General features: G+C 52.7%; 43 protein-coding genes and 3 pseudogenes. 27 read left to right on the top strand and 19 right to left on the bottom strand.

The genetic code is table 11. The features are described 5' to 3' along the window. Positions 1-94: 94 nt before the first annotated feature. The 6 genes from E5987_RS07015 to E5987_RS06990 form a co-directional block, all read right to left on the bottom strand. On the bottom strand, positions 95-406 hold the full coding sequence (locus tag E5987_RS07015; RefSeq protein WP_160335385.1) for a nitrate reductase cytochrome c-type subunit: 312 nt from the start codon (positions 404-406) through the stop codon (positions 95-97). Positions 407-414: 8 nt separating this feature from the next. After that, positions 415-1302: a quinol dehydrogenase ferredoxin subunit NapH gene (gene napH, locus E5987_RS07010; protein ID WP_160335384.1), complete on the bottom strand. Its 888-nt coding sequence runs from the start codon at positions 1300-1302 to the stop codon at positions 415-417. Beyond that, positions 1299-2045, bottom strand: a complete 747-nt coding sequence (napG, locus tag E5987_RS07005; RefSeq protein ID WP_160335383.1) for a ferredoxin-type protein NapG — start codon at positions 2043-2045, stop codon at positions 1299-1301. The genes napH and napG overlap by 4 nt, the downstream gene beginning before the upstream one ends. A 51-nt stretch (positions 2046-2096) precedes the next feature. Then, positions 2097-4856, bottom strand: coding sequence for a nitrate reductase catalytic subunit NapA (gene napA / locus E5987_RS07000; RefSeq protein ID WP_160335382.1), 2760 nt, complete (start codon positions 4854-4856; stop codon positions 2097-2099). 47 nt (positions 4857-4903) lie between these two features. Next, complete coding sequence (locus E5987_RS06995) at positions 4904-5179, bottom strand: chaperone NapD (protein ID WP_160335381.1); 276 nt, start codon at positions 5177-5179, stop codon at positions 4904-4906. A 160-nt stretch (positions 5180-5339) separates the two neighbouring features. Continuing rightward, positions 5340-6701 (bottom strand): anaerobic C4-dicarboxylate transporter, encoded by a 1362-nt coding sequence (locus E5987_RS06990; RefSeq protein WP_160335380.1) that lies wholly within the window; start codon positions 6699-6701, stop codon positions 5340-5342. A gap of 379 nt (positions 6702-7080) precedes the next feature. Between E5987_RS06990 and larB the strand changes: the two genes are divergently transcribed. The 3 genes from larB to larE are packed head-to-tail and all read left to right on the top strand — an operon-like array spanning position 7081 to position 9403. Continuing rightward, entirely contained in the window at positions 7081-7743 is a 663-nt protein-coding gene (larB, locus tag E5987_RS06985; protein ID WP_160335379.1) for a nickel pincer cofactor biosynthesis protein LarB, read from the top strand. Positions 7744-7749: 6 nt separating this feature from the next. Further along, positions 7750-8592 carry a nickel pincer cofactor biosynthesis protein LarC gene (gene larC / locus E5987_RS06980; RefSeq protein ID WP_160335378.1) on the top strand — a complete coding sequence of 281 codons (843 nt, stop codon included), beginning with the start codon at positions 7750-7752 and terminating at the stop codon, positions 8590-8592. Next, positions 8582-9403, top strand: a complete 822-nt coding sequence (gene larE / locus E5987_RS06975; RefSeq protein WP_237178758.1) for an ATP-dependent sacrificial sulfur transferase LarE — start codon at positions 8582-8584, stop codon at positions 9401-9403. The genes larC and larE overlap by 11 nt, the downstream gene beginning before the upstream one ends. A gap of 44 nt (positions 9404-9447) precedes the next feature. On the opposite strand, the gene E5987_RS06970 is transcribed toward larE, so the two are convergent. Next, positions 9448-10719 (bottom strand): nickel-dependent lactate racemase family protein, encoded by a 1272-nt coding sequence (locus E5987_RS06970; protein ID WP_160335376.1) that lies wholly within the window; start codon positions 10717-10719, stop codon positions 9448-9450. A gap of 601 nt (positions 10720-11320) precedes the next feature. Between E5987_RS06970 and E5987_RS06965 the strand changes: the two genes are divergently transcribed. From E5987_RS06965 to nadD, 4 genes are read left to right on the top strand one after another with little or no spacing between them, the layout of a single operon-like run. Next, a complete protein-coding gene (locus tag E5987_RS06965) occupies positions 11321-12043 on the top strand; it encodes a YebC/PmpR family DNA-binding transcriptional regulator (protein WP_160335375.1) in 723 nt (240 codons plus the stop codon). Positions 12044-12078: 35 nt separating this feature from the next. After that, positions 12079-13356: a phosphoribosylamine--glycine ligase gene (gene purD, locus E5987_RS06960; protein WP_160335374.1), complete on the top strand. Its 1278-nt coding sequence runs from the start codon at positions 12079-12081 to the stop codon at positions 13354-13356. Positions 13357-13361: 5 nt separating this feature from the next. Continuing rightward, positions 13362-14087 (top strand): hypothetical protein, encoded by a 726-nt coding sequence (locus E5987_RS06955; RefSeq protein ID WP_160335373.1) that lies wholly within the window; start codon positions 13362-13364, stop codon positions 14085-14087. 2 nt (positions 14088-14089) lie between these two features. Continuing rightward, positions 14090-14728, top strand: coding sequence for a nicotinate (nicotinamide) nucleotide adenylyltransferase (gene nadD / locus E5987_RS06950; protein ID WP_160335372.1), 639 nt, complete (start codon positions 14090-14092; stop codon positions 14726-14728). Positions 14729-14773: 45 nt separating this feature from the next. Here the strand turns inward: nadD and E5987_RS06945 are convergent, their stop codons facing one another. Continuing rightward, entirely contained in the window at positions 14774-15898 is a 1125-nt protein-coding gene (locus tag E5987_RS06945; RefSeq protein WP_160335371.1) for a metallophosphoesterase, read from the bottom strand. Positions 15899-16113: 215 nt separating this feature from the next. Here E5987_RS06945 and rsfS point away from each other — a divergent pair. The 6 genes and pseudogenes from rsfS to pdxY form a co-directional block, all read left to right on the top strand. Continuing rightward, positions 16114-16452 (top strand): annotated as a pseudogene (rsfS, locus tag E5987_RS06940) (ribosome silencing factor); the annotation flags it as partial. A 50-nt stretch (positions 16453-16502) separates the two neighbouring features. Then, positions 16503-16970 carry a 23S rRNA (pseudouridine(1915)-N(3))-methyltransferase RlmH gene (gene rlmH, locus E5987_RS06935; protein WP_160335369.1) on the top strand — a complete coding sequence of 156 codons (468 nt, stop codon included), beginning with the start codon at positions 16503-16505 and terminating at the stop codon, positions 16968-16970. Between the two features lie 5 nt (positions 16971-16975). Continuing rightward, positions 16976-17575 (top strand): Maf family protein, encoded by a 600-nt coding sequence (locus E5987_RS06930; RefSeq protein ID WP_308645412.1) that lies wholly within the window; start codon positions 16976-16978, stop codon positions 17573-17575. Between the two features lie 70 nt (positions 17576-17645). Beyond that, positions 17646-18248 (top strand): chromate transporter, encoded by a 603-nt coding sequence (locus E5987_RS06925; protein ID WP_160335368.1) that lies wholly within the window; start codon positions 17646-17648, stop codon positions 18246-18248. Then, the gene (locus E5987_RS06920; protein WP_160335367.1) at positions 18245-18778 is read left to right on the top strand and encodes a chromate transporter; all 534 of its coding nucleotides are present in this window, start codon (positions 18245-18247) and stop codon (positions 18776-18778) included. Before E5987_RS06925 ends, E5987_RS06920 begins: the two co-directional genes overlap by 4 nt. 88 nt (positions 18779-18866) lie before the next feature. Beyond that, complete coding sequence (gene pdxY / locus E5987_RS06915; RefSeq protein WP_160335366.1) at positions 18867-19730, top strand: pyridoxal kinase PdxY; 864 nt, start codon at positions 18867-18869, stop codon at positions 19728-19730. 135 nt (positions 19731-19865) lie between these two features. On the opposite strand, the pseudogene E5987_RS06910 reads toward pdxY, so the two are convergent. Continuing rightward, positions 19866-20210, bottom strand: a pseudogene (locus E5987_RS06910) (FKBP-type peptidyl-prolyl cis-trans isomerase); the annotation flags it as partial. 133 nt (positions 20211-20343) lie between these two features. Between E5987_RS06910 and E5987_RS06905 the strand changes: the two are divergent. The 8 genes from E5987_RS06905 (at position 20344) to E5987_RS06870 (ending at position 31665) form a co-directional block, all read left to right on the top strand. Next, on the top strand, positions 20344-21606 hold the full coding sequence (locus tag E5987_RS06905; protein WP_160335365.1) for a DEAD/DEAH box helicase: 1263 nt from the start codon (positions 20344-20346) through the stop codon (positions 21604-21606). Between the two features lie 87 nt (positions 21607-21693). After that, positions 21694-22794: a 3-deoxy-7-phosphoheptulonate synthase gene (locus E5987_RS06900; RefSeq protein ID WP_202074572.1), complete on the top strand. Its 1101-nt coding sequence runs from the start codon at positions 21694-21696 to the stop codon at positions 22792-22794. Beyond that, positions 22787-23143 (top strand): hypothetical protein, encoded by a 357-nt coding sequence (locus E5987_RS06895; protein WP_160335364.1) that lies wholly within the window; start codon positions 22787-22789, stop codon positions 23141-23143. The genes E5987_RS06900 and E5987_RS06895 overlap by 8 nt, the downstream gene beginning before the upstream one ends. 30 nt (positions 23144-23173) lie before the next feature. Next, positions 23174-25003, top strand: coding sequence for an aminopeptidase P family protein (locus E5987_RS06890; RefSeq protein WP_202074575.1), 1830 nt, complete (start codon positions 23174-23176; stop codon positions 25001-25003). After that, positions 24982-26001 carry a YeiH family protein gene (locus E5987_RS06885; RefSeq protein ID WP_160335362.1) on the top strand — a complete coding sequence of 340 codons (1020 nt, stop codon included), beginning with the start codon at positions 24982-24984 and terminating at the stop codon, positions 25999-26001. The genes E5987_RS06890 and E5987_RS06885 overlap by 22 nt, the downstream gene beginning before the upstream one ends. A 98-nt stretch (positions 26002-26099) precedes the next feature. Further along, entirely contained in the window at positions 26100-27317 is a 1218-nt protein-coding gene (locus E5987_RS06880) for a multidrug effflux MFS transporter (RefSeq protein ID WP_160335361.1), read from the top strand. Between the two features lie 124 nt (positions 27318-27441). Next, positions 27442-28542, top strand: a complete 1101-nt coding sequence (locus tag E5987_RS06875) for an efflux RND transporter periplasmic adaptor subunit (protein WP_160335360.1) — start codon at positions 27442-27444, stop codon at positions 28540-28542. A 33-nt stretch (positions 28543-28575) separates the two neighbouring features. After that, positions 28576-31665: an efflux RND transporter permease subunit gene (locus E5987_RS06870; protein ID WP_160335359.1), complete on the top strand. Its 3090-nt coding sequence runs from the start codon at positions 28576-28578 to the stop codon at positions 31663-31665. Positions 31666-31719: 54 nt separating this feature from the next. Here the strand turns inward: E5987_RS06870 and E5987_RS06865 are convergent, their stop codons facing one another. The 9 genes from E5987_RS06865 to glnE all read right to left on the bottom strand — a co-directional run bounded on the left by E5987_RS06865 (position 31720) and on the right by glnE (position 43032). Beyond that, positions 31720-32508, bottom strand: coding sequence for a transporter substrate-binding domain-containing protein (locus tag E5987_RS06865; protein WP_160335358.1), 789 nt, complete (start codon positions 32506-32508; stop codon positions 31720-31722). A gap of 222 nt (positions 32509-32730) precedes the next feature. Then, on the bottom strand, positions 32731-33462 hold the full coding sequence (locus E5987_RS06860) for a pseudouridine synthase (protein ID WP_160335357.1): 732 nt from the start codon (positions 33460-33462) through the stop codon (positions 32731-32733). Between the two features lie 40 nt (positions 33463-33502). After that, positions 33503-34651, bottom strand: a complete 1149-nt coding sequence (gene dnaJ / locus E5987_RS06855) for a molecular chaperone DnaJ (protein ID WP_160335356.1) — start codon at positions 34649-34651, stop codon at positions 33503-33505. Positions 34652-34792: 141 nt separating this feature from the next. Then, positions 34793-36700, bottom strand: coding sequence for a molecular chaperone DnaK (dnaK, locus tag E5987_RS06850; RefSeq protein ID WP_160335355.1), 1908 nt, complete (start codon positions 36698-36700; stop codon positions 34793-34795). Positions 36701-36787: 87 nt separating this feature from the next. Next, positions 36788-37435, bottom strand: a complete 648-nt coding sequence (grpE, locus tag E5987_RS06845) for a nucleotide exchange factor GrpE (RefSeq protein WP_160335354.1) — start codon at positions 37433-37435, stop codon at positions 36788-36790. A 121-nt stretch (positions 37436-37556) separates the two neighbouring features. Next, positions 37557-38543, bottom strand: coding sequence for a ferrochelatase (hemH, locus tag E5987_RS06840; RefSeq protein WP_288319341.1), 987 nt, complete (start codon positions 38541-38543; stop codon positions 37557-37559). Between the two features lie 9 nt (positions 38544-38552). Next, positions 38553-39131: a VUT family protein gene (locus E5987_RS06835; protein ID WP_160335353.1), complete on the bottom strand. Its 579-nt coding sequence runs from the start codon at positions 39129-39131 to the stop codon at positions 38553-38555. Between the two features lie 44 nt (positions 39132-39175). Continuing rightward, entirely contained in the window at positions 39176-40153 is a 978-nt protein-coding gene (locus E5987_RS06830) for a YheT family hydrolase (RefSeq protein ID WP_160335352.1), read from the bottom strand. Then, complete coding sequence (glnE, locus tag E5987_RS06825) at positions 40153-43032, bottom strand: bifunctional [glutamate--ammonia ligase]-adenylyl-L-tyrosine phosphorylase/[glutamate--ammonia-ligase] adenylyltransferase (protein WP_160335351.1); 2880 nt, start codon at positions 43030-43032, stop codon at positions 40153-40155. The genes E5987_RS06830 and glnE overlap by 1 nt, the downstream gene beginning before the upstream one ends. A 283-nt stretch (positions 43033-43315) precedes the next feature. Between glnE and E5987_RS06820 the strand changes: the two genes are divergently transcribed. The 3 genes from E5987_RS06820 to tldD are packed head-to-tail and all read left to right on the top strand — an operon-like array spanning position 43316 to position 49583. Then, on the top strand, positions 43316-47302 hold the full coding sequence (locus tag E5987_RS06820; protein WP_160335350.1) for a YhdP family protein: 3987 nt from the start codon (positions 43316-43318) through the stop codon (positions 47300-47302). An 18-nt stretch (positions 47303-47320) separates the two neighbouring features. Beyond that, positions 47321-48145, top strand: coding sequence for a carbon-nitrogen hydrolase family protein (locus E5987_RS06815; RefSeq protein WP_160335349.1), 825 nt, complete (start codon positions 47321-47323; stop codon positions 48143-48145). Further along, positions 48135-49583 carry a metalloprotease TldD gene (gene tldD / locus E5987_RS06810; RefSeq protein WP_160335348.1) on the top strand — a complete coding sequence of 483 codons (1449 nt, stop codon included), beginning with the start codon at positions 48135-48137 and terminating at the stop codon, positions 49581-49583. The genes E5987_RS06815 and tldD overlap by 11 nt, the downstream gene beginning before the upstream one ends. Here tldD and E5987_RS06805 read toward each other — a convergent pair. Further along, positions 49573-50739: an MFS transporter gene (locus tag E5987_RS06805; RefSeq protein WP_160335347.1), complete on the bottom strand. Its 1167-nt coding sequence runs from the start codon at positions 50737-50739 to the stop codon at positions 49573-49575. The two genes, tldD and E5987_RS06805, sit on opposite strands and share 11 nt — an antisense overlap. 275 nt (positions 50740-51014) lie before the next feature. Between E5987_RS06805 and E5987_RS06800 the strand changes: the two genes are divergently transcribed. From E5987_RS06800 to E5987_RS06790, 3 genes and pseudogenes are all read left to right on the top strand, one after another. Further along, a complete protein-coding gene (locus E5987_RS06800) occupies positions 51015-51608 on the top strand; it encodes a lysophospholipid acyltransferase family protein (protein ID WP_160335386.1) in 594 nt (197 codons plus the stop codon). A gap of 2 nt (positions 51609-51610) precedes the next feature. Next, positions 51611-52567: a phosphatidate cytidylyltransferase gene (locus E5987_RS06795; protein WP_160335346.1), complete on the top strand. Its 957-nt coding sequence runs from the start codon at positions 51611-51613 to the stop codon at positions 52565-52567. A gap of 119 nt (positions 52568-52686) precedes the next feature. Then, positions 52687-53391: pseudogene (locus tag E5987_RS06790) on the top strand (FAD-binding protein). The last annotated feature ends 436 nt before the right edge of the window (positions 53392-53827 follow it).

Raw genomic sequence — 53827 nt, 5'->3', positions numbered from 1 at the left:
TCACGAGTCGAAGCGGCGGTCTGGGCCAGCGAAAACAACCTCTAAAAGAAAAATCCGAGCACTCGCCCGGATTTTTCTTTATGCGTTCATGCGATTACTTCTTCGCGGGAAGAACTTCCGCATGGCAAAGCATGCATTCATAGCGATTCGGATTAACTTTATCTCCGGTCACATGACTGGCAGGAAGCGGTGTCGGCTGGCCCTTCTTTGCCTCAACTCCGGGTTTAGCCGGCTGATGGCACATCAGGCAGGCATTTTTCGTCGGTGTAATCGGCAAGAAGTTTGCCACCGGATGAGGAATCATCGGCGGAACAAATTTATCTTCTATCGCGTTATCCGAAGGATTCTGAGCCATTGTCGGCGCGGCAGCCATCAGGAACAATGAGATGAATAAAAGTTTTTTCATAGGAACTCCTATTGAGTTTTCTTTGTATCTTTAATAAATCGAATTCCGAACTTCAAGCTATTTTCCGGACATACACTTACGCATTTTCCGCAGTTTGTGCATTCTCCCGAGCGAATCATTCCGACCTTGGCGGCGTCCTTAAAACTGATCACCTGAGGCTCCGGACACACCTTTAGGCAGTCGCCGCAGCGAGTGCAGGTATCGTTGTCAAACTTAACCTTCGTCGCGCTGAGGCGGCCCCACAACGCCCAAAACGCTCCAAGCGGACAGAGATGGCCGCACCAGCCGCGTTTCGATACCGCTAAGTCCAGAGCAAAGATACCGAATATCACACTCAGCAGACCATAGACTCCGCCAAAAACGATCTCGCGCCAAAGAACTCCCTGCGGGCTAATCGCCTCAAACGCCGCAATGCCAGTGCACAGCGAAAGAATCAATGACACCGCCAAAAGCAAATAACGCAGATTTGAACTGAGGGACAGCACATTGGTTTTGATACCGAGCTTTTCCCGACACCAAAATGCAAAGTCAGTCACGAGATTCATCGGGCATACCCAGGCGCAGAAACTTCTGCCGCCGACAACCCAGTAAAACGCAAGAACCAAACCTGCACCGATCAGCGTTTCCGGAGAAAGCCAGTACTGTGCGCACAGACGCTGAAGCGCGGCAAACGGGTCTGCAAGCGGAATCATGTCCAAGATTCTGGAACTTGATAAATCACCGGATAGGATAAATTTATCCGCGACCTTGAATCCGAATCGAGCAGAACCGAAAAAAAACGCCAGAAGACAAAACTGCACGAATCTTCTCGCGATCGTAAACCGAAGACGATAAATCCATTCGGCTGCCGTTTTCGGCTGAGAAAGGTGGCGTATCTTTTTCTGTTTTTCCGTCATGGCAGCTCCGAATTCAGAAAATCAAGACCGCCGGGCTTTCCTGCGTCCTTCATCGGAGCCTCGGGGACTGCTCGAGCATCCAGCTTCTCTTTCCAGCCAAGACGGTAGTGATCACCAATCTTGCCCAGGAATTTTTCCGGATCGACGATGTTGATAGAGGGCCGATCCGTCGGACAGCTGTGCACGCAGAGACCGCAGCCCGTGCAGCTGTCAGGCATCACAACCGGAACGAACATCGCATGCTTGCTGAGAAGCCTCGGATGGTTCTCAATAATGATGGCCTTATTCTGTTCGGGACAGTCTCGGTAGCAGATCTCGCAGCGAAGCCCCTGCCAGGAAAGACACGAATTATGGTCAATCGCCGCGACGCCCATTTTTGCTTTGGTAATGTCTTCGAAAGTATGAGGAAGCGCCCCGGAGGGACACGCTTTCACACAGGGAATGTCCCTGCACATATAACAGGGAATTTCTCGCGGCTCAAAGAACGGAGTTCCCGGAGCAGCGATATCCTTAAAGCCTGCAAGTTTCAGTGTGTCATAGGGGCACGCTTCCACACAGAGCCCGCACTTAGAGCAGGCGGTTTCAAATTCATTCGGCGGCAAAGCTCCGGGAGGACGAGGAACAAAGCCTTGGGCCCGCCCCGTCTTCTGCAGAAAAAGTCCCCACAGAAGACCGGCGCCGACTCCGACTGCTCCGATCTGCACGCCCTTTCTGAGCACATCGCGTCTCGAGTGTGTAGTCATAGAAAATGAGCTTGGGAGGACGCTTTAGAAGCGCCCTCCTCCGTTAAGGAATTAACCTGCTTTGTAAACCTTGACCGCGGACTTCTTGAAATCCGGTTCTTCAGAAATCGGATCCGTCGCGTCGATCACAACCTGGTTGGTCTGAACCTTACGGTCAAAGAACGCAAGCCAGGTGGTTCCCTTCGGCATGAAGTTGCGCTGGTTAGTCTGAACAATCGCGCTGATCTTGCCGCGGCGGCTTTCAACCGTGGCGTAATCGCCGTTCTTGAGGCCGCGCTTAGCCGCATCATCGGGGTTCATATACAGGAACGCGTTCGGCTGAGCTCTTTCCAGTTCCGGTACGCGCATGGTCATTGAACCGGTATGCCAATGCTCAAGAATACGTCCGGTACAGAGCCACAGATCATAGTTCTGGTCAGGCTGCTCAACAGGTGCCGCATACGGACGATAGAAAATCTTCGCCTTATTGGGCAGTGGAACCGGTTTCGGATCGGTCACTCCGTACAGATTGCCTGTCGGAATCGCTTTAAAGAGCTTGCCGTAGAACTGATAACCGTCTTCCTTAACGTACGGGTCATAGTCCTGGTTAAAGCGGTACGGTGTTTCCTTGCCGTTGACGACAGGCCACATCAGGCCGCGCGTTGTCGAATTCATGTAGGTATTGAAGTCAGCCAGGTCATGGCCGTCTCCAAGCGTGAACTGACGGTACTCGTTAAAGAGCGCTTTTTCCGGGAACCAGTTCAGTTTGGCAGGAGCAGCTGTACTGTTGATCTTGCTTTCGAGATCGGGATCAGGCCAGGCGACTTTGGTGTAGTCGTCACGAGCGTAAAGAACATCGTAGAGCGTGGCTTCCGGATCGATGCCCATTTCTTTCGCTGCGTCAAGAACGCTCGGCAGCTTGCCGTCTTCATATCCTTCGACCTTAAGGCCCGGGACAGGCTGTTCGCCCCAGCAGTCTTTGATCTTGATGCGTTTGGCGAATTCCATCATGGTCCAAAGGTCGGTTCTTGCCTCTCCCGGAGGATTAGCCATCTGCTGCCAGCCCTGAGTACGTCTTTCGGCATTGCCGTAGAGACCCCATTTTTCAAAGATCATGGCAACCGGAAGAACCAAGTCGGCATACTGGCAGGAGAATGTCGGATAGGCATCCGCTACGACAATGAAATTGTCCGGATGGCGGGCCGCTTTCAGCCAGTGGTTGGAGTTCGGAGCCGCCTGGAAGGGATTCACAACCTGAGTCCAAAGGAAGTTAATGGAATCGTCTTCCAACCCGCGAAGAATTCCCATAAAGGCCTGACCGACTTTCGGGTTAATGGTCTTTTCAGGAACACCCCAAATCTTTTCACTCTTGACGCGCGCCGGTTTTGCGGCAACGAGCAGGTCAGAAGGCAGTCTGTGGCAGAACGTTCCGACTTCGCGTGCAGAACCGCAGGCAGAGGGCTGACCGGTAAGAGAGAACGCGCCGTTGCCCGGGCGAGCATGTTTGGCAAGCAGCAGATGAACCGCATAGATCTGCTCGTTCACCCATACGCCGCGCTGATGCTGGTTGGCGCCCATGCACCAGAAGCTGAGGACATCGTTCTTCTTGTCGATCATTGTGTCGGCAAGGTTAACGAGTTTCTTCTTATATTCTTCCATCGGTTCGTCCGGATCTCCCTTGGAGAGTTCCGCAACGAAGTCAAGGGTATAAGGCTCCAGCCCTTTCTTGAATTCTTCGAAAGTGATGCTCCAGTGGGCACCGGCTTTTCCGCCCTGCTGAGTCTGTTTAACAACCTGACCCTCTTTACGGCCCTGTGCGATGGCTTCCCACTTGTCGAGTTTGATTTCGTTCTGTTTGGCCTGAACATCTTTTTCTGCCGGGAATGCGTACTTGTCGGTCGGACGCATGCCGTAGCCGATATCCATCGCGCCGGCCGCGAAAATGCAGTGCTTATTCACGAAATCGTGATCGACCGCGTCGCGCTTGACGATTTCTCTCAGGATGTAGTTCAGAATCGCAAGGTCGGTATTGGGTTTGAAAATGATGGTTTGGTCAGCGAGGTTGGAACTCATGTTCCTGTACGTCGTGACGTTGATAATCTTCGTATCTTTGTGCGTAAGCTTACGGTCGGCAACACGTGACCAAAGAACCGGATGGGCTTCGGCCATATTGTTGCCCCACAGGATCATGGTGTTGCACTTCTCAATATCGCTGTAGTTGTTTGCAGGCTCATCAATACCGAACACCTGATAGAAACCGACGACCGCGCTCGCCATACAAAGACGAGCATTCGGATCGAGGTTGTTGGAGCGCCAACCGGCCTTAACGAGCTTGCTCGCCGCGTAAGCTTCAGGGATGGTGTACTGACCGCTGCCTGTGATCGCAACACCTGTCGGTCCTTTTTTCTTGTAGACACGCAGGAACTGTTTTGCCATCTCATCGAGCGCTTCGTCCCAGGAGACTGCTTCGAACTTACCGTTCTTATCAAACTTACCGTTTGTGCGTCTCATCAGGGGCTGAGTCAGACGATCTTTGCCGTAGAGAATTTTTGCGTTGAAGTAGCCTTTAATGCAGTTAAGACCGCGGTTGACCGGCGCATCCGGATCACCCTTTGTTGCGATTACGCGACCGTCTCTGGTTCCGACCAAAAGACCGCAGCCGGTTCCGCAGAAGCGGCAGACGCCTTTGGTCCATACAACGGTGCCTTCCGTCGACTGTACTGCTGCCTTAGCTATTTCTGATACCGGGATACCGACGGTCATGGCTGCCGAGGCTGCAAGACCGCTCTTCAGTAACTCACGACGTTTAATTTGGGGTGTATTAATCGTCATTTTCGCTCCTGTATTTAACTCTTTGCGAGTTAGATTAAAAATGAACCCTAGTTGAGCCGGGTTAAATCTTGAATGGGAGTAATCTCCGCGCTCTCTTCAAAGTTATGTGCGACAAGGGACGCGTCGACGACCTCGTCTAGTGCGGAAATTTCCTTAAATTTGTCCATTTCAACGCCGATATCTTCGCCTTCAATAATGACAATGCAGCGGCATGTCTTCTCGTCTTTATGGTGGATCTCAACGTTGGAAAGAGACTCAATCGCCTTCAGCATCTCGGGAAATCGACCGGGAGCACTGGAAACAACGAGCGCAGAATAATTCATGAAGCTGTTCCTCTGTTATGTATTCTCCGACTGAGCCTCACGTTATCAACGGGCGGTGAGGATGTCCACGGAATACCACTATAAGATTAATAAAAACTTGGGGGAAGCCCTTACGAGCTTCCCCCAAGTTGAGATATTAGTTAGATGCTAAGCGATCTAATTAGATCCAGCCTCTAGCCAGGGCCATGAAGTAGCCGGCGATAGTCGCAGTGATAACGCCGATCAAGCCCGGGAGGATGAACGAGTGGTTAATAACGAATTTACCGATGTGGGTTGTACCGGAGCGGTCGAATTCGATAGAAGCCAGGTCAGACGGGTATGTCGGGATAATGTAGTAGCCGTAGCAAGCGGAGATGCAGCCGACGACAACACCGGCCGGTGTACCGATGCTCAGAGCAACCGGAACAACGATCGCGACAGAAGCAGCCTGGGAGTTAACCAGCTTGGAAACGAGGAGCAGAACGATGGCGAATGCCCACGGATAAAGCCTGACGTATTCAACGAGAACTTCTTTCAGTTCGTTGAGGTGAGCCTTAAAGATTGTGTCGGACATCCAAGCAACACCGAACACGCAGACCACAGCAACCATACCGGAGCGGAACACTGCTGTACCGCCGACGGACTTCGGAGGAGTCTTTGTGAAGAAGCAGATCAGGGCACCGCAGGCGAGCATGAACATCTGAATAACCAGAGTCATGGACAGCGGTTTCTTGCCAACCATCGGACGAAGATCACTGAAGGCACCAAGCAGGGCAACGACAGCAACCACGCCAAGGAAGATCCACATAGCGGTCCACTGTCTGGCGGGAAGCTTCTTGCCAAGGAGAGTGAGAGAGTCGCCGTAAACATACTTCTTAGCTTCCGGATCAGCGATAAGAGCCTGGAAGACAGGATCTTTGTCGAGGTCTTTACCGCGGAAGTTGGAGTATGTGGCCATAACGAGAAGACCGATCAGGCCGGCAGGAATTGTCAGGCTGAGCAGTTCAACGAGGCCGACATCTGTACCGTTGGCCATCGGGTGGCCGGCGATAAGAGCAACCATGGAAACGCAGGCAACAGACACCGGAGAGCAGATAACGCCCATCTGAGCAGCGATAGAGGAAGCTGCCATCGGACGTTCCGGACGAACACCGGTCTTGATCGCTACGTCATAAATAATCGGCAGCATCGTGTAAACAGTGTGGCCTGTACCGCAAAGAATTGTCAGCGTGAATGTGCAAAGCGGTGCAAGGAATGTCACCATCTTCGGACGTTTACGTAGGACTTTTTCAGCAATCTGAAGCATGCAGTCAAGACCGCCGGAAGCCTGGAGAGTGGCGCCTGCGGCTACAACCGCGATAATCGTCAGAATAACGTCGACCGGAGGTTTGCCCGGGGGCAGACCAAGCCAGGGCTTCGGTCCGAACATAATAACGATAAGACCAATACCACTGAACAGGCCGAGGAACATACCGCCTCTCGGGGCGGATACGAATAAGAAGGCAATCAGTAAAAAGAACTGAAACCAAAAGTAAATACTCATTTGAATATCCCCGTTTGTTGTAAAACTCTGATTTGATTGTCGTAAGACATATGAATAATGTTCTTTTTTACGTATTGAAACAAGTGGAAATACAAAATTTTATTCATTATTGGTGAAAACACCTATTTTTTAAATAAATCAGTGTTTCAAATAACATATTGTTATTCAACGATTATTTGATAGAAATTTCGGGTTTTTGCTGAAATACAACAATTATTTAAAATGTTAGGGTTTCCGCTAATTTAAATCTTAAAAAAATGTAACACCGGCTAGACCTATCTGAAATAAAATTCAGATTTTTCGGCCATCATTGATTTTTTTTTCATGTAAATTCATCGCTAAAAATCTCTCCGCCGAGTTTGCGCAGTTCTTACAAATTATGTCTCTCACTGTTAAATTCGATCACGAAAGACGGAACCGAACTTCGGTTCCGGAGGCCGTATTTTGCGAAGGCAAGCCTTCGGATACAGTCCTTTCTCTGCTAGCACAATTCGCTGCTGAAGACGCTGATCCTGTTTTATTCACGCGTTTGGATCAAACACTTTTCTCCGGTCTCAGCGCCGAGGCCGCGGCAAAATATCAGTACTGCCCCGTTTCCCGCTGCGCCTTCAATCGTCCGGTAGAACATAAAGTCGCAGGCTCCGTCGCTTTGGTTTCAGCAGGAACCTCGGACGCTCGTGTTCTCTACGAGGCCGCCGCCACGCTGAAATTCATGAACACAGAATTTGAAATGTTCGAGGATTGCGGCGTTGCCGGACTGTGGCGCCTGCAAAAAGCGCTTGACGGAATCAACCGCCACAATGTCATCATCGCGGCCGCCGGCATGGAAGCCGCTCTCATCAGTGTGCTTGCGGGACTATCCAGCCGCCCTATCATCGGCGTTCCGGTCTCAAACGGCTATGGCGTCTGTGAAGGCGGTAAAACCGCTTTGAACTGCATCCTCGCTTCCTGCGCCCCGGGCGTCTCAGCGGTAAATATTGACAACGGGTTCGGCGCGGCCTGCTTCGCCTATAAGATTCTCTCTTCTTTTTCCAATCAGTAAAAGCCAATGAACAACCATCAGGAACATCATCACGACCACGGCCATGAGCACGGTCATGACCATTGCGGCTGCGGTCATCATCACGAGCATTCGCACTGCCGACACACAAGAGCCGGAGCTAAGGTCCTTACTATTCGTTTGCATTCCGGGATCGCCGGCGACATGTTTCTCTGCGGTCTCATGTGCATGCTGAAAATGAACAATGAACAGGCCGAAGAAATCCTCAACGGAATCCTTCCAGCACTGAAAGGCAGCATCAAGCTCACGGATAAGTTTGTCAACGGGATTCGAGGCGCTCACTGCAGCGTCGAGCTGCCGCACGAGCATGAGCACCGAAATCTTGCCGATGTGTTCGCCATTATCAGAAACGCGGACATATCAGACAACGCTAAACGTTATGCGGAAAAAGCCTTTACTTTAATTGCGGAGGCGGAAGGCCGAGTTCACGGTCTGCCCTTCACACAAGTGCATTTCCATGAAGTTGGCGCGCTCGACAGTATTCTTGACATCTGTTTTACCTGCGAGCTCTACACACGTCTGAACCCTGATCGTCTGATCGTAAGCCCTCTCCCGATCGCTGACGGCAGCATTGTCTGCGCGCACGGCGTTATCCCGTCTCCGGCACCTGCCGTTAAAGCGCTTTTAGAAGACGTCCCCGTTCGTCCCTTCCTCGCAGAAGGAGAAACCGTGACGCCAACCGGTCTGGCGCTTCTCAAGGCGTTTGACGCAGAATTCGGCCCTTGGCCCGCAATGACGGTTAAGACTATCGAAACAGTTTACGGCACATATGTTTATGAAGGCGTCCCCAACGGAGCCACTTTTGCCTTTGGAGAAGAGCTTGGAGCCTGATGAAGCAAGAATTGAGCGGCTTAAAAACGCTCTTTTAACGGCTGCGCCTGGTCGGCGTGTTTCCATCGCGTTTTCCGGCGGCCTCGACAGCCGCTTTCTGAGTTTCTTTGCTCTGCGCCTGGACTTTGAGATCGAACTTCTGCACGTGCACGGTCCGCACGTCAGCGAACAGGAAACGCTTGAAGCTCGGGCATGGGCCGATTCACACGGATTCAAACTTAAAATTGTCGAATTAAATCCGCTTCAAGCTCCTGAAGTCAGCCGCAACTGTCGGGAAAGATGCTACTTCTGCAAACGCATGCTGTTTACAGAACTCCTTCGAATCGCGTCATTTCCGCTGTGCGACGGAACCAACCATTCCGACCTCGGCAATTATCGCCCCGGGCTTCTTGCGCTGCGCGAACTCAAGATCAATTCGCCGCTGGCAATGGCGCAGATTTCCAAACCGGAAATCCGAGAGCTCGGCAGAGCGCTCGGCTTTGACAACCCTGATCAGGTGGCCCGCCCCTGCATACTGACCCGACTGCCCTATGACACAGCCGTGTCGGCCGAAGACCTGAAAAATATCGCGGAAACTGAGAGAGAAATTTTTGAAGCGTTCGCTGAGTCTTCGAATCCGCAGATCGCATTTCGTCTCCGCAAGGTTGGAGGCAAAGCGTACGAGCTGCACGTACAGGCGCAGGAGTATGAACGTTTATCTTCTGAAGAGCGCTCTCTATTAGAGCGGCTCGTTAAAGAGCGGCAGAATAATTTCGGTCCGGTTCCGATCGTCCCCATGGACAAACTTTCCGGATTTTTTGACCGCAAATGATAAAGGGCGCCGCGGGCGCCCTTGTTTATTCAGCTTTCAGCCTGTTATTCCACGCGCGGAACAGTGAGAGAACCCTCCGGCATCAGAATCATGCTTTCAACTTTGCCGATTTCGCTTTCTGCGGCGGCAAGCGCTTCTTCGATCGTGTCAAAAGCACCGGAGAAAAGCATATCGCGGGCCATATCGCGGTCAAGCTTGGTCACGAGGTAGTACTTCGCTTTTTCCATCAGGCGCGTCACGGCATAAGCCTTATTTGCGCCAATACGGAAATCCTTTTCAAGCTCGGCGCGAATCGCCTGAGGAGAACCGAGTCTGCGGCAGGCCTGTTCAAGAACAGCCGACCCGCTGCCTTCGACACATTCGGCCACCATAATCACAGCGCCACCCTTTCTCACCGCGCAGGCCGCATTATCCATCGTCTTCTGCATTTGATAAACATTAATGTCTTTCGGCCAGCCGCCGCAGGAAGCGATCACTAGATCGGCTTCTTTCGGAATGACACTGCCGTAAACCTCATCCACGAATTTACAGGCAACTTGATGCGCTTTCACATAATCACCTGCAAACATCTTGAGGAACTGATGTTTGGCGTTAAGTACTGCATTGAAAAGAAAGAGAGAGCGTCCTTTTGCAAATAGAGCAACACCTTCCATCTGATCCTCGTAGCAGGGATTGCCTTCGGTCTTGCCAAGACCGGCGTGCGGATCAAGCATGAAACTGTGGTTGACGCGAACTGTTTCCATTGCAGCACAGCCCGGAAGAATCGCCTTTCTTCCGCCGCCGTATCCGCTGAAGTAATGGTGAACAATAGTACCGGTCAGAATGACATGGTCAACATCACAGAGATGGCGATTAATCCACACGGGCGTACCGCGAGAGGTTGTACCGAAATATTTAAAGTCCTCCTGATTGGTGCTGACGCTGTTATACATTCTGAGGCGCGAGGCGACGTTTTCTCCGACGGCCTGAACCATTTCCTCATGCGTCATCTCACGATGCGTACCCAGTGCGAAAACAATGTGCATGTCTTCGTCTTTCACGCCGAGCTTATTCATCTCGTTGACCAGCACAGGCATAAAGTCATAGGAATTTGCTACTCGAGTCGGATCGTTACAGATAAAGGCTATCTTCTGTCCCGGTTTAACGATTTCATTGATCGGGGCACATCCAATCGGATGGTAGATCGCTTCGAGTACTTCATAAGGGATGTCCTTAATGGTCTCAAAATCATTAGTTCTAACTTCTTTGAGAACGAGAGACTCGTCAAGCTCGATCTCTTTCTTGCCTTTTCCGTAGGCAAATTCATATTTCTTCATTGATTTCTCCTGACACGGCTAAGTAAACGTAACCGAATGTGAATCATGACACTAGTAACAGGATTTTGCATTATTAGTCAGGGTTAATTCCTATATGATCATTGAAATTAGCTAAACCATCTTGGGCGTCGCAAAACTCACATCTTTTCCTGCACGTCTTCGCAGACACTTTCGGCCGATAGCTTCATTCGACAAACCGGCCCGCAGAGTATCGATTAAAAGGACATCGGACGATAGATATAGCCTTTAATCGGGACAGACTTCAGTACACAAACATTCAGTATCCGGCCGAAAAATCGCTGCTTAACCAGATGACGTAACTGTACGGCGCAAATTCAAACCCGCTTGGAAGAGACAACAGGCTAAGAGGCGCCGACTAAACCGGTGCTTTAGGCAGGCCGGGGATATGCCGGTCGCAATGAATGGCTCTACCAGGTTTTAGCGGGCTCGTTAGATGAATTCTCTCCAAAAGGAGAGCTGCATCGCGGCTTGTTACTCAATTTCTGATGTTTCGAGCCTGACCCGAGCGGCAAAAACACAGGAATAAGGGCTCCATTTGCTAAAATGGAGGATTGTCTTTTATAGCTTTAAGGACTCAACAATGTCAGGACATTCCAAGTGGGCCAATATTCAGCATAGAAAAGGCCGTCAGGATGCAAAACGTTCCAATATCTGGACCAAATTAATTCGTGAAATCATTGTTGCCGCTCGTTTGGGCGGCGGAGACCCGGACATGAATCCGCGTCTCAGACTTGCTCTTTTGAAGGCACGCGGAGCCAACGTTCCGAAGGATACCGTTAAAAATGCCATCCTTAAGGGTACTGGCCAGCTCGAAGGCGCCAATTACGAAGAAATTCGCTACGAAGGATACGGAGTCGGCGGCGCTGCGCTCATCATTGACTGCACAACCGACAACCGTACACGTACCGTTGCCGATGTTCGCCATATCCTTTCCAAAAACGGCGGCAATCTCGGTACAGACGGCAGCGTCTCTTTCATGTTCAAGCACTGCGGCTACTTCCTTTTTGCGCCTGGTCTGAACGAAGACGAAGTCATGGAAGTCGCTCTGGACGCCGGAGCTGATGACGTAATCAAAGAAGATGAAGGCTCTATCGAAGTCATCTGCGATCCTTCCGCTTTTGAAGCGCTGAACAAAGCGTTTGCAGATAAAGGCTGGACACCCGAAGTAGCTGAAGTCACGTGGCGCAGCGACACTGAAACCGTCCTTACTGGCGACGAAGGCGAACGCATGCAGCGCCTGCTTGACGCGCTTGAAGATCTGGACGACGTTCAGCAGGTGTACACCACCGCCGTCATCGAATAAATAAATCCCTCAATAATCAACCGAGAGAATCCCTTATGAAGCTATTGGTAATTGGCAGCGGCGGCCGTGAACATGCACTCGCATGGCGGCTTGCCCAATCGCCTCGTGTAGAGACGGTCTATGTAGCGCCCGGCAACGCCGGCACCGCGCGGACGAAAAAACTCCAAAACCTCGCGGTCACCGACTTGAATGAATTGGCAGAATTCGCCGCTTCCAACGACATCGCTTTCACCCTCGTCGGGCCGGAAGCTCCTTTGGCTAAAGGCGTTGTCAATCTCTTCAGAGAGAAAAACCTGCCGATCTTCGGACCGACAAAAGAAGCCGCTCAGCTCGAATCCTCCAAGGATTTTGCCAAAGCTTTCATGAAACGCCACGGGATTCCGACGGCTGATTATGAAACCTTCACAGACGCGGAAGCCGCACATGCGTATGTGCGTGCAAAAGGCGCTCCGATCGTCATTAAAGCCGACGGCCTTGCCGCCGGAAAAGGCGTCGTTGTCGCAATGACTGAGGAGGATGCCCATGAAGCTGTTGATTTCATGCTTCAGGACAACAAACTCGGTTCTGCCGGCGCCCGCATCGTTATCGAGGAATACCTCACCGGCGAGGAAGCGAGCTTTATCGTGATGGTGGACGGAGAGCACGTGCTTCCGATGGCGACAAGCCAAGACCACAAACGCCTGCTTGACGCCGACGAAGGCCCCAATACCGGCGGCATGGGCGCCTACTCTCCCGCACCGGTCGTAACCGACGAAGTCTACCAACTCGTGATGGATCAGATCATTCTTCCGACCGTCCGAGGTATGAAGGAAGACGGCATCGTCTTTACTGGCTTCCTTTACGCCGGCCTCATGATTGACCGCGATTCTGACGGTAAACCGACAGTCAAAACGCTTGAATTCAACTGCCGTTTCGGTGATCCTGAAACACAGCCGATCATGTCGCGCTTAAAGAGCGATTTCCCGGCGCTTGTTGAAGCCGGCATTAACGGCACGCTCGACAAAGTCATTGCCGAGTGGGATCCGCGCAGCGCGCTCGGAGTCGTACTTGCCTCTCACGGCTATCCGGTATCTCCGCGCAAGGGCGATGTCATCACAGGCATCGAAGCGCCGACCGAGGACAGCATGACGTTCCATGCGGGCACAAAACTCGATGAAAACGGCAACCTGCTGACAAGCGGCGGCCGCGTACTCTGCGTCGTCGGTCTCGGCGATACGCTTCGCAGCGCTAAGGACAAAGCCTACAGCGCCGCGGAAAAGATCCGTTTCGACGGAATGCAGTACCGCAAAGACATCGGATACAGAGCGCTCTAATCTTTATGAAATTTGCAACGTTTGCCCTTGCTGCTTCATTGATCGCGGGCTCGGCTGCGGCCTGCTTCGCGCAGACCACATCGCCTCTGCCCGCCCCTTATCCGCAGGACAACACGCCGAGGCCCTTCAATTACCCGGAGGGCCTTAACTCTCCTACATTTACGCTCGAAGAAAATCCCGCAGCGGTCATTAACTTCGGCGATTTCCCGGTCATTCTCGATCAAACGCCGCTCTCAGTTGTCACCAAAGTGTTCGGCGGAGAACTGCACCACCTGCCCGATAGAACGGACTATCTCTGCTACTCGGCTCCTCTTCAGAGCGATCCGTACGCTCCGAAACCAAAGCGCAGAAAGAAGGCGGACGAAGAACAGGAACCGGTTTATATCGGACAGAATATCTGGCTGATTGTCGGCCCCCGCGGACAGATTTCCGAAGCCCGAGCTGAAGCAGTAACAGAAGACGGTGAGCTTTGTCCGGCTCTTGCGGAAAACTTTCAGGATGTCTCTTTCGGCCCCCTGCGGATCGGGACCACGCTTTCAGCGGCAGCAATGAAGAAAGAAAATCTTCCTCAGATGAGCGCCTCTGAGGAAGACTCTCCCTGGAAGTTCTGGTTTGCGAACAAAGCTCAGGATCGTTTTAATCTTCGTTACGGTTTTTTAGGCGCCGAGCTCAACGACAAACAGAAAATCCTTAAGCTGTTCTCTGTTGAAATTGAATTCAAGGATAAATAGCTTTGCGCATCGGAATTTTCGGCGGTACCTTTGATCCGATTCATGAGTCCCATGTTGAAATGGGACTCGATGCCGTGCGTGAGCTCTCGCTCGACAAACTCTTCTATGTTCCGACGCGTCCCTGGCAAAAAAACGCCAGAGCAGGCGAAGAAGACCGACTCCGCATGCTTGAGACCGCGCTTGAACCTTATAGAGATCAGCTGGTCGCCGACACAAGAGAGCTGACCCGAGGCGGCCCTTCCTACAGCATTGACACGCTCTACTCATTCAGACGGGAATACGGAGAGCAAACTCCTATCTTTTTTGTCATGGGCAGCGATCAGTGGAAAAACCTCACGACGTGGATTCTCTGGCAAAAGTTTCCTTTGCTGGCCAATTTATTTGTTGTCACCCGGGACGGCAGCTTGGGCGAGAATCCCTACGGAGATAAATTTCCCATTGTTCCGCCAAGTGACGCGGCCTGCTCCGAAGAGCCGTCCGGTTCAATCTGCGTCGCAAAATTTGAACCGGCCGCCTACTCTTCCACTCAAATCCGCAGAGCCCTCGCAAATGGAATGACCCGCGATCGGCCGATTCCCGGGCTCAGCGCTCAAATTCACCAATACATTCTTGAACACGGCCTTTACCGCGCCGAAAACTAAGAGCCCCGCTTGACGCGGGTCTGTTCTTCGTTCTATTTGACTGAACTACTCCAAAGTTATGTCGGTGATTTCCGAGGGAACACCGATACGAATCGAAAAGCCGTTCCATAAGCCGGTTCCGCGATTGACGTAAACCAATTTATCGGATCTTTGGTATGCGCCGGAAACCATACCGTCATTAAAGTAGGCAAGGATCGGATACATGAAGAAAATATGCCCGCCGTGCGTATGTCCCGAAAGCTGCAAGTCCACGCGCTCGCTGCTGCCGCTGGTCGTTTTCGGCTGATGCGTCAGCAAAATTCTAGTCGCATTCTCGGGTGTGCCGGCAAACGTCTTTTTCAAATCAGGCCCCTCTAATCCGAATCGGGAGGCACCCAGGTCTGTCGTTCCTCCCACAATCAGAGCCGCCTCGTTTTTCTTCAAAACCGCACTCTGATTCTGAAGCATATTCAGCCCCAGCTGAGACAGTGCTTTCATCCAGTTGGCGTAACCGGAATAGTATTCATGGTTGCCCGGGATCGCGTAAACACCGTACTTGGTTTTCAGCTCCTTTAAAGGCTCGAGCTTAAAAAGAGTTTTCGGCACGCTTCCGTCGATAAAGTCTCCGGTAATCAGTACCATGTCTGGGTGAAGTGCGTTGGTTTTCTTCACCACTTCGCTCAGCCACTCAGCACCCTGCACGGGTCCGATGTGCAGATCGCTCAGCTGAACGATCTTTGTACCCTTCCAGGCATCCGGCAGCCCTTTAACTTTAAGTGTGACTGCTCTTACATCGGGAACGCGAATCGCTTCCCACATACCCCAAAAGCCCGCAGCTGCCGATACGGCCATCAGCACAGCAAGCATCGTGTTGTTGTTAAAGCTGAAACCGACCGAAACACCCCACTTTTTCAAGAGCCACAGTGCAAGAGAGCAAACGTCTTTAAAGAAAAGAAGAGCCGTCAAAACAACTAAGGCGCCGTAAAGCGCTTCATAAATAAGCAGCGCCTTACCCTTAACAAAGGGCTCAAAAAACGTTCCTCCTCCGATGGAGTAGGCCTGATATTTCAGAGCGATCGCCAAAATGATGAGCGAAAGCACAGCCTTCCACAGCCAAGAGACTTTCAGAGGCAGAACGCCGCTGCATATAGAATAAATCGCCAGAAAAAGCGAAGGAAAAAGTAAAAACATGGTCTGAGCGTTATGGTGTTTAGGCTGAAAATTATATCAATGCGAATTTCCGGGTACTTGTCTGATTATTCAGAGAATTTTAGTTTTTGTTTCAATTCCGGCGTTTCGTTCGACCGCCTATGTTTAGAATATCTCGTTTATGTTCAGAATTAATAAGACGAGCAGTTTCTGCCCGACAAACACGAAACCTCGTCAATAGAAAAGGCTACTTATATATGGATATTCGCAAACTTCAGAGAGTCATTGTCAACGCTTTAGAGGACGTTAAAGCTCAGGACATCAAGGTCTTCAACACCTCCAAGCAGACAGCTCTCTTTGACCGTGTTATTGTCGCTACGGCCAACTCGAACCGTCAGACCCGCGCCCTCGGCCATCATGTGTTCATGGAAGTGAAGGAGAACGGCGGCGAAGCAGTCGGCATCGAAGGTCTTGAAACCGGAGAATGGGTGCTTGTTGACTGCGGAAGCGCCATCGTTCACATCATGCAGCCGACGCTGCGCGCTTATTACAACCTGGAGGAACTCTGGGGCGGCAATCCCGTTCGCATGAAGCTCCTCGAAGAAGAAAGCGCTCAGGCTTAATTTCGTCCGAATCGCGTCCAACCATGAAAATCACCGTTATCGCCGTCGGCCTGAAAATGCCCGCCTGGGCTTCCGAGGCCTCCGAAGACTATCTACATCGCTTCCCCTCGGACTGGAAGGTTGAATTGAAAACCGTAAAGGCGGAAGACCGAAACACCAAATCCATTCCTAAGGTAATGGAAGCCGAAGCCGAGAGAATCCGCGCGTCGATTCCGCGTGACGCGATTATCGTAATCATGGACGAGCGAGGTCACGACCTGACCAGTCAGAAACTTGCGCAGCAAGTTAATAAATGGGGAGATCAGGGACGCCCTATCGCTTTCATTATCGGAGGCGCTGACGGGATCGATCCAAATCTGAAAGCCGAGTGCTCATACATGCTGCGGCTTTCTTCTCTCACGCTTCCGCACGCCATGGCGCGGGTTCTGCTGCTCGAGCAGCTCTACCGCAGCTGGTCGCTTCTGCATAACCATCCCTATCATCGAGCTTAACGATCGTGACGTACTTCTATTTAGCGTCCAAGTCTCCCCGCAGAAAGGAGCTGCTCACCCGCTGGGGCTATCGCTTTGAAACGCTTCTGAGCGATCAGCCGGACTCGGTGGATGAAAATGTGCTGGAACACGAAAGCGCGGATCACTACGTTCAGAGAATCGCTTCGGAAAAGTCTGTATGGGGCTTTAAGGAACTCAGCCGGCTCGGCCTGCCGGTACACCCGGTGCTCGCTGCCGATACTACCGTCGTCATGGACGGCATCATTTACGGTAAGCCGGAAAACACGCAGCAGGCGTACGATTTTCTATCCGCGTTCAGCGGTAAAACCCATGAAGTGCTGACCGCCGTTGCGATCGCGGTCTCGCATGACATGAAGCTTGAAGCGCTTTCCCGCTCATACGTCACATTCAGACCGCTGACAAAAGCGGAGATTCTTGCCTACATCGCAACCGGAGAACCGATGGATAAAGCCGGCGCCTACGGCATACAGGGCAAAGCCGGCGCGTTTGTAGAAAAGATCTGCGGAAGTTATTCCGGCATCATGGGGCTGCCTCAAATGGAAACTGTACAGCTGCTGCAGGCCGCAGGATTCCCATATTTTTAAACGTCAAATTCTTTTTTAGTGTTTAGCGCGAACCATAATAATAGGCTCTCTTCCAAACAGTCCTATTGATATGTCCGCGTCCGACATTAGTCCCGACAGTCTCGTCTGCCGCCCCAAAAACTGCTGGGACCTCTATATCTCTTTCACGCTGATGGCGCTTCAGGCCTTCGGCGGATCAACTGCAATCGCTCAGCAGTTTCTCGTGGATCAGAAAAAATGGCTCACCCAGTCGCAGTTCCTGGATCTGCTGACCGTCTCGCAGGTACTTCCCGGGCCGAACATCATGATTCTGACCATCCTGATCGGTGACCGCAATTTCGGCTGGAAAGGCGCGCTCGCCTCTTTTCTCGGCATGGTCTCAGTCCCCGGCACGCTGATGCTGAGCGTCTTCGTTTTTTATCAGCAGTTTTCCGACAACCCTCTTGTCTCTCAGGCGCTTGTCGGCATGGCTGCTTCCGCTGCCGGAATGGTCGCGGGAGCCGCGCTCAAGCTCGTCTATAACTGTCGGGAAAATATCATTACACCGCCTGTCTGGATCCTCGGCCTTGTACTGACATTCGTCACGGTCGGCGTCATGAAAATCTCCATGCTTTTCATTCTGCCGATTCTCGGTATTCCGCTCTCGCTTTGGGCCTGGTACCGTTTCCTTAAAGTCGAGGAGCATCACAAATGATTCCCGCCTCTCTTTTTGCTGGACTGTTCATTCACTTTGCGCTCATCTCCATAATGGCGATCGGCGGCTTCATGGCCACACTTCCCGGTATGTATTCGTACCTTGTCGACACTGCCGCGCTGCTCACACCGGAGCAGTTTGCCAAGACGGTCGCTTTCGGGCAGTCGCTTCCCGGCCCCAATATGCTGATCGCGGGCGTACTCGGATGGGCAGCGTGCGGACCTCTCGGCGCGCTTGCCACGCTCAGCGGAACAGCAATTCCTTTTTCTTTGATCGCGGTTGCGGCCGGACGTTACGTGCGCGAACACAAGACAAGTTATCTTGTCCGCGCCTACAAGTCCGGCATGGCACCCGTCGCCATCGGCCTGCTCTTTGCAACCGCCTATCTGCTCCTCAGCGGAGATCTGACCAACTGGAAGTCCGTCTGCTGGGCAGTCGTCGTGACACTGATCGTGTGGCGCACAAAGTTTCCGCTCATCCTTCTGATCGCCGCGGGCGGCGTGTTGGGTGCATTAGGCGTCTTTGCCTAACTTGCGGAAAATTGTACGGAAAATGCGAAACAACCTAGGTATTATCTATATGATTCCTATAGATTCGATTACTCCATAGTTGTTCAAGATGCCGCGTTTTGTACTCACCATTCAGTCCCATGTCGCCTTCGGCTTTGTCGGAAATTCCGCCGCAGTCTTCCCTCTGCAGCTGAGAGGATTCACTCCGATCGTCATCAACACGGTCGAATTTTCCAATCACACAGGTCATCCTCAGACGAGAGGTCAGGTGTTTACCGCCGAAATGATTGAAGAAGTCATTGAAGGTGTCAGAGAGCTTGGCGTACTGCCAAAATGCGAAGGACTGCTCTCGGGCTACTTAGGTGACGCAGGCATCGGCAAAGTTGTCCTTCATTTAGCCGAAGAGATCAAACGAGCGAATCCGAACGCCATATGGCTGTGCGACCCTGTGATGGGCGACACGGACTCGGGCGTGTTTGTTCGTCCCGGAATTCCGGAATTCATGAAAGCGCATTTCCTGAACGGACTTGCAGACATCACTACGCCGAACCAGTTTGAATTGGAGCTTCTGCTTGGACGCCCCGTTGTTTCGCGTCAGGATGCAGTGGAAGCGGCAAGAAATCTGTTTATTGAAAAAGGATGCAAAGTCGTTTTTGTGACCAGCCTGCTGACCAAGGACGTTCCGCAGGGGTTCATTGAGACGCTTGCCGTCACGGCTGACAAAGCCTGGACGGTGCGCACGCCGTTTATCTCTCAGAAGGCCGTGCCCAACGGCCAGGGAGATGTCTTCGCCGCTTCTTCTTTCGGTATTTATCTCAACACGCATTCCGCCAAAGCGGCCCTTGAAGGCGCTGTCAGTACGCTTTACGGTCTGGTCAGCGCCGCGCCTGACAATGACTTAGATCTGCCGCTCATTGACGCTCAGAAGGAAATCCTCACACCGAGCACTATCTTTAAGGCTGAAGAAATCTAGCTCATCAGGCCCTAACAAAAAAATCCCGGCGCGCGACCGGGATTTTTTGTTGAAAGTAAATGGTTACTTAGCGACGTTCGGAGCGGAAACCGGCTCAATCACGTCTTCTGCCAGCTGCCATTTGCCTTTGTCTTTGACGCCAAGAAGCTGAACTTCAAAAATCAGAGTCGCATTCGGCGGAATCACATCACCGGCGCCTCTGGAGCCGTATCCGTACTGGGCCGGAATAAACAGACGGCGGATTCCGCCGACTCTCATTCCGTCAACGCCCTTATCCCAGCCCTGGATCACATATCCGGCGCCGAGCGGAAATTCAAACGGCTGATTGCGGTCGACGCTCGAATCAAACTTTGTTCCGTCTTCCAGCCAGCCGGTGTAGTGAACGCGAACCAGTTCACCGGGTGTCGCAACAGCGCCGGTGCCGACTTTTACGTCCACAATCTTCAGTTCTTTCAGATCTTGCGTATCAATACCAAACATTTACCTAACCTCCAATTGATTTCGGTTATTTAGTTTTACCAATCTATACCTTTCTTATTACCCGAACTCGGGGTCTCCCTCAGTTTGAGCCCCTCCCGCTGCGATACACTCTAATGCGTTTGGAGGTGTTCAATTGTCAGACTCATTTAAAGCATTTAATTTCCATCCGCTGATTGTCCGGGCGATCGAAGACAGCGGTTTCACAAAACCGACGCCGATCCAAGTTAAGGCGATCCCTTTAGTCCGAGACGGACACGATCTTCTTGCGGCAGCTCAGACCGGAACCGGGAAAACCGCCGCGTTTGTTCTGCCGCTTCTTCAGGATATCGCGGAAAATCCCACAAAGTATCAAAAGAAGTCTGCTCGAGTTCTGATTCTCACTCCGACTCGTGAGCTTGCCGCTCAGGTGCTTGAGACGATTGACCAGCTCGGCGCGCACATGAACATTCGATCGGCCGTTGTCTTTGGCGGGGTCGGCATCAACCCGCAGAAAGCCGCTATCGCTAAAGGGCTCGACTTTCTCGTGGCTACCCCGGGCCGACTCCTTGATCTGATGAGCCAGAAAATGGCAGATCTCTCTCAGACGCATACACTGATTCTTGATGAAGCGGATCGCATGCTCGACATGGGGTTTCTGCCGGATCTGAAGAGAATCGTCAAAGCGCTCCCGCAAGATCGTCAGACACTGCTGTTTTCCGCAACGTTCTCTCTGGAAATCCGCAAACTCGCAGGCGACTTCCTGAAAGAGCCGAGATCAGTTGAAATCGCAAGAAATCAGGATGCCGCCTCAGTTCATCAGACGCTCTACCGCGTTCCCAAATCAGAAAAGCATACTGCGCTCCGCGATCTGATCGTCGACAACGGCTTGGATCAGGTGCTGGTTTTCACACGCACGAAGTACGGCGCAGATAAACTCTGCCGGCAGCTCACCAAAGACGGCCTGAAGGCGCGCGCGATTCACGGCGATAAGTCTCAGGCGGCAAGAACCACCGCGCTGAAAGAATTCAAGAATCACGAACTGCCGATTCTGGTCGCGACCGATATCGCTGCCAGAGGTCTCGATATTGAAAAGCTGCCTCAGGTTGTAAATTATGAGCTGCCTCAGCAGGCAGAAGACTATGTCCACAGAATCGGCCGAACCGGACGCGCGGGAGAAAGCGGACAGGCTTTCTCTCTTGTGTCCTCCGAAGAGCTTGACCGCCTTAAAGCGATCGAGAAATTCATTAAGAAGCCGCTTCGCCTGACCGATTTTCCCGGAATGGACTACTCGAAAGAGAACGAACCTCAGCAGGAGCCGCCCAAGAAAAAAGCGATTAAGCGTGCGTCCCAGAAGCGTCGTCCCGCAAAGAATTCTCGCAGGTCCGCTCCGAGAAAGTCAGGAAAACAGCAAATTTAACAATTCCTTCTTCAGAATTCGGGCAGGGTGTGCCTATCCTCTTAGAATTGAAGTTCAGCTAAAAGACAAATCGACGAACAATAGGTTATGAAGACTCCAGATCTGAACGAAGTAAAAATTCAAGCGGGATTTTCTTTAGAAGACATCAATATTGAAGGATTTTCTCCGATGCCCTCTCCCGCAGAAATCAAGCGTCTTGCTCCTTTGACCGAGGCGGCAGCTGAAACCGTCAATAGAAGCAGAACAGACATTAAGAAGATTCTCGACAATATCGACGATCGGCTTCTTGTCATTACCGGTCCGTGCTCGATCCACGACCCGAAGGCCGCGCTCGAATATGCGGAGAGACTTCTGAAGCTGTCCGAGCATGTTTCCGAAACCATTCTGCCTGTGATGCGCGTCTACTTTGAAAAGCCGCGTACCGTCACCGGATGGAAAGGCTTTATCAATGATCCGCACATGGACAACTCGTTCCAGATGGCCGAAGGCATGCTGCGGGCACGCGAACTGATGATCAAGATCAATGAAATGGGTCTTCCGGTCGCCACTGAAGCGCTCGATCCGTTCGGTCCGCAGTACCTCGGCGAGCTGGTCAGCTGGTATGCTATCGGCGCGCGAACCACAGAAAGTCAGACGCACAGAGAAATGGCGAGCGGGCTTTCCGCACCGGTCGGCTTTAAAAACGGCACCGACGGTCAGCTTGATTCCTCAATTAATGCGGTCAAAGCGAGTCGTCAGGGCCATTTCTTCCTGGGTATTTATGAAGACGGCAGAAGTTCCATCGTCCGCACTAAGGGCAATCGCTACAGCCACCTCGTTCTCAGAGGCGGCGGCGGACGTCCGAACTTTGACACGGTGAGCGTCATGCTTGCCGAAGAGGCTTTGAAGAAAGCGGGCGTCGCATCGCGCCTCATTATCGACTGCTCTCACGCCAACAGCATGAAGAATCCGGACCTGCAGCCCTTCGTGCTGCGCGACGTCATCACACAGGTCATCAACGGCAGCCGGGCGATTTGCGGCGTTATGCTGGAAAGCAACCTCTTTGCCGGCAATCAGAAGATTCCGGATGATCTGAGTCAGCTGAAATACGGCGTGTCCGTGACCGATGCGTGTATTGACTGGGAGGCCACGGAACATGCTTTAAGAACCACGCACCGTCGTCTTTTGGATAAGAAATTAAATGGTTAAACGCATTCTTCTTCTCACCGCGGCGCTTGCCGCGGCGATTCTCGCAGGCTGTACCTCTGCTCCGTCGCACCGCTCCCCTTTTGAAGCGAAAGCCGATAGAGATGGACTCGACCCTCTGATTGACGCGCCGCTGAGAACTCAGGCCGTCTGCAAAGGAACCGGGTTGTTCTCCGCCGGCATGAAGCTCGGCGGTTTCTCATTTGAATGCCCCGACCTGGACGTGGTCGCGACCATGAACGAGCTTCGCGACGCGGGCTGGAGAGTGGAAACCATCCGTATCGGTCATCAGGAAGTCGATAGTGAAGAAAGCGGCTCTCAGCTGACCGTGACCATGCGCAAAGTCTATTAATTGTTTTAGGAGGATCCGGCAGTGGACAGCATGACAGCCGTGCGGCTCAGCAAACTTCGTTCTTTTTTTCAGAACTTAGGGCTTAACGGCTGGATCGTTCCCACAGCCGACCCGCATGCTTCCGAGTATGTGGGCGAACATTATGCGCTGCGCAAGTGGCTCTCCGGATTTACGGGTTCCGCTGGCACCCTTGTGGTCACATCGGATCGCTGCGCGCTTTTGACAGACTCCCGCTATTGGGAGCAGGCGCAAAGGCAGCTCGAAGGGACAGAAATCGAATTAGTTCGTCTGAACTGCTCCTATGCAAAGGCGATCGCCGATTGGCTTGCTCAAAACTGCGCAAGCGACTGCGTGATCGGCATCTTCGGAGAAAACATCTCGAAAGCAGCTGTGAACAAATTATCCTCGGAACTCAGAGAAAAGAAGCTCTTTCTTTCAATTCTGCACTCGGATCCTGCGGCCGTGATTTGGGATAACCGGCCTCAGGCGGCCTGCACGGAAATTTACGAGCACTCCGTCTCTCCGAGAAACCGCGCTCAGAAACTTGCCGCTGCCGCAAAAGCCCTCAAAGAAAAAAACGCCGATTGGCTTTTAACGTCCAAACTCGACGATATCGCTTGGGTTTTTAATCTCAGAGGCTCTGACGTCCCCTGCAATCCGGTCTTCTATTCCTACGCGCTGATCGGAAGCGATCAAAAAGCCTTTCTCTTTGCCGCGCTGAACAAAATCAAACCGGAGCTGCGCACAAAACTCGAGCAGGACGGCGTAACCCTCTGCAATTATCAGGGCGCGATTGAAGAAATCGAAAAAATTCTCTCGAACTCTGATCCGTGTACCGTTTTAGCCGATCCTGAAGAACTCAATGCTTCGCTCTTTGAAATCTTTCCGGAGCACGTCAGGGTGATTGAGGATATCAATCCCATTGAACTTCTTAAAGCCCAAAAGACACCCGAGGAGATTGAGCTGATTCAAAAAGCCATGATTAAAGACGGCGTTGCACTCGTGCGCTTTTACGCCTGGCTTGACGATCACATCCATGAGGGTCTGACTGAAGCGGACGCGGCTGAGAAGTTAAATGAATTCCGAAGCGAGCTTGAGGGCTTTGTTTCGCTCAGCTTCGAGACGATTTCAGCATTCGGCCCCAATGCCGCTCTGCCGCACTATCAGCCTGAGGGCAGAGGTGCGAAAATCGAAGGCAGCGGTTTCCTTTTGATTGACTCGGGCGCTCAGTTCGCTGAAGGAACCACTGATATCACCCGTACCATTTTGGTCGGTGAAGCGGGCGAACAGATGAAAGCAGACTACACATCTGTTTTGCGTGCAACTATTTGTCTTGCAACAACAATTTTCCCCGAAGGCGTTTCCTCACAGGCAATTGACGCGATCGCCCGTCGTCCGATTTGGCAAAATACTGCCGATTTTGGGCATGGGACAGGACACGGTGTAGGTTTTTTCCTTAATGTACACGAGGGACCGCAAAGGATTAGTTATCCGAGAATCAATGTCGGGGACAGCTTGATATCCAGATACAGCGCCATGCTCCCGGGAATGGTCACGAGCGATGAGCCCGGACTCTACCGTCCCGGAAAATGGGGTATCCGCATAGAAAACCTCCTTGCCAATGAGCTGACCGCCGAAAATGAGTTCGGTCGTTTCCTCAGGTTCAGGACTCTGACCCTTTGCCCGATAGATCTCCGGGCTGTCAATGTCGGAGCTCTTTCACCCGAAGAAGTACGTTGGCTCAACTCCTACCATCAGACTGTTCGAGACACTTTGTCTCCCTTCCTCGACGAGAGAACAGCGCAATGGTTGGAGGGCAAGACTAAGGATTTATGCGAATGTCTGAAAAAACAAATTTAAAAACCTGGTTGGAAACCCGTTGGCGCGGGACCCTGATGGCCGTCATCATCGGCGCTGCATCGCTGTTTGTCTCTGAGCACTACGGCGGTCCTGCAGTTCTTTTCGCGCTTTTGATCGGTATGGCTTTTCATTTCCTTTCTGAGGATAAGAGAACGCTTGCCGGCATCAATTTCAGCTCCACCACGATTTTGCGCTGGGGTGTCGGTCTGCTCGGCGCCAAAATCACCGCCGACCAACTCGGACTTCTCTCGCCCGCGCTGCTCTGTATGATTATCGGAGGCGTCTTTGCCACCCTGCTTTTCGGCGCGTTTATCACACGCTTTTCCAAGTGGCCGATTACCGAAGGTACCTTAGCGGCTGCCGCTACTGCGATTTGCGGCGCCTCCGCCGCGATTGCGCTTTCGGCGACGTTGGATAAAAAACAGCTTCGTGAACAGGCGCTTCTTGCGATTGTTGTTACCGTGACTGCGCTCTCAACGCTTGCGATGGTGCTTTATCCGTTCATTTCCCAGTGGTGCGGATTCAATCATGTGGACGCGGGTATTTTCCTCGGCGGCACCATTCATGACGTCGCCCAGGTGGTCGGTGCGGGCGCCATGATCGGACCGGACGCGCTTGAGATCGCGAGTCTGACGAAGATGATTCGTGTCGCGCTTTTGATCCCGATCCTGATTATCTTCATGTTTATCTTCGCAAATAAACAGCACCGTGAAGAAGAGGAAAAGGCAAAGCCCTGGTACAAGAATATTCCGATGTTCCTGCTCGGCTTTATCGCACTTGCCGCTTTGAACTGCTTTGGCGTTATTCCGGTCAAAGTTTCCAACGCGCTGGGCGAAATCTCCAGACTCTTTATTCTGATTTCAATTTCCGCCCTCGGCCTTAAGACCTCGCTCGGCAAACTGAAAGAAGTCGGCTGGACTCCGATCGTTCTCATGTCCATCGACACGATCTTCCTTCTCCTCTGGGTCATCATCGGCATCTTCTTAATCAGAGGCTGATTTAAACCCGTGCAGTACAGAGACCCGAAATTATTCGGGTCTTTTTTATCCCTGTCCGTAACGATTACAATTCTCACCATAAATCTCAAACCACGCATATGAATAAAAAGAACTCTATTTGGCTTGTCACTATTACGCTGGCCGGTCTCGGTATGATCGGCCCTTTTGCTACAGACACTTATCTGCCGAGCTTTCAGGAAATTGAAGTCGAGTTCGGCACACCGGAGGCGCTGGTTCAGCAGACGCTTTCCATCTATCTGATTACCTTTGCGGTCATGACGCTCATCTACGGAACGCTCTCCGATATGTTCGGCCGCAAGCCGATTATCATCGGCGGACTCATGCTGTTTTTCGGCTCGTCTCTTTTTGCGGCCTGCGCGCCGAATTTCAAATGTCTGCTGATTGCCCGAGGGCTGCAGGGACTAACCGCGGGAGCCGGTATTGTGATCGGACAAGCCGTCGTGCGGGACTTGTACGGCGGATCAACCGCTCAGCAGCTCATGGCTAATATTGCGATGGTTTTCTCGCTTGCGCCTGCGATCGCTCCGATTCTCGGCGGCGCTATCTCGGACCACTTAGGCTGGCGTTTTGTTTTCGTGTTCATAATGCTGTACGCCGCCTCTATGATCTTGCTGACCTGGCGCGCACTTCCTGAGAGCCTTCCGCCTGAGAAACGTCAGCCGGTGAATTTCAAAAATCTTGCCGAACAGTATCGGGATACGTTAAAAGACAAGTCCTTCATGTTTGCCGCTTTCAGCACCGGACTTTCCTTTGGCGGTCAGGCAACCTATATCGCCTGCGCAAGCAACATCATTGTCAAAATCCTCGGCATGCCGGTCACGCAGTTCGGCTGGCTGTTCATCCCAATGATTTCCGGTACGGTTTTCGGCAGCTGGCTTTCGGGCCGACTCGCGCGTAAATTCTCGACGCCCCTGATTGTCAATCTCGGTCTGACCTTTATGACCATCGGCGCAGCTGCCGACCTGGCCTGTTCGATTTGGCTGGACGACTATTTGGGCGTACCTTACATGTTCTTCCCAGTCACGCTGTGCATTTTCGGCATGTCCATTGCCCGTCCGGGCATGACGATCATGTCACTCAGCATGCGTCCCAAGACCCTTGGTCTGGCAAGCTCGCTCGTAGCGTTCTGCCAGACGGTCGTCTTTGCCGTGATCTCAGGTCTGATCGCTCCGCTGCTCTTCGGCTCACTCGTGAAAATGTCCGTCTCTCTTGCAATCTGCACCGCCGTCTCCATCGCTTTCTGGATTCTCAGCCGCCTGACGGGACAGATCCGCCACGCCGACGTCGTCGAATAAGCGATTTTTTTGAAAAATAATGTTTATATTTCAGAATGTTGTTGGGGATATCCCGAGAGCTTCAGTACAAAGTTCTACGGCTTTCGGTTATCTTTAAACTATCAGGATGGATCCGAAATAAAAAATGCATTTTCTCAAGCCGACCTCAATCATTCTTTGTTCCCTAGCCGTTCTGTTCGCGCTCGGCGGCTGCGGAGAAAAAAAAGCGAGTGCCCCTAAGCAGACTCAGCTGACCGTGACCACGCTCACGGCAGTCTCAGGCAGCCAGCCCTATGTCGTCGATCTTTTCGGCCAGACGGAAGGTCAGCAGGCCGTGATTGTTTATCCTCAGGTAACCGGGCCGATTATTTCCAGAGACTATACGGAAGGCGCGCTCGTAAAAAAAGGCGACAAACTCTTCATGATTGATCCGGCACCCTTTGATGCCGCGCTGCAAAGCGCAAAAGCCGCGGTTGCTCAGGCTGAGGTCAGTCTAGCAAAGGCTTCTCGAGAAGCCGCCCGCTACACCAAGCTGCATAAATCGGAAGCGGTCAGCGAGAAGGAATATACCGACGCTGTCAGCGAACTCGCTTTGTGCAAAGCGAATCTGCAGGCGGCTCAGGCCAAACAAAGAGAGGCGGAAATCACGCTTGGATATACAGAGGTTAAGGCCCCTGTCGACGGTATTGCAGGCCGAGCCTTAGTGAATCCGGGTGCGTTAGTAAGCGCTAACTCCACTGCGCTTACCGATATCACACAGGACAATTTGCTTAAAGTTCGATTCTCTCTGAGTGACAACGATCTGCACGGATACTCCGTGAATGATCATTCTCCGGTTTCTGTCGTTGATGACAGAAACGGGCAGGAGACACCGGCCGTTATTGAATTCACCGCCACGCAGATCGACCCGGAAACCGGTGCGCGTTCTCTAAGCGCTGTGATTCCGCAAAGCAGCGGTTTACTTCCGGGACAATACGTCACAGTTCATCTCACGCTCGGTGAACAGGACGGCGTCTTTCTCGTTCCTCAGAGCGCGGTTCGACAGCTTTCGGACGGCACCTACAGCGTTTATGTCTACAGTGACGGAAAAGCGCGTCAGAGACCGGTTACGGTTGGCCGCTGGCAGGGTACTGACTGGATTATCACATCCGGCCTGAATGACGGAGACGAAGTAATTATTGACCAGATACAGAAACTTCGAGATAAAGCCGCCGTCAATAAAAAAGAAGCGGCTCAGAAAAAATAAAACCCGCGTTCAAAATCCCTCGGAGAGAAGTTCATGCTTTCGCAATTTTGTATCAAACGTCCCATCTTCGCTTCGGTCTTATCCATCCTTATCGTCATCGCGGGTCTTTTAGCCTGGCGTGCACTTCCGATTTCGCAGTATCCGGAAATTACTCCGCCGACTGTTTTCGTGACCGCCTCTTATGAGGGCGCGGATGCCGAAACTCTGGCAAAGACGGTCGCGGCTCCGATCGAAGATCAGCTCTCCGGTATTGACGGGTTGCTCTACTATGAAACCGCCATCCGCTCCAACGGTATGGTCCGCATTACCTGCACGTTCGAAGTGGGGACCAACCCGAACGATGCGATGCTTGAAATCAACAACCGAGTTCGGTCCGCTGAACGCAGGCTTCCCGACTCGGTTCGTCAGAACGGCGTCAACGTTCGCAAACGAAGCGAAGAGACACTGATGCTGGTGCCGTTTTACTCTCCGAACGGCAAATATAAACCGATTCAGCTGGCCGACTACGTCAATCAGAACGTTATTGACGCGATTAAACGCGTGCACGGTGTCGGAGACGCGGAAGTCTTCGGCAACTCGCAGAGCGCGATGCGTATCTGGCTTGACCCGAAGAAAATGGCCAAACTCGGCGTCACAGCAATCGACGTCAGAAAAGCGATTGAGGAACAGAACTACCAGTATGCGACTGGTAAAGTCGGTGTTGCGCCGACCCCTGAAGAACAGCAGCTCGTCTATACCATCCGCACCAAGGGACAACTTCTCACACCGGACGAGTTCGGCAATATTACCGTTCGATCCAAGGGCGCTGACGGTATCGTACGCATCCGAGATATTGCGCGCGTGGAAGTCGGCAACCGCAGCTATGAAGCGTACAACCAGCTGAACGAAAGACCTTCAATCACATTCGCGGTTTATCTGCAGTCCGGCGCCAACGCCATGCAGACCGCGATTGATGTAAAAAAACGTCTGACCGAACTCTCTCAGCACTTTCCGGATGACCTGGCCTATGTCATCACAGACGACAACTCACGATTTGTTGAAGCCGCGCTGAATGAAGTCCTTCATACACTCTTTGAGGCGGGACTCCTGGTGCTCATCGTCGTGTTTGTTTTCCTGCAGAGCTGGCGCGCGACACTCATTCCGATGCTGGCAGTTCCCGTATCGCTGATCGGCACAATGGCGGGTCTCTGGGTTCTGAACTTCTCGATCAATACCCTGACGTTGTTTGCAATGACGCTCGCCATCGGTATCGTCGTCGACGATGCGATTGTGGTACTTGAAAACATCGAACGAATCATGTCAGACGATGATCTTGATCCGTATGAAGCGTCTCAGAAAGCCATGAAAGAAGTCGGCAGCGCGCTGATCGCAATCGTACTCGTGCTGACGACGGTATTTACGCCGGTCGCCTTCCTCGGCGGCATCGCGGGCGAACTTTATCGTCAGTTTGCAGTCACCATCGGTATCTCGGTTATTCTTTCGGGCTTTGTCGCCCTGACGCTGACTCCCGCCCTCTGTGCCATTCTGCTGCGCAAGAATGAAAAGAAGATGGCGGTCTTCAAGCTGTTTAATCTTGGGTTTGATCATTTCCGGGAATTCTTCATCCGGGGCGTGCACTTTAATCTGAACAACCGCTGGATTACCGCAGTACTTCTGGCTGTCGTTCTTGTGGGATGCTGGAAACTCATGGATATTATCCCGACCTCATTTGTTCCGCGCGAAGACCAAGGTCTGCTTCGTGTTTCCATGCAGCTGCCCGAAGGCTCTTCTTTGGTCCGCACCGGCAAAGCGGTTACGGAGTTAAATAAAGAAATTCGAGATCTGGAGTCTGTCGATAACGTAACCGCTCTGGTCGCCAATGACACGGTCGCAAACGACACCAAGTCCAACGCGGCTTCCATGGTTGTACAGCTCAAGCCTTGGGAAGAGCGCACCGAGACTGCAGAAGAGGTTCGACAGAAAATCCAGAAACTGCTCAACAAGAGAACCGACCTTGTCGGTCAGTCGGTCAATCCGCCTCCGATCCGCGGTTTAGGACGTTCGGGCGGCTTGGATTTTTACATCCAGTCCCGCGAATCGGACGATCCGATCCAGCTGCAGCAGGTCTCTCAGGAGTTCAAGGAAAAGCTTGAAATCCTGCCGGAGATTTCTTCAAGCCGAGCCATGTTCCAGGCAGACGCGCCTCAGCTTTATCTCACGGTTGACGAAGCCAAAGCACTTGCCATGGGCGTTGCGATTTCCGACGTCTACAACACGATCGGATACTTCATGGGCAGTAAATACGTGAATGACTTCACGCGTATCGGCAAGATTTTCCGAGTCATTATTCAGGCGGACGATCAGTTCCGCATGACACCCGAATCCATCGGTGAACTCTATGTTCGCTCCGACTCCGGAAAAATGGTGCCGCTCTCCTCTCTGACCCACATTACCCGTATTTCCGGACCTGAGTCTCTGAAACGAGAAAACGGCTTCCTTGCCGCCTCTATGACCGCGAACGCGGCGCACGGCTATTCGACGGGCGACATGATCCGCGCGGTTGAACAAAGCGCGGAGGAACTTCCGGACGGCTACTACGTCGACTGGACCGGTCAGGCCTTCCACGAAAAACGCATCGGTACCACATCGGCCTACGCCTTTGCATTCGGTCTGATTATCGTGTTCCTGATTCTTGCCGCGCAGTTTGAACGCTGGTCGCTGCCGATCGCAGTCGTGCTTGCGGTGCCTTACGCTATTCTCGGCGCCTTAATCGCGATTTATTTCCGAGGATTCACCAACGACATTTACTTCCAGATCGGTCTGCTGGTCCTTGTCGGTCTGACCGCGAAGAACGCCATTCTGATTGTGGAATTTGCGGCTCAGAAGCTTGAGGAAGGTCTGGCGCTTAAAGACGCAGCTCTGGAAGCCGCCAAGCTGCGTTTACGCCCGATTGTGATGACGTCGCTCGCCTTCATTCTCGGCGTGATTCCGCTTGCCACGGCGACAGGCGCGGGCGCTGCCGCCCGTCAGTCCATGGGTACCGGCGTATTGGGCGGCATGATTGCGGCCACCTTTATCGCGACAATCTTCATCCCGGTCTTCTTTACCTGGTTTGTTGCCAAGAATTCAAAGAGACGTCAATAAGAACTAACGCAAAAGGCGCCGATTCGGCGCCTTTTGCTTATGAATCAAAGCAGTTTACTTGATGTACTTGTTTTCCCAGTTGTCCATGGTTCCGTCTGCTTTGATCTTCTTCATCCAGTCGTTAACGCTGGCTTCCAGGTGCGGATAACCCTGTTTCATCAGAACGCCGAAGTGGTTCTCGGTAAAGGGTTTGTCAACCAGAGGTGCGGCAAGCTTGGGATTATCTTTGACATAGCGACGAGCTTCCATCGTCTCGGTAATCATGACGTCGGCTTTGCCTTCGCCGACCAGGCCTGGAATCTCCGCATTATGCTCATACATAATGAGTTCGGCCTTCGGTGTCATTTCTTTGGCGAACTTCTCATTCGTTCCGCCTGGGTTGTACATCACGCGAACCGTCGGCTTATTGATGTCATCCAGACCGCGAATCTTGTCGGCTTTCGTCTTGGTGACAAGCACTGTCTTGCCAAACGTCAGATAACCGTCGGACATAGTCATGACTTTCTTTCGCGCGTCTGTCACAGTAATACCGCTCATCGCGACGTCAAATTTGTCGGCCTGAGTATCATCCTGCAGCGTACGCCAGCTTGTCGGAACATAGACCAGTTTCACGCCAAGGTACTTGGCAAGAGAATCTGCCATCTCGGCGTCAAAGCCTTCATATTTTCCGGTTTCTTTGTTGAGGTAGCTCATCGGTTTGTAATCGCCGGTTGAACCGACACGCAGTTCGCCCGACGCTTTAATTTCCTGAAGAGAACGAGCTTCGGACAAGCCGGCAAATGTCAGGGTCACGGCTGCAAGCGAGCTGACCAGAACGGCGGTTACTACCTTCTTGTGTTTCATAAAATCATTCTCCCTATCGCTCATTCAGTATAACGAATCAAACGTCGAAAATAGAATATTTCCCTATTTTTATATCTAAATAGGGATTAATTCTCGTTTCTTCGCTCAAATTCGACTGTTATCGGTTAAATTAAAGAATCTCTCAGAGTTATCTCAAAACAGCCGAATATTCTATCAAACGAGTCAATATAAATATAAAGAAGAAAGATTTTTAAGTATGGTTTAAATGTAGTTTACCCACCTAAGCTGTTTTACCGTTTCAGCAAAGTCTCCGTCAAGACGATCGGTAATGCTGACACGCGTTCCGGTCCGCGGGTGCAGAAATGAAATCCCGCAGCAGTGAAGATACAGTCGATCCCTTCCGAAATACTCTGCAAGAGCGCGATTCAGAGGACCTTTACCGTATGTCGCATCACCGATAATCGGATGCGCAATAAATTTCATATGACGTCGAATCTGATGTCGCCGCCCGGTCAAAAGTTCAAGTTTCACCAATGAAAGCCGCGTGGTTTCGTATTTGCCGCTTGAAACCGGGACTTCTGCGCTCGCAAGCGTTGTCAAAAGCGTCTTCGCCTCCTGCGCTTCAGTTTTCTGAACACGAAGATACGGGTCCACGGGCGGCTTCAGCGCGTGATCAATCAGCATTGTTTTTTCGGAAGTGCCTCGCACAATCGCAAAATACTGCTTCTGAAACGTCTCATGCGTCTGCTGAGCGAGCGCTGAAACAGTCTGCGGATCAAAGGCGAACATCAAGGCGCCGGAAGTGCCCCGATCCAGTCGGTAGAGCGGCCAGACCCGTTTCCCAAACAAATCCCGCGCAAGCTGCAGCGCGAAATATTGGTCTCCGTTGGCGATCTCCGTGCGGTGCGTCAGCAGCTTCTCCGGCTTTGAGACAACCGCAAGGCAGTCGTCCTGATATAGGACCTTCAAGAGCGGTTTTTGATCAGTGCACATAAGAAAAAAGGCTCTCCTAAGAGAGCCGAAACACTAGCGTTTATTGAAAGAGTTTGCCGAGTTTATCGAAGAAACCCTGTTTCTCCGGCGCATGATGGCTTCGCTTGCTGCCAAGCAATGATTCTTCAAACTGCTGCAGCAGCTCCTTCTGTTTTGCCGTCATATTGACCGGAACTTCGACATTGGTGTGCACGTACAAGTCGCCCTTGTCTGTGGTACGCAGGCCAACAATGCCGTGTCCTTTCAGACGGAATGTGCGTCCCGTCTGAGTGCCCTCCGGAATTCTGAGTTTGACTTTTCCGGTGAGCGTCGGCACTTCAAGCTCGCCGCCCAAAGCCGCCATCGTGAAGCTCATCGGCATCTCGATGTGCAGGTCCTGTCCGTCACGTTCAAAGAGATCGTGTCTCTTCACATGGATGCGGACATAAAGGTCGCCGGCGGGGCCGCCGTTCTGTCCGGGCGCGCCGCGGCCGGAAATGCGCATACGGTTGCCGTCGTCCACACCTGCAGGAATCGAAATTTCAATTTCCTTTCTCTCTTCTTTCATACCGGTGCCCCCGCAAACCTTGCAGGGGTGGCGAATAATCTTGCCGGTGCCGTGACAGCGCGGGCAAGTCTGCTGAATCTGGAAGAAGCCCTGACCGGCGCGAACAAAGCCGCTTCCGTGGCAGGTCGGGCAGGTTTCAGGATGCGTGCCCTTTTCCGCTCCGGTCCCCTCGCATGCTTCGCACTTGGACCAAGAGGGAACCTTGATCTTTGTCTTGAGACCTTCGGAGGCCTGCTCAAGCGTGATATCCAGGTCATAAACCAGATCCTCACCTCGGAACATCTGCTTGTTGCCGCCGGCTCTGCCGCCCGCGCGAGCACCGAAAATCTCCGCGAAAATATCACTGAATTCACCAAACTGCGACGGATCGAAGGAGCCGAACCCTCCGCCAAATCCGCCGGCACCGCCGGACTCAAAGGCTGAACGGCCATAGCGATCGTAGGCAGCGCGCTTCTGCTCGTCTCCGAGTACGGAATATGCTTCTCCAACCTGCTTGAATTTTTCTTCAGCGCTCTTGTCTCCCTTATTGCGGTCAGGGTGGTACTTCATCGCCATACGGCGATAGCCCTTCTTAATCTCTTCCTGAGTTGCAGTCCGCTCTACGCCAAGAACCTCGTAGTAATCAAGTTCCTCTTCAGCCATACTTTTCGTTGTTTCGTGAATCTAGTGATAACCCTAGAGTTTAATAAATCAATTATTCAATAGGGCCGCCCTTTTTCAAAGGCGACCCTATTTTTGTGTCAAAGCTTAACGCTCTTTTACTGATCAGCGTCAGATGACTGATTAGACTTCTTTGAAGTCAGCATCGACGACGTCGTCATCTTTCTTCTGAGACTGCTGAGCACCCTGCTGCTGTGCGCCCGGCTGAGCCTGCTGCTGATTGAGTTTTTCACCAATCTTCTGGGCAGCGGTCATCAGAGCGTCTGTGCGTTTTGTGATCAGATCCTTGTCTTCGCCCTTCAGAGCGTCCTCAAGGTCTTTAATCGCGGATTCGCAGGCAGCGCGGTCAGAACCGTCAACCTTGTCTCCCAGATCCTTCAGAGTCTTCTGAACCTGATGGATGCTGGTGTCGGCAGCGTTGCGGGCCTGAGCCAGTTCAGCGCGGCGGCGGTCTTCTTCCTTGTTGGCTTCAGCATCGGCAACCATTCTTTCCACGTCAGCGTCGGTCAGACCGGAGTTCGCCTTAATGGTGATCTGGTTTTCTTTGCCGGTGTTCTTATCCTTAGCGGAAACGTGGAGAATACCGTTAGCGTCAATATCGAATGTCACTTCGATCTGCGGCAGTCCTCTCGGAGCCGGAGCGATGCCTTCAAGGTTGAATTCACCGAGCAACTTGTTGTCTGCAGCCATTTCACGTTCACCCTGGTAAACCTTAATGGTCACAGCAGGCTGATTGTCTTCAGCTGTAGAGAACACCTGAGAGTGTTTTGTCGGGATCGTTGTGTTGCGTTTGATCATCGGAGTCATCACGCCGCCCAGAGTTTCGATACCGAGGGTAAGCGGTGTGACGTCGAGCAGAAGAACGTCGCTGCGGTCGCCCGAGAGAACAGCACCCTGAATCGCAGCGCCCATAGCGACAGCTTCATCCGGGTTAACGTCCTTGCGAGGATCCTTGCCGAAGAACTTCTTTACAGCTTCCTGAACAGCCGGCATACGTGTCTGGCCGCCAACGAGAATAACGTCGGAAATATCGGAAGTTGTGGCGTTTGCGTCCTTCAGAGCCTTGCGGCACGGTTCGATGGTTCTTTCAATCAGATCTTCAACCAAGCTTTCGAGCTTAGAGCGAGTCAGAGTGATATTCAGGTGTTTCGGACCGGTAGCGTCGGCTGTGATGTAAGGAAGGTTGATTTCGGTTTCCTGACGGCTCGACAGTTCGATCTTGGCCTTTTCAGCGGCGTCCTTCAGACGCTGCAGAGCCAAAATGTCGGTGCTCAGATCAATACCGGTATCCTTCCTGAATTCTTTGATGATGTAGTCAACGATTCTCTGGTCAAAGTCTTCGCCGCCAAGGAATGTATCGCCGTTGGTGGAGAGTACTTCGAACTGTTTTTCACCGTCTACGTCAGCCAGGTCGATGATGGAGATATCGAATGTGCCGCCGCCGAGGTCATACACAGCGATCTTTCGGTCGCCTTTGCCGCCTTTGTCAAGGCCGAAAGCCAGAGCAGCTGCAGTCGGTTCGTTAATGATACGGCGAACGTCCAAACCTGCGATCTTGCCGGCGTCCTTAGTAGCCTGACGCTGAGAGTCATTGAAGTAAGCAGGAACTGTAATAACCGCTTCTTTGACTTCTTCGCCGAGATAATCTTCAGCGGTCTTCTTCATCTTGCGGAGAATTTCAGCGGAAACCTGCTGCGGAGCGAGGTCTTTGTCGCCGAGAACCTGAACCCAGGCGTCACCGTTAGCGGCCTTAATAATCTTGTACGGCATCAGGGAAATGTCCTTCTGGACTTCCTTATCGTCATAGCGGCGGCCGATCAGACGTTTGATCGCGAAAAGCGTGTTGGCCGGGTTGGTCACAGCCTGACGTTTTGCCGGAGCGCCGACAAGAACTTCTTTTTCAAGGTAAGCGACGACGGAAGGAGTTGTGCGGGCGCCTTCGCTGTTTTCAATTACTCGAACCTTGTCGCCTTCAACGACCGCAACCGCGGAGTTTGTTGTTCCAAGGTCAATACCAATGATTTTTGCCATTTTAAATTTTCCTCTCTTGCAAGCGGATCATTCCGCCATGCTGTTAAGTATGTATATTGAGTCGATTCTTGAAAAAACAAGGCCCGGCTACTGAGCTACCGCAACCATTGCCGGACGAAGAACCCGATCGGCAATTTTCCAGCCGCGCTGGAATACCTGAGCGACACATCCGGGCTGGACCGAGGGATCATTCACCATAGTGATCGCCTGCATTGAATTCGGATCAAATTTGAGGCCCACAGGGTTCTCGCATTTCATTCCGTTGTGTTCAAGTGCGCTGAGCAGCTGACGGTAGGTAATCTCCAGACCCTCTTTGAGAGGGCCGCTTTCATTTGCTGACGCTTCAAGCGCCTTTTCCATGCTGTCGACCACGGGCAGCATAGCTTCTGCAAATTTCTCAATACCGAACTTGCGAGCTTTGGCCACATCTTCGGCTGAACGGCGACGCACATTTTCGGCTTCCGCGACGGCTCTGACATAAAGGTCATAATTTTCATTGGCCTTCGCCTGGGCTTTTGCGAGTTCATCCGAGAGACTCTGATCCGGCAATTCCGGCGTCTCCTCCTGTGCTGTCTGAACCTCGGCGTCTTCACCGAGATTCATTTCCTTTTTCAAATCATTCTCTTGCATCAAGCTTTCCTTATCTTTTCGAGAATCAGAGCGCTTTGCCGTTCTGCGCCCCTTATTGATTGATATGAGGTCGCACGACCTTTTTTCAACCTCTCTGTCGAGCATTATGAAAAATATAGGTAGAAACGTGAATAAGAATGCCCCGATTTAAGTATGTTGCCCGGAAAAGCAAAAACGGCCGAAAATTCAATTCGACCGCTGTTTTCTACCCACCTAAATTCAGGTTTTAGAGATGTTTGGATACAAGATTTTTAATGAGTGATACCGCATCCGAGGAATCGTTAAGACATTCGATGTAGTTATATTCTTTACCACCCTTGGATAAAAACGTCTGACGAGCTTCGTCTGAAACCTCTTCCAAAGTCTCCAGACAGTCAATGGAAAATCCCGGACAGAGGATGTCAACCCGCTCAACGCCTTCCGCAGCCAGACGCTCAAGCTGCGGCGTCAGATACGGCTGAAGCCACTCTTCTTTGCCGAATCGGGACTGATAGGCGATGACCGCTTCTTCCGGCGCAATACCGAGCTCATCAATAATCATCTGAGCCGATTTTCTGACCTGACGGTCATAAGGGTCGCCTAAATCGCAGTAACGCTTCGGCATCCCGTGAAAAGAAAGAACGAGGCGATCCTTTTCTCCAAGCTCACCCTTCGTTTTCCAATACGCTTTAATTGAAGCGGCGATCGCGCGCGCATACTCGGGATTGTCGTGATAATCACGAATCAGATGCCAGTGCGGCTGGCTTCTCATTTTGGCAAGAGACGCGCCGAGGATATCGGCGACAGAAGCGGTCGTCGTCGCGGAATACTGCGGATAAAGCGGAAGAACAACAATATTGTCAAAACCCTCTTTCTCATGCAGCTCTCGGAAGATGCGATCCTGATCCGGCTCTCCGTAACGCATGGCAAAAGCGACTTTGACCGCGCTGCCTTCCTCATCAAAGGCCTTCTGAAGTTTCTTCGCCAGGCGCTCGGTGTACACAATCAAAGGAGAGCCCTCGGGAAGCCAAACGGACTCGTAGCGCTTAGCGGAGACAGGGCTTCTAAAGGGGAGAATCGCAAGACGCAGTATCAGATTCCAGAGAATCGGATTTACTTCAACCACACGGCGATCCGATAAAAACTGCCGCAGATAAGGGCGAACCGCCTGAGCGGTCGGAGCACTCGGAGAACCGAGGTTAATGAGCAGAACGGCAGTTTTTGTCTTATTCACGATAGCGTATTAGTTAAGCAGTTCCTGATGATGATCGGAAGCGCGGCTGCGGCGATAGTGCATAAAGCCGATCAGAAGCGCGACGGCGAGCGACATCCAGAACTTGCCGAGAACCTGTCCGAAAATAAATTCTATGGATCCGAAGGCAAGCGAAAGGAAGATCGCACTGTCGACAAAAGAGCCGACCAGGCCGCTTACCATAATAGCCCAAGCCGGATAACGCTTTCTCATCGGCGTGTAGACCACGAGGTCGGCAAGCTCGGAAAAGAAGAAAGCCATGACAGAGGCGATCACAAGTGAAGGCTCGGCAAAAAACGCGGAAAGACCGGCGCCGAGAATAATCGCGTAGAGCGACCAGCGAACGCCGAGTTTGGATTGAAGACCGTCACGAAGAACGAGCGCGATGCCCGCCATTAAAACGCCGCTCGGCGCCATCAGTCCCGGAGCAACCGGAATAAGGCACGGGCCGTCCGGAGTGCAGACGGTTCCGACATTCATCACGACCCAGTTCATGACCGGAATCGTCAAAATGAAAAGAACGAAGTAAAGCAGTCCGAGGGAATAATTCTTTGAAACGCGAAGCGGCATATTTTCTCCTTTCCGACATCACAGATCGGGGGAAATAAAGTTAATTAACGGTCGTTGAAACAGAAATCGAAGGTGCGTTTCGAAAGATATCCGAAGCTGCCTTCATATTTCCGCTGCGGAAAACCGCAGTGACCTCCAGTGTCCGGATATTCTAATGCCATACAGGCGGGCACATCGCAAACTTTCGGTAAGATTTCGTAGCCGACAATCGGATCGTTGCGCGCGTTCAGCAATAACGTCGGAATCGTCACTGAGGACAGAACCGGCAGACTCGAGCATTTCGTCCAGTAATCCAGTGCGTTCTTGAAGCCGTGCATCGGCGCGGTAACCACATCGTCGTACTCGTTCAGCCGTTTAACTTTTCTGATGCGTTCGGCGTCAAAGAGCTCCGGATACTCCTTCGCCTTCTGAAGCGCCTTCTGTTTAAGCGTGATCACAAAATTGAGTTCGTACACCCGACTGAAGCCCTTGGAAATGACCTCACTTGAGCGAACCAAATCCAGGGGCGAGCAAACCGCGACCATTCGATCGACATATGAGGCCGCTTTTGAGCCGCGGGTTCCCGCCCAGAAAAGCAGATTATTTGCGCCGAGAGAAACCGCCATAGAGTAAATCCGAGACAGCGGATAGCGCTCTTTGATTCTTGCAAAGATCCAGTCGAGTTCGCAGGCGTCGCCCGCAAAGTACGCCCTCGGCTTTCGGTTATTGATTCCGCCGCAGCCGCGATAGTGGACCACCATGCCTCTGACGCCTTCAGCTGCGCATTTCGCCATCAGTTTTCGGGCGTAATGGCTCTGAGACGAGCCTTCAAGTCCGTGAAAGTGCACCATGACAGGCGCGGCGATATCCGCAGGCTCCGGTGTGGAAAAATCCACCGCGATGATATCTCCGTCGGGCGTATCCCATATTTCCCGCCGATAATCGACTTTAGGGGACGGCATAAACTCCGCGGGCACAATGGTCTGCAGATGCCCTCCCGGCAGCCACCATGGAGCTCTGTATTCCGATTCAATAAGACTCATTAACCTTCTGTCGTGCCGCTTATCTCAGATGCGGCCCGATCTCCAAATACCGTTTGCCAAAGAGATTTCACGCGTTCAACGTCCTGCTCGTACTCCTGAGCGGGGCGCCGTACCGGAAGGCTCGGCGAATTCAGACGGAATTCATGCTGCACCTTTCGATAGCGTCGATAAATCTTAACGGTTTCAAGAGCGTCTTCCTTAGGAATGAGGCCTGCCTCAGCGCTCATTTCCAGCAGTTTGATATTTCCGAAGTTGTTGACGAGCTGCGGATACTCGGCCGCATATCGAAGCACCAGATACTGAACAATAAATTCAACATCCACCATGCCGCCCGCATCATGCTTCAGATCAAAAAGATCCGTCTTATTGACGTGTCCCTCATGCATGCGCTCGCGCATCTTCAGCACTTCTTCGGCCGTAACGGAGGGATCTCTGTCGCGTCTCAGAATCTCTTCGCGCAGCTTTTCAAATTCTGCGCCGATCGCGGGATCTCCCGCACTGAAGCGCGCTCTCGTGAGCGCCTGATGCTCCCAAAGCCAAGCGCCTGTACCATCGTCATTGCGCTCATACTTTTTAAAGCTTTCAAGGCTGCTCACCAGCATTCCGGATTCACCGTTCGGACGCAGCCGCAGATCCACATCAAAGAGCGTGCCCGAGCTCGTCGTGACAGTAAGCCAATTAATCAGGCGGCGCGCAAAGCGAACGTAAATCTTTTCCGCCTCCGGCGCGTCGTCTTCGTAAATGAACACCAAGTCCAAATCGCTCGCATAAGCGAGCTCTTTGCCGCCGAGTTTGCCATAGGCGATGACCGCGAAATTCGGCCGCTCCAGATGGCGCCCCGGAACGGTCTTCCAGCTCTCTTCCATCGCAAGTTCCAGCGTCGCGTCTGCCAGAGCTGAGAGCTGGTCGGCCAGGCGCTCGACGGTCAGGCGGCCGGCCAAGTCAGCGAGAAACAAGCGGAAAAGCCGCGCATGATGCACTTCGCGGATCAAATTCATCCGCGTCTCCTGATCGTCCTCTTCAATATCGGCAAGGCGCGCTCGGGTTCTCTCGATATAGCCTGAGAAATCCACCGGTGTGTAGTCGTCAATCTGGCTGAGGCGCTCATCCCAAAGCTCATCAAGCAGCAGCGGATGGCGATTCAGATACTCGGCTGCCCACTTGCCGGCGCCAAGCACATGGATCAGGCGCTCGGCCGCGGACGGATACTGAAGCAGAAGCGAGACATAAGTCGGGCGCCCCGCGATAACTTCCAAAAAGTGCAGGTAGCGCTCAAGCAGAAGATCTTTACTAATGAGCGCATCCTCCTTAAGCTCGAGCGCGCCGAGCTTGTCCAACGTCTTTTTCACAAGAAGAATCATTCGATCTCTTGCGCCCGCGTTGATCAGGCGAAGCGGCCTCAGAGACATCAGGTTAAGAACCGCGCCTGCGAGTCCCTCGCAGTCGGCAAAACCTTTCCTTCGCAGAAGATCCGCCACCGCGGGAAGCACCTGTACGGAACCGGACTCCCAGCCGAGCGGCCAATCCTCGGACACCGCTTCGGCCTTGGTCTGAAAGATTTCATCAAAACGCGCGGCGACGTACTCCGAACTTTCGCTCAGGCAGGACAAAAGCTCCCCGCGCTTTAGCCCGAGCATGCGGGCGATTTTGGCCTGCTGCGCCTCATCCTCCGGGAGAAGCTGCGTCTGCTGATCGTTCTCGTACTGCAGCGCATGCTCCACATTGCGCAGAAAGACATAGATTTCTGATAGCCGCTTTGCTTTTTCCGGCGCGAGTACGCCTTCAGAGGCGAGCGCAGAAAGCGCTTTCAGCGTTGATCGTTCTCTCAGAAACGGATTTCTTCCGCCGCGGATCACCTGAAAGGTCTGCGCGATAAATTCAATTTCACGAATCCCGCCGCGGCCAAGCTTGATATTTCTGCCTTCGGTAAGCGCGGACGCTTCCCGCTTTTGCGCGGCCAGACGGATTTTCGCATGCAGATCCGTAAGAGAGCTGATCGCGCCGAAATCCAAATATTTGCGGTAAACAAACGGACGCACGATGTCCCAGAGATTTTTTTTCTGGATATCAAATTCTTCCTGAGACGCAAACACCGGACCGTTTACAATGCGGCCCTTGAGCCACGCAAACCGTTCCCACTCCCTGCCCTGCATCATCAGGTACTCTTCCAGCATCTCGCTTGAGCCGACGATCGGACCGGAGTCTCCGTTCGGTCTCAGTCTCATGTCCACCCGAAACGCAAAACCTTCCCAAGTGAGTTCGGAGATCGCCGGAATGATCTTTTTTGCCAGCCGCTCATAGAATTCTTTATTGCTGATGATTTTGCGGGCCGAAGGGAACTGCTCGGTCGCTCGGCACTCTCCGTCTTCGTCATAAAAGAAAATGAGATCGATATCGCTGGAAACATTGAGTTCAGCCCCTCCGAGCTTGCCCATGCCGACAACCAGAAGATCCTGCGGAACACCTAACGGAGAATGAGGTACACCGAATCGCTTTGCGAGCTCTTTCGCATGCACACTCACGGTTCGATCCACCACCGCTTCAGCGAGAGCCGTCATCGCAGAAACCACCTCCTCGAAGTCGGCAGCTCCTGTCATATCCTTAGCCGCCAGCGTCAGAAGCACCTCACGGCGAAGCCTGCGTACTCCGCTTGCGAGCGTCTCGGGCGTATCCGCTGAGGCTAGCCGCTCGTACATCTTTTCTTTATTCCACGTCTCTAACGTCAGCTGCTTTAGGAATTCTGCTGCTTCTGCGCTCGCGGCGTCCGAAAACAACGCCTGAAGGGACCGTTTCACAAACTGAGAAAGCTTCGGAACCTCTTCAATACCGATTCGGCTGGAATGGGGAGAAAGTGCGCTCTGGGATTGGTTCGCTGTCATAGTTGTTTCGCTCTTTCGGCTGCTCTCCGGAACGCTGTGCGCAAGCCGCGGGCAGTCGCCTGTTTTTGTTCTGTAACGTGAGGAATATTTTAATCTTAGACATGACGTCGACGGCGCAGGCGAAGGAGCGATTAAGAACAATCCCGAATCATGAACGCCGTACCGTCCCGCTTGGCCGCGTGCGCAGGAAAATTTTTCAATAAGCTTGTCAGAATCGTTTCAAGGATCGTTGTTTTTGCTGCATACTAGGAAACTACAGCTGAAAAATGAGCCTAGCCGACAAATGAGTGATATTTCGAATAACGCCGCTCCTGCAGAAGAGCCCGGCACGCCGAAAAGCGAGAGTTTTCTGAGAAAACTGCTTCGATGGATCATCTGGTTCATCGTCATTGTCTATCTAATATTAGGGTGCGCATGGCTGGCCGCTCGATATTTTCTTGCTCCTTATATAGAGGGGCATAAGGCTCAAATCGAAAACAAGATCTCTGAAACCGTCTCCGCTCCGGTCACTTTCGGAAGTGTTGACGCGGGCTGGTCCGGACTTCAGCCTGAGGTGACGCTCAAAAATATTCAGCTGGGCGGCTCCGGGCAGAACCCGATCGAAGTCGAATCCCTCAGCGCAAAACTCTCTTTGCGCTCCATCCCTTCCATGGAACCGATTTTTGAAACGGTCACTTTGGACAAACCGGTTGTCACTGTGGAACGCAAGGGACCGATGAAGTTTTCGATTCTTGGAAAAACCATTGATCTCAACAAACTTCTCTCAGGGGAGGCTGATCTTGAGAGCGCATCGGCAAAGCTTCCTAAAGATATTCAGCTTCTTTTAAAACAGCGTCTTCTGGAAATTAAGGACGGCACGATTAGATTAGTGGACGACGCTTCCGGAAACACTCTGGAAATTAAAGATTTCAACGCTGCGTTTGAGAGCAGCTCCGGCGAGAAGCTCTTTGCCTTTACGCTTACGCCGCCCTCTTTTATCGGTTCGCCCATCACAGTTAAAGCGACGCTGAAGCCGCCGCTGCTGGATGCCGCTGTTCTGGCCAACTGGGATGCGGAATTTTTCGCGCAGACGGATTATCTGAACTTCGGCGAACTTGCCAAATGGTTCCCGGACTTCCAGGTCAAATACCGCGGCATCGGCTCAGGCTCTGCCTGGCTCACGCTCGCCAAATGGAAACCCTCTTCGGCTTCGTTTATCGGCGCGCTCTCCAACGTGGACGTGCAGCTTCCGGATATGGAGCCGCTGAAGCTAAAATACGTCAAAGGCAAAATCTCCGGCGCTATGAGTCCGCAGGATTACTCGGTCTCTACCGAAGATTTCGGATTCGAGCTTGAAAGCGGCGAAGTGCTTCCGCCCCTGAATTTAGCGGTTAAGCTCAATCGTACGGAAAACAATTCATTCTCGGGCGGCTCTTTTAAGGCGGACGAAGTTGACTTCAAGAGCCTCTCGGCTCTTCTGCCGTCTCTGCCGCTTCCGAAAGAATTCAAGTCCTTCATCGCAGCGCGCAGGCTCTCCGGAAACCTGAGCAATGTCGATATCAGCTGGCAGGGCTCTCCTGACGCCCCGAAGGAATACAACGGTTCGCTCAAGATTGTTAATTTCAGCTCTTTCGGCGCCCAGGGCAAAAACAATACATTGTGGCTTCCGGGCTTTCAGAACATGACGGCCGACGTCTCGATGAAGAACGGTGTCGGGACCGCGGTTCTGCAGACAAAGGGCGCGGATTTCGCGTTCCCGGGACTGTTCTCTTCAGCCGCTTTCCGTTTGGACAATCTCACCGGCACGGTTGAATGGAGCACGCAGGATCGCTTCTCTATAAACCTGAAAGACGTCACGCTGGAAAACGCGGACGCTTCCGTCACAGTAAACGGCACCTACCGCACAGACGGATCCCCCTTCGGCTTTATGGATATCACGGCCGGTATCAATCGCGGCAACGCGGCTGCCGTGTGGAAATACATGCCGCTTATCGTCGGTACCGACACGATCAACTGGCTTCGTTACGGCCTGCTGAAAGGGAAAGCGACCGGCGGCTCTGCGCGTATCCTCGGTCAGCTCCACAACTTCCCGTTCGAAGGCTCGGAAAACGAAAAATTTGAAGTCACGGTCAATGCCGACGACGTCACGCTGGACGTTTATCCGCTCAAGTTTGACAAACCGTCCGCTCAGAACAAAGCGGGCGGCATCTGGCCGGTATTCACCAAGGTCGGAGGCGTGGTGCGCTTCGTCGGCGACGGAATGCATATCACGGCCGATAAAGGCTCCTACAAGAACGCTTCTTTGATTTCCGCGAAGGTGGATATTCCGTCCTTCAGCGCCGATACCGTATGGCTGGATGTGGACGCGTCCGCCAAGGGCGACATCCCAAGCTATCTGGCTTACGTTAAAGCCTCGCCGGTAAACGGCTATACCGCTGAGCTCTTCAGCAAGGCGGAGGGAAGCGGCAGCGGAACTCTTCAGCTCGGACTGAAAATCCCGCTTGACGGTCCGGGCAGCGTCGCCGTGAACGGCGCCTTCACGGCAGAAAACGACAGCATCAATTTCCGTCACTATCAGATTCCCGATCTGACACAGGTTTCCGGTACGGTTCAGTTCTCTGAAAAAGGCGCGAATGCGCAGAACATTAAAGCACTCTGTTTTGACGAACCGGTTACTGCTTCGATCGTAACCAACAGCAAAGGCGCGATCGAAGTCAAAGCCTCGGGAACGGTCCCTGCGAAAGCGCTTCCGCAGATCATTCCGAATGAAGAGCTCGCACTCATTTCCAAAGATTACTTCCGCGGCTCAGCGACCTTCGCTGCGAACATCAAAATCGACGGCAGCGATGTGAACGTTGATATCAAGAGCCCGCTCAAGGGTCTTGAGAGTGCACTGCCCTCTCCGATGACAAAACCGGCCGCGCAGACTTCCCCGCTTCATCTGACGATTAACTCCTCCGGAAGTCTGACCGACGTTTCCGTCATGGTCGATGACTACCTCAGCACGGAATTTATCCTGAAAAACGGAGAGATCGATCGCTGCGCCATCGGCAATAAGTCCCTTCCGTCTCTTCCGCAGCATGGTTATGCCGTCGCTTTTGACACGTCGTTCCTATCGGCGGCTGCCTGGACCAAAGTTTTTGACGCGCTTGATAAAACTGAAAGCAATGCCAATCAAAAGAACAAGGTCATCAAGCTGCCCGATATCGCGTCGGCGCGCATCTCGATCGGAGAGCTTGAACTGGAGAACTTCAATCAGAACAATCTGACGATCATCGGTAAGAGCGTCAACGGCCAGCTCTCGGCTTCAATTCGAAGCAATCAGATCCAGGGCGCGATTAACTGGAGAAAGGGCGGCAAAGGAGTTGAGCCTCATCTCACCGCCAACCTCTCCAAGCTTTATATTCCGGACGCGGCTGAGACCGTTGCGGAAGAAACCAAGCCGGTTGAAATTCAAGGCGGATGGCCTGCCATTAATGCGGTTATCGGAGATCTGACTTACGGCAAGAGACGCCTCGGACACGTTGAGCTCGTCGCACGCAACACAGTTGCGGCCAACGGACACCTCTGGCAGATTCAGAAGCTCAACGTCACAAATCCGGCCGCGACGCTGAAATCTTCCGGAAGCTGGCTCAAACGCTTTGACGGATTTAACGAAACGCATCTGCTGCTCGACAATGAAATCAAGAGTCTTGGCGGAATGCTGACAAGACTGGACATGCCTAACCTGATCAGCGCCGGAAGCGGTTCCATCAAAGGCGATCTGTCCTGGGAGGGCACGCCGCTCGGCTTCAATACGGAAAGTTTCGACGGCACCCTCAATATCGATCTGCGCCGAGGAGAAATCCTGAAGATCCAGCCGGGCCCCGCGGCCAAGCTGCTCTCGCTGCTCTCGCTTCAGTCGCTGACACGCTATCTGACGCTTGATTTCCGCGATTTCTACTCTTCCGGCTTTAACTTCACGACGATTCAGGGCAAAGCGGACATTAACAACGGCCTCATGAACATCAAGGGACTCACGCTCGTCGGCGGAAGCGCGACTGTGGTCATGAACGGCACCATCAATACACAGAAGGAGACGGAAAATCTCCATCTGCTGGTCCTTCCGGATGTCAACGCCGCAGGCGCCTCGATCGCGCTCGCCATCGCCAATCCGATTGCAGGCATCGGCAGCTTCCTCGCGCAGCTGATCTTCAAGGATCCGCTCAGCAAGCTTTTCTCCTTTGAATACAACGTCACAGGCACGTGGGCTGATCCGATTGTGACCAAAGTCGACTCTCATAAGTTTTAAATTTAGGTTTATTTAACTATGCTTCGCATCGCAACTTGCCAGATGACTTCAGGGCCAGATACCGCGGCGAACCTACAGACCGCAGAAATGCTGATCCGCAGGGCCGCGCGCGAGGGCGCCAATCTGGTTGTTTTACCTGAACTGTTTTCTCTGGTGACCGGCAGCAGTGAAGAGGTGCTTAAAAACGCTGAAACTTACCAGGACGGTCCGATTCAAAGCGTGATGTCCGCGCTTGCCCGCAGCTTAGGCATTTGGATTGCCGCCGGCACCCTCCCCCTGAAGAGCCCGGAACCCAATCATGTGACAAACTCGCTTTTGGTTTACGACGCGTTTGGTCAGGAAGCAGCCCGCTACGACAAAGTGCATCTATTCTCTTACGAAGGAACAAACGAGCGCTACGACGAGTCCGAACTCTACACGCCCGGACACAAGCCGGTCTCCTTTACGATTCCGCTTGACAACGGCACCGACGTCCGAGTCGGGCTTGCGGTCTGTTATGACTTGAGATTCCCTCAGCTTTTCCGCCTGCAGTCGGGCGTGGATTGTTTCCTTCTTCCGGCCGCCTTTACGACCACAACCGGCAAGGTGCATTGGGAAGTTCTGCTGCGCGCCCGCGCCATTGAAAACCTCAGTTATGTCTTTGCTTCGGCTCAGGCCGGCCGCTCCTCATGCGGTCGGGCGTTCTGGGGCCACTCCACCGCGGTTGACCCATGGGGAACGGTCATCGGACAGCTCAACGGACACGAAACCGGAGTGTTATGCTCTACGGTCGATCCGCTTTTTCTGCGTCGGGTCCGCGAGTCCCTGCCCGCTTTAAACCATCGTGTTGAATATGAGCTTTGAGAATACTTCCACCGCAGTCAAAGAACTGCTTTACGCCAATGGAATTGATGAGAACATGCTGAAAGAAGCCTTTGCGCTTTTTTCCGGTTTTGACATCGATTACGCCGATTTCTATTTTCAGCGCACCGTTGCCGAGTCTTATGTGCTTGAGGAAAGCATCATCAAGACGGGCGACTACAGTACGGATATCGGTGTCGGCGTAAGAGCCGTTTCGGGAGAAAAGCATGCACTTGCGTATTCGGATGTCATCAGTAAAGAAGCGCTTTTTGAGGCGGTAAAGACAGTGCGGGCGATCGGCGCCTCTGCTGAACGCGAGACAACAGTCAAAGTCACGCCCAAGGAAGCCGAGCGGCATCTTTATGAGCCGATCAACCCGATTGAACTTGCGCAAACCTCCGAGAAGATTGAGCTCGTTAAGCGGCTTGAGCAGTTTGCGCGCGCAAGAAGCCCGCTTATCACGCAGGTGACCGCGCATGTCGCCTCTTCGCACGACATGATTCTTATCGCCAAGATGGACGGCACGCTGATCGGCGATATTCGTCCGCTTGTGCGTATGGGACTTCAGGTCATTGTCCGCAAGGGCGACAACACGCAGACCGGATTTGCGGGCGGCGGAGGCCGATTCGGCCTGTCCTACTTCACGGATTCGATTCTCGGCAATTACGCCGCTCAGGCGGTTGACGCGGCGGTGCGCAATCTCGAAGCGATCGCTGCTCCGGCGGGCTCCTTCCCGGTGGTGCTCGGAAGCGGCTGGCCGGGTGTACTGCTTCACGAAGCGGTCGGACACGGACTTGAAGCGGATTTCATTCGCAAGGGCACGAGCGTATTCACCGGCCGAGTGAGCGAGCGCGTTGCTTCGCCGCTTGTGACAGTAATTGACGACGGCACCATTGTTGGCCGCAGAGGCTCTCTGGCGATTGATGACGAAGGCAACCTCGCCGCCTGCACGACGCTGATCGACGAAGGTGTGCTGCGCGGCTTTATGCATGACGAAATGAGCGCCCGTCTCATGAATCTTCCGCTTACCGGAAACGGCCGAAGAGAAAGCTTTGCGCACCTTCCGATGCCGCGTATGACCAACACCTACATGCTCGAAGGCGAGACCGATCCGCAGGAAATTATCGAAAGCGTTGACTACGGCATTTACGCGTCTAATTTCGGCGGCGGCCAGGTCGATATCACCAACGGCAATTTTGTATTCTCCATGAGTGAAGCCTGGCTCATTGAAAAAGGCAGACTCACGGCTCCGGTCAAAGGCGCGACTCTGACCGGAAACGGCGCGGACGCGCTCACCAAGATTATTTTGGTCGGCTCGGACCTGAAGCTTGATCAGGGCAACGGTGTCTGCGGCAAGAACGGTCAGCACGTACCGACGGGTGTCGGTATGCCGACACTGCGTATTGACGGTCTGACCGTCGGCGGAACCGCTACGGCGTAAGCTCGGAATTCCGGACTGAGAGCGATCTGAGTCTCAGCGTGAGAATAAAAATGACCGCGATCATCACGGGCACAAGGCAGAGCGCCGCGTGCAGCGAGAAATGCTGCGCGACCCAGCCGATGCAGGGCGGAACAAAAAGAAGGCCGGCGTAGGACATAAACGCGACTGCCGCCGTTGCGCTTGCAGCCGGAATTATGCCGTTGCGACCCGCGATGCTGAAAAGCGTCGGAATCACATGCGCGAAACCAAGTCCCATGACCGCATATGCCGCAAGTACCGTATAAGCGGAATCGGCTTTCAGGACAACACCCATTGCGGCAAGTGCCAGCGCAAGACCGCATAGCATCAGATTGTTTTCGCCAAACTTCGTGCGAAGCGGGTCTCCCGCCAAACGCGCAAAGAAGGTCACAATCGAAAACAATCCGTACACGAGCGCCGCTACAGACTGATCCGCGCCTTTGTCGCCCGTAAGGTACAGGCCGCCCCACTCTCCTACGGAGCCTTCAGACGCGTAAGCGAGCAGAGAGCAAACCGCGCAGATCATCACAACCGCAGGCAGACGATGCTTCTTTGAACCCGTCGAGGCCGAGGTTAAAGCTGTACGGTCCGAAAGGAGATAGCCGCTGAGAGAAAGACTCAGCACCACGAACGCGGCAGAAGCGACAAGAAAGTTGATGCCGCTGCCGATGGCAAGCGCAGCACACACAGACCCGGCTGCAGACGCAAATACCGCTCCAAGACTGTAAAAAGCATGGAACAGATTCAAAGTGGGACGCTTGGACGCTTTCTCGTAAAGAACACCCTGCGTGTTCATCGCTCCGTCAAGCAGACTGACTGAGAATCCGCATATCCCGAAAGCGACAAAAATCTGCGGGACCGTCTGCGCAAAGCCGATGCCTAAAAGACCGAGGAAGCATAAAACCGCATTGACGCAAAGCACCATCCGACTGGAGAAGCGGCTGATCAGCTTGGGACTGAAAAGCAGACCGAGCAAACCAAAGCAGCCGAACATAAAGAGGCAGAGGCCGATCTGAGAATCACTGAGACCGACATGCATCTTGATTGCCGGCAGACGAGAAACGATAAGGCCGTAATAGAGTCCCGGCAGAAAGAAGAAAACGGCGCAAGCCGCCTTGGAGCGCAGCGGGTGAAACATAAATTCCGATTCTTTCCAGAAAATGAGTGCTTACAAGAAGCGATCAGTCTAACTAAGTTGGCGGACAAATATCTCCAAATCACTGCAAAATATTGTTCCTTTTCTTTTAAAAATCAAGAAATAGCAGGCTGTATCCAGGATCCTCCACCTCTTCTCTTCCATACGAAATTCCGTATTTCTCTGTATTTTTGCTCTGCACGAGCCGTAGTTATAGAGGCATAATTAACGGATATCTCTTTTATTTTGGATCTCAAGTGAAACACGCATTCAAATTCATGACACCGATGGTCTGGATGACACGTCTGCTCGTCGGCGCTTATCCTCAGTGGATCGGCTGTTCACCGGAGAAAAAACAGCGAATCTATTTCGCCAATCATTCCAGTCACCTGGACACGATTGTGATTTGGTCGGCGCTTCCTCGGGCCCTGCGACCGCTCACCCGTCCGGTCGCCGCTAAAGATTATTGGGAAACCGGTATTCGAAGACGCATCGCTGTTGACGAACTCAACGTCGTTCTGGTGGACCGTAAGCGCAGAGAAGGCAGCGATCCGCTGGATCCAATGAGACAAGCACTTGCAGATGGCTCCTCCCTCATCATTTTCCCCGAAGGCACAAGAACACCTCAGCCGCTTCCCGGACCTTTTAAGAGCGGAATTTGGAGACTGATGCGAGAGTTCCCGGAGGTGGAACTGATTCCCGTCTACTTAGAAAATCTGCACCGCTCGATGCCAAAGGGAGCCCTGCTTCCGGTACCGACCTTATGTTCCGTGCGCTTTGGCGCGCCTTTGCCCCATTCGCCTGACGAAGGCAAGGAAGAGTTTCTAGAAAAGGCCAGAGCGTCCGTTATCAGCTTAGCCAGGGAGTTATAAAAATGAGATGGGGATTTTCTACCAATGAAGCTTATTTCACGATCCTGGCGGTCTTGATCTTCTTGTCGGCGGCAGGCACCGTTATTGGCAACCTGCTCGTTAAAAAAGCCGAAGGCAATGAAGCAAGACTCAACAGTCTTCAGGTCGTCAACTCTCGCGTACGCGCGTCCTGGCCGCTAATCTTCGTATTTGTTATTGCTTTCTGGCTTGGGGACGCTGCCCTCTTGCTTTTCTTTGCGCTTGCATCGTTCTTTGCGCTGCGAGAATTTATTTCCTTGACTCCGACGCGAAGGCTCGACCACCTGATTCTGATCATTGCCTTTTACATCGCGATTCCGGTGCAGTACCTGCTGCTGGGCTTCAAAGAAATCGGATTTTTCACACTCTTTATCCCGGTTTATTTATTCCTTCTGCTTCCGGTTGTCATGGCGCTTGCTAAAGATACGGACCGTTTCCTTGACCGTGTCGCCAAAGTACAGTGGGGCATTATGATCGCGATCTTCTGTGTGAGTCACGCGCCCGCAATCGCGACACTGAATCTCTCCCGCTTTAATTCGAGCGGACCGCTTATGATGCTGTATTTCCTCTTAGTCCTGTATTTTGCGGACTTGTTCCAAATCATGGCATCTGCGATCTGGGGCGGCAGACCAAGCTGGAGTAATCAGTATAAGACTTACAAAGGCATCATTATCGGCAGTGTGGGAGCTCTGATCATGGGCTCAGCACTTTTCTGGATGACACCGTTCCGCGCCTGGCAGGCTCCTTTGATGTCGCTCGTCATTATTATTTCAGGGACCCTTGGCGCCCTGGTGATGTCCAGTATTAAACGCTCGCTGGGCGCCAAGAGGCTTGACACCAGCATGGTTCTGACTCGAGGGGCGCTGGACCGCATGGAGATGCTCTTCTTCTCCGCTCCGGTCTTCTATCACTCGATCATTTTCTTCTTTATGGACGTCTAAACGGCCGAAACGCTTCACGATCCCGGGTTTTAAACCTGGGATTTTTTATTTGCGTCCAAAGTTTTAAAAATCGATCCCGTGTTTCCCCAGACGGCTTCTCTCAGAACGGCGCTTTCCGCATGCAGCAGGACCCGATGCTCGGATCGAACCTTGAGTCGACCAACCTCCCCGGCGCCACCGGTGAAGTTCTGCAGGCCATGCTCGCGCTCGGCGCTCTGCCCGTTCAGCTTGATCAGATTCAGCTCGGACCGGGGTCCTCTCCGTACGAAAGAGGTTTCGGCCTGGTCTCTCAGTTCAACACCATCGCCGGTTCCCCGAAAGGCATCATGGTCGATAAACGCACCGGCCGCCGCTTCGTGAATGAACTTGCCGACCTCAAGGCCTGCGCAAATGCGATCCTTCAGCAACTGGATGAAAACGGCAAACCAGTCTATCCGATCTGCTTCACGGACAACGAAGGAGCCTAGCTCGCTCAGACTCTGCTAAACGGTCTCAAATACGGCGTGATCAAGAAATTCAACACGATCGGAGAACTCGCCGATCACTACGGCATTCCTAAAGAGGCGCTTATCAAACAGGTTGAAGAATTCAACGGTTATGTCCGCGCGAAGAAAGACGCCCAGTTCGGCCGTCCTCTTGATATCGCCATCGAAATTAAAAAAGCTCCGTTCTATGCCGCTCGAGTCTGGCCCAAAGTTCACTACTGCATGGGAGGCGTCGGTATCACGAAGAACGCTGAAGTCATCAATGTTCGCACCCAGCAGCCGATCCCCGGCCTTTATGCCGCAGGCGGCACTGGGCAACTACGGCAACGGCAGGATTAAAGGCGCGGAAAGCGACGATTATCGTCTTTGACCCGTTGCGACCGCCTATGAATATCCGATCATACTCAAGCTACGGCAGAGGCAAGAAAGCGGTCAGCTCAGTGGGTAACTACAACAGCTGGACAGTCAGCAGCGGATTAAGTCACAGCTTCTAAATCGGGGATTGGTTCTTCATACAAAGGAGCCTGAAGCACTCAGACAGTCTCTTCGGCAAACGTCAAAAGTAAATCCTTCAGACCCTCGAAGAATCCGGGCTTTAACCTTCTGAAGATTTTTCCGAACACTTCGGCGCCTCAAACGGCGCCGGAGTTCTTTTCCCGAGTTTTACAGTTTACGACTGCATAAAATCCCTGGAAGCCCCGTGTAGCGGGGCTTCTCCGATCTTACGATTTCCACGCCGTGGTAGCTACAACTTTCAGCCCCGGTAAATGAAGTT

This window comes from Parasutterella muris (genome assembly GCF_009767915.1).
GTDB classification, from domain to species: domain Bacteria; phylum Pseudomonadota; class Gammaproteobacteria; order Burkholderiales; family Burkholderiaceae_F; genus Parasutterella; species Parasutterella muris.
The sequence above is the reverse complement of the archived record's forward strand: the minus strand, read 5'-3'. Positions and strand labels throughout refer to the sequence as shown.

Coding starts and splice junctions, on each gene's coding strand:
- E5987_RS07015 (WP_160335385.1), bottom strand. CDS start 406: ATGAAAAAACTTTTATTCATCTCATTGTTCCTGATGGCTGCCGCGCCG.
- napH (WP_160335384.1), bottom strand. CDS start 1,302: ATGACGGAAAAACAGAAAAAGATACGCCACCTTTCTCAGCCGAAAACG.
- napG (WP_160335383.1), bottom strand. CDS start 2,045: ATGACTACACACTCGAGACGCGATGTGCTCAGAAAGGGCGTGCAGATC.
- napA (WP_160335382.1), bottom strand. CDS start 4,856: ATGACGATTAATACACCCCAAATTAAACGTCGTGAGTTACTGAAGAGC.
- E5987_RS06995 (WP_160335381.1), bottom strand. CDS start 5,179: ATGAATTATTCTGCGCTCGTTGTTTCCAGTGCTCCCGGTCGATTTCCC.
- E5987_RS06990 (WP_160335380.1), bottom strand. CDS start 6,701: ATGAGTATTTACTTTTGGTTTCAGTTCTTTTTACTGATTGCCTTCTTA.
- larB (WP_160335379.1), top strand. CDS start 7,081: ATGTCTCTCACTGTTAAATTCGATCACGAAAGACGGAACCGAACTTCG.
- larC (WP_160335378.1), top strand. CDS start 7,750: ATGAACAACCATCAGGAACATCATCACGACCACGGCCATGAGCACGGT.
- E5987_RS06970 (WP_160335376.1), bottom strand. CDS start 10,719: ATGAAGAAATATGAATTTGCCTACGGAAAAGGCAAGAAAGAGATCGAG.
- E5987_RS06965 (WP_160335375.1), top strand. CDS start 11,321: ATGTCAGGACATTCCAAGTGGGCCAATATTCAGCATAGAAAAGGCCGT.
- purD (WP_160335374.1), top strand. CDS start 12,079: ATGAAGCTATTGGTAATTGGCAGCGGCGGCCGTGAACATGCACTCGCA.
- E5987_RS06955 (WP_160335373.1), top strand. CDS start 13,362: ATGAAATTTGCAACGTTTGCCCTTGCTGCTTCATTGATCGCGGGCTCG.
- E5987_RS06945 (WP_160335371.1), bottom strand. CDS start 15,898: ATGTTTTTACTTTTTCCTTCGCTTTTTCTGGCGATTTATTCTATATGC.
- rlmH (WP_160335369.1), top strand. CDS start 16,503: ATGAAAATCACCGTTATCGCCGTCGGCCTGAAAATGCCCGCCTGGGCT.
- E5987_RS06925 (WP_160335368.1), top strand. CDS start 17,646: ATGTCCGCGTCCGACATTAGTCCCGACAGTCTCGTCTGCCGCCCCAAA.
- E5987_RS06920 (WP_160335367.1), top strand. CDS start 18,245: ATGATTCCCGCCTCTCTTTTTGCTGGACTGTTCATTCACTTTGCGCTC.
- pdxY (WP_160335366.1), top strand. CDS start 18,867: ATGCCGCGTTTTGTACTCACCATTCAGTCCCATGTCGCCTTCGGCTTT.
- E5987_RS06900 (WP_202074572.1), top strand. CDS start 21,694: ATGAAGACTCCAGATCTGAACGAAGTAAAAATTCAAGCGGGATTTTCT.
- E5987_RS06895 (WP_160335364.1), top strand. CDS start 22,787: ATGGTTAAACGCATTCTTCTTCTCACCGCGGCGCTTGCCGCGGCGATT.
- E5987_RS06890 (WP_202074575.1), top strand. CDS start 23,174: ATGACAGCCGTGCGGCTCAGCAAACTTCGTTCTTTTTTTCAGAACTTA.
- E5987_RS06885 (WP_160335362.1), top strand. CDS start 24,982: ATGTCTGAAAAAACAAATTTAAAAACCTGGTTGGAAACCCGTTGGCGC.
- E5987_RS06880 (WP_160335361.1), top strand. CDS start 26,100: ATGAATAAAAAGAACTCTATTTGGCTTGTCACTATTACGCTGGCCGGT.
- E5987_RS06875 (WP_160335360.1), top strand. CDS start 27,442: ATGCATTTTCTCAAGCCGACCTCAATCATTCTTTGTTCCCTAGCCGTT.
- E5987_RS06870 (WP_160335359.1), top strand. CDS start 28,576: ATGCTTTCGCAATTTTGTATCAAACGTCCCATCTTCGCTTCGGTCTTA.
- E5987_RS06865 (WP_160335358.1), bottom strand. CDS start 32,508: ATGAAACACAAGAAGGTAGTAACCGCCGTTCTGGTCAGCTCGCTTGCA.
- E5987_RS06860 (WP_160335357.1), bottom strand. CDS start 33,462: ATGTGCACTGATCAAAAACCGCTCTTGAAGGTCCTATATCAGGACGAC.
- dnaJ (WP_160335356.1), bottom strand. CDS start 34,651: ATGGCTGAAGAGGAACTTGATTACTACGAGGTTCTTGGCGTAGAGCGG.
- dnaK (WP_160335355.1), bottom strand. CDS start 36,700: ATGGCAAAAATCATTGGTATTGACCTTGGAACAACAAACTCCGCGGTT.
- grpE (WP_160335354.1), bottom strand. CDS start 37,435: ATGCTCGACAGAGAGGTTGAAAAAAGGTCGTGCGACCTCATATCAATC.
- E5987_RS06835 (WP_160335353.1), bottom strand. CDS start 39,131: ATGCCGCTTCGCGTTTCAAAGAATTATTCCCTCGGACTGCTTTACTTC.
- E5987_RS06830 (WP_160335352.1), bottom strand. CDS start 40,153: ATGAGTCTTATTGAATCGGAATACAGAGCTCCATGGTGGCTGCCGGGA.
- glnE (WP_160335351.1), bottom strand. CDS start 43,032: ATGACAGCGAACCAATCCCAGAGCGCACTTTCTCCCCATTCCAGCCGA.
- E5987_RS06820 (WP_160335350.1), top strand. CDS start 43,316: ATGAGTGATATTTCGAATAACGCCGCTCCTGCAGAAGAGCCCGGCACG.
- E5987_RS06815 (WP_160335349.1), top strand. CDS start 47,321: ATGCTTCGCATCGCAACTTGCCAGATGACTTCAGGGCCAGATACCGCG.
- tldD (WP_160335348.1), top strand. CDS start 48,135: ATGAGCTTTGAGAATACTTCCACCGCAGTCAAAGAACTGCTTTACGCC.
- E5987_RS06805 (WP_160335347.1), bottom strand. CDS start 50,739: ATGTTTCACCCGCTGCGCTCCAAGGCGGCTTGCGCCGTTTTCTTCTTT.
- E5987_RS06800 (WP_160335386.1), top strand. CDS start 51,015: ATGACACCGATGGTCTGGATGACACGTCTGCTCGTCGGCGCTTATCCT.
- E5987_RS06795 (WP_160335346.1), top strand. CDS start 51,611: ATGAGATGGGGATTTTCTACCAATGAAGCTTATTTCACGATCCTGGCG.